Genomic DNA, 57671 nt, shown 5'->3' on the forward strand with positions numbered 1-57671 from the left:
AAGCGCTGTTCCGCCGGCAGGAGCCCGGTCATGAGGTACGGGCTGACCGACCAGACCGGCACCAGCATGGGGACCAGCTCGGCTGCCTGGGCCGTCAGCGCGGCGAGGGTAACCCGGCCGTCCTTGAGCAGGCTCCTGAGGAGTTGGGCCTGGCGCGGGTGTTCCGCAAGCGCAGCACGCCACCGTTCGGACAGTTCCCAGCGCAGGCGCGCCGCGCCGCTGGCAATATGGGCGTTGTCCGCGAGCCGGTATTCGGCCTCAAGCTGCCGGAGTGCGTCCCCGTCAGACATGGCCAGGTAATCATCCCCGCTGATCATCGCTTCCAGCGCGGACTGCCACCAGGCCAGTTCAAGCTCGGCTGCGACGGACTCTGCGGGAACCTCCCGCTCCGCAAGATCGGCGAGGAGCTCCCCCAGGCCGTGCTCGCGCATGTTTTCTACAAGCAGGGTGCGCTCGGGCAGCGTTTTCAGCGTGTGGGTGTCGGCCACGAGCCGCTCCAGCCGCTCCATGAGTTCCTCATAGCGGGCCGTGGCCAGCGAACCGCCGGCCTGCGTGTACCGGAGGGCTTCCCCCAACTGGGTCAGCTCCCGGTCCAGGGACCGGTACATCACGTTCATCTCGGCAAGGCCCGAGGGGACAGCCGGATGGCGCTGCGAGGTGGCGTAGCCTGACCAGAGGGCACGCTGGTCCTGCACCAGCACCAGCGAGCTGTGGAGATCGGTGATGTGGACGCCCGGACGGACGTACTCCTTCGCGACGCGGCGCAGGCGGGAACGTTGCATCGAGGCCATGTCGACATTCCGCTCCCGGCGCCAGGCGGAGGACGCCGTGGCGGAGATGAGATCGTTGACCGGCCTGTCGAAGATGTCCGGTGTGAACTTGTCGAGGCTTTCGCGGACAGCCATGAGGAGCTCGAGCTGCTCCCCCCACTCCGAGAAGGACGTGCCAAGCCGGATTTCGGCGTGTTCGGCCACGCTGTTCATCCGGTCGCGCAGGACAGGCAGGTTCTTGGCCACTGACCGGGCGAGTTCCTGGGCCTCCTCGGTCTCCTTGCGGGTGAGCAGCCGGGCGCCGTGCCACGGGCTGGTAGTGGAGGCGCGGCTGAAGCTGCCAAGCTCGGCAGCGCGGCGAAGCCTGCCGGCGAGCTCGTTGCGGTCGCGGATGCTGTCCAGCACACTGCGCTTGAGCCGCACGGTGGTGGCGGGCGCGGGGTGGATGGAGGTCAGCTCGGCCAATGACTGCATGGCCTGATACGGCGAGCAGCCCCAGCGCTGGCGCACGTTATGCAGGGACGCCACGTGGTCCATCAGGGCGTGCCGGTGCTCGGTGAGGGTCCGGTGGAGGTTCCCCAGCTGCGGTTCAAGTGACTTTTCGTTCCGTACGATAGCCCGCACCAGCTGGGCCTTGAGCTGCTGTGGTGTGGCTGTGCCGGAGAGCTGGAACAGGATGGATTCAAGTCCCAGCGATTCCAGTTGTGCCGATACTTCATTCAGGCTGGCCCGGCGGTCACCCACCACCAGGACCGACCGCCCGGCGTCCACCAGTGCACCGATGGTGTTGATGGCCGTCTGGGTCTGTCCCGTGCCCGGCGGGCTGCTGACCACCAGCGAGTCTCCTGCGCGGGCGGCATCAATGACGTACTGCTGGTCCGGATCGGCGTCGAGGAGGAGGAGTTCGTCGTCCGGGTGGCGCGCGTCCACGCTCGGGAAGCGGGACGGGTCCGGCGCGGGTACATCAATGACTTCACCGCTGGCCGCCTTGGCCAGGGCGGCGACCAGCGGGTTGCCCTCGTTGATCCAGGGATCGTCCAGGTTGCCGGAGAGGTCCGCAAACGTGGACACCAGCAGATTGTGCTGGGCTTCGGCGCCATGGATGGGCCGGATGAGGGTTGCGAGCCTATCCAGGACAGGCTGGGGATCGAAGCGTGCGGTGCTGTACGCGAGGCGTGTCACGGCGTTGACGTCAAAAACAATGCCATGGATGGTCTTCAGGTGCCGGACCAGGGCCGGGTTGATGTTGGCCTGCTCGGTGAGCTGCAGTTCGTAGTCGTCCTCACCCGGGCGGACCGTGAGCGAGATTGCGGTGAGCATCACCGGCGCGGAAACCCGCTGGGGTTTGCCGCCAACAGCGGAGGTCCACACAACGGTGCCTGCGGAAAGGTATCCGGCATCTATGCCACGGTCATTACCGAGTTCGAAGATCTTCGAGCGGATGTTCCGCGATGCCCGGGCCGCGACGACGTACTGCTGGTGGTCGCGGATGAGTGTGGACAACCGTGTGCGGCGGCCGGCCATGAGCTGGGCCAGACCTGACGGGTGCGCATGGGTCAGGTCAATGGAACCTTCGGGGGTCTTGGTGAAACGCAGCATGGTGTCTGCCCCGGTGACGGGTTTAAGCCCGGACAGCCATTTTCCGAGCTCCTCAGAACCCTCCGCGTGGCCTTGACCAACTGACACTACTGCCTTCTTTTCTGCGTTTGCACGTGACGCCCTGGACCATACCGGCATACTTTCGAGCGTAGCCGCAAAGGAGCCGGGATGAGAGACCGCAACACTGGATCAGGCCAAATTGCGGCGGATTTCAACGGATGACAGCAATGGCCGGCCTCCGCTGACGGAGACCGGCCACTCACACTGTTATTCCCACTCGATGGTTCCCGGCGGCTTGCTGGTCACGTCCAGCACCACCCGGTTTACGCCTTCCACCTCATTGGTGATCCTGTTCGAAATCCGGGCAAGGAGATCGTACGGCAGGCGGGACCAGTCCGCCGTCATGGCGTCCTCGGACGAAACGGGGCGGAGCACAATCGGGTGGCCGTATGTGCGGCCGTCACCCATGACGCCCACACTGCGGACGTCGGCCAGCAGGACCACAGGCATCTGCCACACCTCGTTGTCCAGCCCGGCCGCGGTCAGCTCGGCACGCGCGATGGCGTCCGCCTTGCGGAGCAGGTCCAGGCGTTCCTGCGTGATGTCGCCGACGATGCGGATTCCCAGGCCGGGGCCGGGGAACGGCTGGCGGCCCACGATTTCCTGCGGCAGGCCCAGCTGGGCACCGACGGCGCGGACCTCGTCCTTGAACAGTGCCCGGAGCGGTTCCACCAGTTCGAACTGCAGGTCCTCGGGAAGGCCACCGACATTGTGGTGGCTCTTGATGTTCGCAGCACCTTCGCCGCCGCCGGATTCGACGACGTCCGGGTACAGCGTGCCCTGGACCAGGAACTTGATCTTCTCGCCATGGGCCGCGGCCTCGGCGATGATGGCCAGCTCGGCCTCTTCGAACGCGCGGATGAACTCGCGGCCGATGATCTTGCGCTTGGTTTCCGGATCGCTGACGCCGGCCAGGGCGGACAGGAAGCGCTCCTGCTCGTTGGCTACATACAGCTTGACGCCCGTGGCAGCAACGAAGTCGCGTTCCACCTGCTCGGCTTCGCCTTCGCGCAGCAGGCCGTGGTCTACGAACACACAGGTCAGCTGGTCGCCGACGGCCCGCTGGACGAGCGCCGCTGCAACGGCGGAGTCAACGCCGCCGGAGAGCCCGCAGATAACCCGGGCGTCGCCGATCTGCTGACGGATCCGGTTCACCTGCTCCTCGAGGATGTTCCCCGTGGTCCAGTTGGGCTCCAGCTTTGCGCCCTTGAACAGGAAGTTTTCCAGCACCTGCTGGCCATAGGCCGAGTGCTTGACCTCGGGGTGCCACTGCACGCCGTAGAGGGCCTTCTCTTCGTTGGCGAAGGCAGCCACTTCCGCGCCAGCCGTCGTCGCCAGCACTTCGAAGCCTTCGGGCGCCTCGTGTACGGAGTCGCCGTGGCTCATCCAGGTGTTCTGGTGCTGCGGCATCCCCTCAAGGACAGAGCGGCCCTCGCCGAGGATGGTGGTCTGGGTGGAGCCGTACTCGCGCAGGCCGGTCTTGTCGACCTTTCCGCCCAGCGCGTTGGCCATGGCCTGGAAGCCGTAGCAGATGCCGAAGACCGGGATTCCGGCCTCAAAGAGGTCGGCGCCGACGGAGGGTGCCCCGTCCGCGTAAACACTGGAGGGGCCACCGGAAAGGATGATGGCGGCGGGGTCCTTGGCCAGGAGCTGCTCGGTGGTGAAGGTATGCGGAACCACTTCCGAATACACATTCGCTTCCCGGACGCGGCGGGCAATCAGCTGCGCGTACTGGGCACCGTAGTCAACAACCAGCACCGGCTTCTGGGAAGTCTGGGATGCAGTGGGAGTAGTCACCGTACTAGCCTACTTTGCGCGGTTGCCCCGCCGCACATTCAGGACCGTGGGTGTGACGCAGTGAACGTCCGAGGGCGGGACTCCCCCACCGCTGCAGCGTTCAGTACCGCTGCGCGGCCTGCGGGTTCGTGGCCAGTTCGGCTTCCACCTCGGCGTGCAACTTCTTCTCCACCACGAAGGACAGGAACGGCACCACGCCGCCCAGGGCCAGGAGGATGAGCTTCATGAACGGCCACCGCATCAGCGTCCAGAGGCGGAAGTTGGAGATCAGGTACACCACGTACATCCAGCCGTGGACGATCAGCACGGCGACGGAGATGTTCGCGCCGCCCACCACCCCCTTGGGTTCGGCGTCGGCGAATCCCAGGCCGAACGGCTGGCCCGTGACGGCGTTGCTGCCGCCGGCAAACAGGTACTGGCCAAAGGCGTAACGTGCGATGAGTTCGGCGCAGAGCAGCAGCAGCATGGCACCTGTGAGGTACGCCAGCACCTTGTAGAACTTCAGGGCGGAACGGATCTGCCGTTCGGTACCGCCGAAGCGGCGCTTCTTGCCCTTGCCCTGCGCAGAATCCTGCTGGACGGCCGGTTTCGGTTCGATCATGGCTTTACCTTTTGTTGGAGCTGTTCAGAAGTTGCCGGGGTGGGCGGTGCGGGCGGAGCATCCTGGTCGTCGTCGTGTTCCTCTTCGAGGTCCCGCCGGTAGTCGTCCTTGACCAGGCGCCACCAGATAAACAGGGCGAAGCCGGCGAACACCACCCATTCGAGCGAGTAGAAGAGATTGAGCCAGTTGACCTGCTGCGCGGGCGGCTGGGGGCCGATTTCCAGGGGTTTCAGGGCGCCGTCAACTGCCGCGGCGGACAGGTCGGACCCGGCCGCCAGTTCGGAGGCTGCGGCCACGAATCCCGGGTACATGCTGACGTCCCAGTAGTTGATGAGTTCGGCAACCGACACGGCGGAAGCGCGTCCGCGTTCCGGTGCGGTGGACGGCAGCGGCGATTCTGACGGCAGCAGCCGTCCGGTCAGGTTCACAACGCCCGACGGCGGTGCGCCGGCGTCGTCGGGATCCGCCACCCAGCCGCGGGCTACTGGAATCCAGGTCTGGGGTGAAGCAGCGACGCCGGTGAGCGCGGGCGCTCCGGTCACGGCGAAGGCGGAAACCACCCAGTAGCCGTTCGCACCATTCTTCAGGCGGCCTGGCACCAGGACCTGTTTTGCGGGGTCGTAGGTTCCCTCGGCGGAGACCATCTGGTCTGACACTGAACCGGGGAAGAAGGCTCCGGGCTCAAGCGTCTCCGTCAGCATCCTGACGTCCTCGGTGGCGGGACTGACCACAACTTCGGGCTGCGTGGACCGACCGAACTGCCACTGGCTGAGCAGGACAAACACCCCGGAGACGGCGATCGCGAAGACCAGGCCTGCGATCCATCGGGGCTTAAGGGCTGTTTTCCACACGTGTTAACCGTACTTCGTTCCTCTGTAGAACAACTAAACGACCAGGTACGCGGAGGCTCCTAGTGGTCGAAGAACACCAGGCTGGAGTTGATGAGCTCGGCGATGACTTCGGCATCGTAGGCCCGCCGCAGCGACTCCCGGAAGGACTCCTTGGACAGGGACCGGGCAAGGGTAGCCAGGACTTCCAGGTGATCGGAAAACGAGCTTGCAGGAGTGGCGATCAGCAGAATAACCGTGGCCGGACCGTCGGCGGCACCGAAGTCCAGGGAGTGGCCGTACTTGGTGATGCCCACGGCGATGGAGGTCCGCGAGACGAATTCGCTGCGGGCGTGCGGGAGGCCGATCCCGCCCGGCAGGCCGGTGGCGAGCTGGTGTTCGCGGGCGTTGACGTGTTCCAGGAACCGCGGGAGGTCTGTGACCCGCCCGGCGGCGAAGAGGCGTTCTGCCAGTTGCGCCGCGGCGTCCGACTTGTCCGTTGCCTCCAACTCCAGAATCACCAAGTCGGAGGTGGTGAGATCGGCATCGTACCGGTCAAGTGGTTCCGCCAAGGCGTGTCCCTTCAGTCAGGAGAATTGCTGGTGTGCGGTGCCGCCTCAGCGCAAAGGGACGATGTCCTCCACGCCCAGCCGTGCGGCGTCGGCGGATTCGTCGTCCGGCTGCTGCTGGCTCAGCCGTTCAGCTTCAACGCGTGCTATGTAGTGCTTTATTTCGCTTTCACGCTGTACATCGCTCCAGCCAAGGACTTCGCCCATCAGTTTAGCGACAACCGGCACCGCCGACACGCCACGGTCCCAGGCCTCGATGGAGATGCGGGTCCGCCGGGTCAGGACGTCATGGACATGCCGGGCGCCCTCGTGGGTTGCGGCGTAGACGGCTTCGGCCTGCAGGTAGTCGTCAGCACCGGGCAACGGCTCCGCCAATTCAGGATTCCGGGCGATGATGTCCAGCACCTCCGGAGTCATGGACCCGTAACGGTTGAGCAGGTGCTCTACCCGGGCCACGTGCACGCCGGACTCTTCAGCGGTCCGGCTTCGGCGGTTCCAGGCCGCCTTGAAGCCGCTGGCGCCCAGCAGCGGAATGGTTTCGGTGCAGCTCGCCGGGACCCGCTCATCCATGGTGCGGGTGGCCTCGTCCACGGCATCCTTGGCCATAACCCGGTAGGTGGTCCATTTGCCGCCGGCCACCACCACCAGGCCCGGTACGGGGTGGGCCACGATGTGTTCACGGGACAGTTTCGCCGTGGAATCGTTCTCCCCTGCCAGGAGCGGACGCAGTCCGGCGTAGACGCCTTCAACATCCTCCCTGGTCAGCGGGCGTTTCAGGACCCGATTGACGTGCTCGAGGATGTAGTCGATGTCCTTGCTGGAGGCCGCCGGGTGGGCCTTGTCGAGGTTCCAGTCGGTGTCTGTGGTGCCGATGATCCAGTGCCGGCCCCACGGAATGACGAAGAGCACGGACTTTTCCGTACGCAGGATCAGACCCACCGTGGACTGGAACCGGTCGCGGGGCACCACCAAGTGGATCCCCTTGGACGCCCGGACCTTCAGCTGCCCGCGGTCGGTGACCATGGCCTGGGTTTCATCGGTCCACACGCCGGTGGCGTTGATGACCTGCTTGGCTTTGATGTTGAATTTCGAACCGTCTTCGTGGTTGACCACTTTGGCCCCCACCACGCGCTCACCTTCACGCAGGAAGTCCACCACCGCCATCTGGTTCACCGCATGGGCGCCGTAGTGCACCGCCGTCCGGACGAGGTTTGCCACGTACTTGGCGTCATCCACCTGGCCGTCGTAGTAGCGGATGGAGCCCACAAAGGCGTCTTTTTTCAGGCTGGGGGCAGCCCTGAGGGTGCCCCGCCTGGTGAGGTGTTTGTGGAACGGCACACCGCGGCTGTGCCCGCCCGTAATGGACATGGCGTCATACAGGGCGATCCCGGCCCCCACATAGGGCCGTTCGAAGAACGGTTTGGTCAGCGGATACAGGAACGGCACCGGCCGGGCCAGGTGCGGGGCCAGGACCGAAAGAATCAGGCCACGTTCGTGCAGCGCTTCCTTAACCAGCCCAAAATCCAGCATCTCCAGATAGCGCAGGCCGCCGTGGATCAGCTTGGATGACCGTGACGACGTGCCGGCCGCCCAGTCGCTGGCCTCCACGATCCCCACGGTGAGGCCGCGGGTCACGGCATCCAGCGCCGCACCGGCGCCCACGATGCCGCCGCCGACGATCAGGATGTCCAGTTCGTTGCCGGGTTCCGAGGTGGCCCTGAGCCTGGCGATCGATGCTTCCCTGGCCGCAGGCCCCAGGACCCCGCCTTCGTTTGGAACAGTGTTCACGGAACGCCTCCCTTGCCGCTGCTGCCGGTGGTAAAACCACAGTACTTCCTTGCCGCACAGTTGGGCAGGGCGGGTTCAGCGGGAGGGATCCCGTCAGGGGTCGTCGGCCGCCTGTTAGTAAGGGGCTGTCAGTTGCCCGTGTACGGAGAAACTACGACGTCGACGCGCTGGAATTCCTTCAGGTCCGAATAGCCGGTGGTCGCCATCGAACGGCGGAGTGCGCCGATCAGGTTGGATGTGCCGTTGGTGTGGTGGCCGGGCCCGAAGAGCACCTCTTCGAGCGGTCCGACGGTGCCGACGTTGGCGCGGTCTCCGCGGGGCAGTTCGAGGTGGTGGGCCTCCTGGCCCCAGTGCCAGCCCTTGCCGGGTGCCTCTTCGGCCCGGGCGAGGGCGCTGCCCAGCATCACGGCGTCGGCGCCCATGGCAATTGCCTTGACGATGTCACCCGAGGTGCCCATGCCGCCGTCGGCAATTACATGGACGTACCGTCCGCCGGATTCATCCATGTAGTCACGGCGGGCGGCCGCGACGTCGGAGATGGCGGAGGCCATAGGCGAGTGGATCCCCAGGGCGCGCCGCGTGGTGGCGGTGGCTCCGCCGCCGAAGCCGACCAGGACGCCGGCGGCTCCGGTGCGCATCAGGTGCAGGGCGGGCGTGTAGCCGGCCGCGCCGCCCACAATCACGGGGACGTCCAGTTCGTAGATGAACTGCTTGAGGTTCAGGGGTTCGTGGTCTTTCGACACGTGCTCGGCTGACACGGTGGTCCCGCGGATCACAAAGATGTCGACGCCGGCGGCCACCACGGTCTTGTAGTGTTCCTGGGTGCGCTGCGGGGTCAGCGAGCCGGCAACCGTCACGCCGGCGGCGCGGATCTCCGCCAGGCGGGACGTGATCAGTTCCGGCTGGATGGGAGCGCGGTAGAGCTCCTGCATACGGCCGGTTACCGCAGGGCTGTTGACCTCGTCTTCGAGGGCGCCGATCTCGTCAAGGATGGGCTGCGGGTCCTCGTAGCGGGTCCAGAGGCCCTCAAGGTCCAGCACGCCGAGCCCGCCCAGCCGGCCCAAGGCGATGGCCGTCTCAGGGGACATGGCCGAATCCATCGGGGCTGCAATCACGGGCATGTCGAACTTGTAGGCATCGATCTGCCAGGAGACCGACACGTCCTTGGGGTCGCGGGTACGACGGTTAGGGACAATCGCAATGTCATCCAGGGAGTAGGCACGACGCCCACGCTTGCCACGGCCAATCTCGATCTCGTAAGTCACGTGACCACTTTACTTGACCACGCGGGATGCGGTGGGGCGCCTCCTCTTGGGCTCATCCTGAAACTGATAGTCAACACTTTATTGACATGTTTTGTCAACCATTTACAAGTTTTGAAAATACCTTTATGTTTACTCTCGGTTACCACCTGATCCACCACGTGACCACCCATCACTCCCCTTTATACGGGCCACACCTGTGCCCGTTCCGAGAAAGAAGCCCCTATGGGACGTTCATCAATCAAGCGCCACCGCATCCTGGCCCTGTCACTCGCCGCAGCAGTCGGCACCCTGGCCTTCACCGGTTCGCCGGTCTTCGCCACCCCCGAAGACGGTGACGGCACTGCAGCAGCGCCGGCCGCTGTCCAAGGCACTGCGGTGCACGACGTTGCCGCCGGAGAGGCCTACACGAAGTTCATCGTCGAATTCAAGGAGACCACCGCGAACGCCACCCCGAACGGCCGCGCCAATGCCTGGGGCAAAGCAGCCAAGTCACAGGGCGTGAAGGTGCATGAACTCCGCACCCTGGCCACGGGCGGAACGCTGATCGAGGCGGACAGGGCCCTGTCCGGGCAGGCTGCCGAAGACTTCATGGCCGAGATTGCGGCGTCCGGATCGGTCGACTACGTGGAACCTGACGCCCGTATGACGGTGGCTCTCACGCCCAACGACCCACGCTATGGCGAGCAGTGGGATTTCACGGGCACCAACGGCATGCGGGTCCCCGGGGCTTGGGACGTTGCCACCGGCACCGGCGTGACGGTGGCCGTGATCGACACCGGAATCACGGCCCATCCGGACCTCGACGCGAATGTGCTGCCGGGCTACGACTTCGTCTCCGACGCCACGGCAGCGCGTGACGGCAACGGACGGGACGCGAATGCGCAGGACCAGGGCGACTGGTACGCCGCCGGCGAGTGCGGCCAGGCGACAGCCGGCAACAGCTCTTGGCACGGCACGCACGTCGCCGGCACCGTTGCAGCCGTGACCGGCAATGCCACCGGCGTGGCGGGCGTCGCACCCAACGCCAAAGTGGTTCCGGTACGCGTCCTGGCCAAATGCGGCGGGTCACTGTCCGACATTGCAGATGCGATTATCTGGTCGGCCGGCGGCACCGTCCCGGGCATCCCGGCCAACGCCAATCCAGCCACTGTCATCAACATGAGCCTGGGCGGGTCCGGTGCCTGCGGAAGCACGTACCAGGCAGCCATCAACTCCGCAGTTTCGCGGGGGGCCACCGTGGTGGTGGCGGCCGGCAACAGCAACCAGGATGCTTCCGGATTCCGCCCGGCCAACTGCAGCAGCGTTGTGAGCGTGGCCGCCAGCAACCCGAGCGGCAGCCTCTCCTACTACTCCAACTACGGCTCCACGGTTGACCTGACCGCACCCGGCGGCGACGTCCGCGTAGCAGGCGGCGGAATCCTCTCCACTATCAACACCGGTACCTCCACACCGGGCTCCGCCGGCTACGCCAGCTACCAGGGAACGTCCATGGCAGCTCCGCACGTGGCCGGGCTGGCCGCACTCATGAAGTCCAAATCGTCCACGCTTACGCCGGCCCAGGTGGAGTCCACGCTCAAGCAGGGAACCCGGGCAATGCCGGGCGGCTGCACCACGGGCTGCGGCACAGGGCTCTCGGACGCCACCAAGACCATGGGCCTGCTGGGCGGGGCCACTCCCCCGCCGTCCGGCAACCTGCTGCTGAACCCGGGCTTCGAATCGGGCGCAGCCTCCTGGACCTCGGACCACGCCGACACGTTCGAGACCGGAACGAACGCCAGGACCGGTTCCGGCTTCGCCGGCCTCAACGGCTGGGGCCAGGCAACGTCCTACATGCTCGACCAGGCGTTTGCAGTCCCGTCCACGGTGGCCACCGCGTCGCTGTCCTTCTACCTGAAAGTGCAGTCGGACGAGACCACATCCAGCGCGGCCTATGACACCCTGAGGGTTCAGGCGGTCAGCAACGGTGTGACCACCACGCTGGCCACTTACTCCAACCTCAACGAGTCCGCCGGCTATCTGCAGAAGCAGCTGGACCTCTCCGCCTACAAGGGCAAGAGCGTGACCCTGCGCTTCCTGGGTGTTGAGGACTCGTCGCTGGGGACGTACTTCTACCTCGATGACACGGCGGTGACCACCTCTTAGCCTGGGGGCCGCACGAATCCGGGACCGCCGGCCACGCCTTGCAGCGCGGCCGGCGGTTCCTGCGTGGAGTGCGTGTCCCTAGGCCCTGCCGCCGTCAGACGCCCTCGGCTTCCTCCACCGTCAGCTGGGATTCGAACATCCTGAAGTAGCGGCCCCGCAGCGCCACCAGTTCCTTGTGGGTGCCCTGTTCCACAATCCGCCCGTCCTCGAGCATGTAGACAATGTCGGCCTTTTCAATGGTGGCAAGCCGGTGGCTGATGGCAATGATGGTGCTGCTGCGGTCCGCGAAAAGCCGGGTGAAGATCCGGTGCTCGGCCAGTGCGTCGATAGCGGACGTCGGCTCGTCCATGACCATGAAGGTGGCGTTGCGGTAGAAATTCCGGGCCATCGCGAGCCGCTGCCACTGGCCGCCGGAGAGCCCGCTCCCCTTCCGGCCGCGCGGATCCTCCATCCAGTTGCTGACGTAGTTGTCCAAGCCGTTGGGCAGCTTGTTGATGAACTCCAGCGCTTCGGCGTCGCTGGCTGCCTGGCGGATCCGTTCGTCGTCACGGGGCGGGTCCACATCGCCAAAGCGGATGTTGTCGGCAGCTGTGGCGAATTCGTACTTGAGGAATTCCTGGCTCAGGACGGCCAGGTGGCGGTGCCAGGACTTAACGTCGACGGCGGCGAGGTCGACGCCGTCGAGCATTACCTGCCCCGAATCCGGACGGTAGAGGCCGGCGAGGATCCGGATCAGCGTGGATTTCCCCGCCCCGTTCTCACCTACGACGGCGATGTGCTGGCCTTCGCGGATGGTCATGCTGATGCCGCGGATCACCTCGGTGTCGCCGCCCGTGTAGGTGAAGCGGATGTCCCGCAGTTCCACGGTCTTGGGCGCCTGGAGCAGCGGCGGTGAATGGTCCGAATGCACCGGCATTGCCATGAACAGCTCGTAGTCCTTGAGGTTGGCGAGATCCTCGTCGATCGAGCTGAGGGAGGACACCAGGCTGTTGGCTGTGGAAAGTGCGCGGCTGACGATCTGCTGGACATAGAGAAACTGGCCAACGGGCTGGGCGCGGTCGATGATCTGGCCCACCACCCAGATCAGGGAGATCACCTCGGCGCCGTACTGCAGGGCGTCGGCGGCGAGCTGCTTGGGGATGTAGCGCTTCTGGAAGTCCAGGCGGCGCCGCTCATCAGCATCCCGCAGCCGGGAGCGGAGGTCCATCAGGTAGCCCACGATCCCGTAGAGCCGCATTTCGGCGATGTGCTGGGGGCGGAGCAGGTTGGTTTCGATCATCCGCCGTTGCCGGCGGGAGTCCACCTGGGTGTTCCAGTGGGCGATCTGTTCGCGCGAGAGCTTGAACTGGAGGTAGACGCTGGGCACAATCGCCACCAGGACGATCACGGCGATCCACCAGCTGACCAGCAGCAGGGCCCCCACGGCCAGGATCACGGAGACCAACTGGGTGAAGATGGCCGCGATCCTGTCCAGCACGCGGGCATAGGAATCGGAAAACCGTTTGGCCCGGTCGTAGAGGTCCACGGTTTGCTTATCGTCATAGCGCCAGAACTCCAGCGCCAGGAAGCGCTCGTACATCTGGTCGCCCACGATGGCGCCCACCTTGAAGCTCATGAGCTGCTGGATGTAGCGGTCCACGCTGCTGAAGCCGCCCCAGAGTAGCCCGAGGGCAGCCGTGATGATGACGTACACAATGGCCTGTTGGCCTGCTGCGGAATCACCGGCGTAGGCGGCCGCCAGCGCCGTGGTGGTCAGCGCTGCGAAGTACGTGGTCACCAAAGGCAGCGTCGCCGAAATGAGCGAACCGATTACTTTCATGACGACGGCGGCCGGCGAGGCCCGGAAGCTGACCCGCAGCACCTGCGCCACGGCCCGGGCGTAGGGCCGCAGCGCCAACCGCCGCTGAGGGTCCTTTTTTGGGTTCAGTTCGGCGGGATGGCGTGGTTGGGACATGGCTCCAACGCCGGGGACTAGCGCGAACCGTAGTTCGGGGCCTCCACGGTCATCTGGATGTCGTGCGGGTGTGATTCCTTGAGGCCGGCCGGGGTGATGCGGACGAACTTGCCGCGGACCTTGAGCTCCGGAATGGTGGGCGCACCGGTGTAGAACATGGTCTGGCGGAGGCCGCCCACCAGCTGGTACGCCACCGAGGCGAGCGGGCCGCGGTAGGCGACGCGGCCTTCGATGCCCTCGGGGATGAGCTTGTCATCACCGGAGACATCCGCCTGGAAGTAACGGTCTTTAGAGTAGGACGTGTTCTTGCCGCGGGACTGCATGGCGCCCAGCGAGCCCATGCCGCGGTAGCTCTTGAACTGCTTGCCGTTGACGAAGATGAGCTCGCCCGGGGACTCATCGCAACCGGCCAGGAGGGAACCCAGCATGACGGTGTCGGCGCCCGCGACCAGCGCCTTGCCGATGTCGCCCGAGTACTGCAGGCCGCCGTCGGCGATCAACGGCACGCCGGCCGGGATGGCTGCCTTGGCGGACTCGTAAATGGCGGTGATCTGCGGGACGCCCACGCCGGCCACCACGCGGGTGGTGCAGATGGAGCCGGGGCCGACGCCCACCTTGATGCCGTCGGCACCGGCGTCGATCAGTGCCTGGGCGCCTTCGCGGGTGGCGGCCTGGCCGCCGATGATGTCCACGTGCGCTGCTACGGGATCGGACTTCAGGCGGCGGATCATGTCCAGCACACCCTGGGAGTGGCCGTTGGCCGTGTCAACGAACAGTGCGTCGACGCCGGCGTCCACCAGTGCCATGGCGCGCTCCCAGCCGTCACCGAAGAAGCCGATGGCTGCACCGACGCGGAGCCTGCCCTCGTCATCCTTGGTGGCCAGTGGGTACTGCTCGGCCTTGGTGAAGTCCTTGGTGGTGATAAGGCCCTTGAGCCGGCCCTGCTCGTCAACGAGCGGAAGCTTTTCGATCTTGTTCGTGGCCAGCTTGTGGGAGGCTTCCTCACGGCTGATGCCAACATGCCCGGTGATCAGCGGCATCTTGGTCATTACGTCGCTGACCAGCCGCAGCGGGAAGTCGGCTTCGGGCACAAAGCGGGTGTCGCGGTTGGTGACAATACCGAGGAGCCGCATGCCCTCGTCCACAACGGGGAGGCCGGAGACCCGGTACTGCGAACAGATCTCATCGAGCTCCGCGAGCGTGGCCTCAGGGCCGATGGTCAGCGGGTTGGTGATCATCCCGGATTCGCTGCGCTTTACGCGGTCCACCTGATCCGCCTGGTCCTGGATGGACAGGTTTCGGTGGATGACACCCAGGCCGCCCTGGCGTGCCATGGCAATCGCCATCCGGGATTCGGTGACCGTGTCCATGGCGGCGGACAGCAGCGGTGTGTGAACGGTGATCCGCTTGGAAATCCGCGAAGACGTGTCAGCCTCAGACGGGATGACGTCCGTGTGGCCCGGAAGGAGCAGGACGTCGTCGTAGGTCAGGCCGATGAAGCCGAAAGGATTGTGCTCGGGCTGGGTCATGAGTGCGCCTCTTACCTTGGTTACGGGTTCACGGGTAGGGGTTGCAGCTAATGACCAGCCCGTCATTACGGGACTGGTCCGTGCAGGGCCTTAGTACATTCGCGTGCCTCATGCGCGGTCACCGCGCAGAAAGCTTTGAGTAAATATTAGAACCTCCACGCCGATCCCCCTATTCCGCGAGCACATTGTGAGCAACGGCACCCAATAACCGAAAGCCGCGTGTCAGTTCCAGCCCGTCGCCGAAAGCAGCCGCTCCTCAAACATGGGAATCATGCTTTCCACATACGTCCGGCTCAGGTGGTTGTCGTCCTTGTACACGTAGACGTTGCCTACCACGGCCGGGCAGATGCCGCCGGCGCAGATGAAGTCGCTCAGGTCCATCAGGTGCAGCCCGTCCACCTTCCCGCGGTAACTCTCCAGAGGTGACGGCTCCACCAGGGATTCGTTCAGCGGCGGGTTGCAGGCCGGGGCGTCCGCCCTGTGGCGCTGGACGCACTCGGGCATGTTGATGGTGAAGCGCGGGTTGTCCCGGATGCCGACGATCTCGATGCCGGCATCCGCGATGGGCTGGATGCCTTCGAGGTAGGCCGGCACCTCGGTCTCGAACGGGGCTTCCTCATGGGTCAGGGTGGCCACGGTGAAGACGGCATCCGGCCGGTGCTCCAGCACGTACGCTGCGCTGGCCCGGTTGTAGGCGTTGCATTCGGCAGTCCGGGTCTCGGATTCGGCGCCGAACCGGCAGGCCGGCATCAGCAGGGTGACCAGCTCCCAGCCGCGGGTTTCCGCGATGGGTGCCAAGGCGGCCAGATACTGCTGGGCATGGGAATCGCCCAGCACAACGATCCGTTTGGTGGGTTCGCCTTCGGGGAGCGCCTGCCGGCAGCCTTCAAGGACAGGGTCCCCGGTGGCATTCGCTCCCGTACAGGCCTGGTGGATTCCGGCCCAGTCGTTGTCCAGGGCGGTGGGACCAGGAATGATCCTGCCCTGCGGTGCCGGTGTTCCGGCGTTACCCGGGGTCAGCAGGGCCGCTCCCGGCGCCAGCTCGCGGGGCTGGGCGGCGGTGGCGGCTTCCTCCGCGGTGAGGCTCGTCTGCAAGACCGCCACGGGTCCGGCCAGCAGGGCGCAGCAGGCAACCACGACGACGGCGGTGCGCCAGGTGCGCACCTGCGGCCAGCGCCATTCCCGGAGGGGCTTTTCCACAAAGCGGGTGGTAAGGACGGCCAGGACCACCGAGGCGGCGATGATCGCGGCGCCCTGGATGAGAGTGGGGGCCTCAACGCCGGTAGCGGCCAGCGCCAGCACCAGGACGGGCCAGTGCCACAAATAGAGGGCGTAGGAGTTGTCACCCAGGGAAACCAGCGGCTTCCAGCCCAGGAGGCGGTCCACACCAAACCGGCTCCCGCTCTGCCCGGCCACAATGATCGCGGCGGCAGCCAGTGTGGGCCACAGTGCCACGAACCCAGGGAACGCCCGGTCCACGGTCAGCAGCAGACCACAGGAGACCATGGCCACCAGGCCGGCCCAGCCGAGCACCACACGCAGGAGTTTTCCGGGCTTCAGGTACGGCAGGGCAAGGGCCAACAGCGAGCCCAGCGCAAATTCCCAGAGCCGCGTCCGGGTGTCGAAGTAGGCGTAGGCCTGGTTTGTGGCCGTCTGGTCAATCGAGAACGCGAGCGAGGCAACGAGGACGCCGGCGAACGCGGCTGCCACCACGGCGCGGTAGCTGGCGTTGTAACGGTGCCGGAGGAGCCGCCACACAACAGCGGAAGCGGCGAAGACGAGAGGCCACAGGATAAAGACCTGTCCTTGGATGGACAAGGACCAGAAGTGCTGCAGGGGGCTCGCCGCGGCATGCTGCTGGGCGTAGTAATCCACGGCGGTATCCGCCAGCAGCCAGTTCTGCCGGTACAGCAATGCCGCCCAGGCCTGGTCCAGGATGACGGGCCAGCGGCCTTGCGGGAGGACCAGCCAGGTGCCTGCCAGGACCCCGAGGATGACAACGACGGCGGCCGGCAACAGCCGCTTGAAGAGGTGCAGCCAGTGGCGGAGGAGATTCAGGGACGCGCCGGCCTCCACCTTCCGGACGAAGGACAGCGTCAGCAGGAAGGCCGAGATCAGGAGAAAGATATCCACCCCGCCGGACACCCGGCCAAGCCACACATGGTAGGTCACAACCATCAGGACGGCGAGCGCGCGGAGGCCTTGGACTTCGGGACGGAAGGTCGGTTTCCTGGCAGGCTTCCGCTCGCCGGTCTTTGCGTCCAGCGCAGTGCGCGGAGCAGCCTCGGCTGGTGCACTGGACACAGAGGACCTCTCCAAGCGGTAAGCAAAGCATCAACCCTACGGAGCCGCACGGCCGATGGCCAATCAGGATCCTGTCCCGGGCGGCACCTCAGGTGGCCGCGCGGACAGATTCGCTGAGGGCCGAAGCCACCGGGATCCTGCCGGCCAGGTAGCGGGCATCGCGGCTTGCTCCGGGGAGAGTTGCGGACACCGCCGCGTACATGAATTCCTGGCCCAGGAAGAACAGCCCAGGGGTATCAAGTGCCACACCGCGCCGCTGCCTGGGCAGCGCGCCGCCGTCGAGCATTACCGGATCCATCCAGCCGAAGTCATCCCGGAACCCGGTGCACCAGATCACGTTTGAAACTTCCAGCCGGGTCCCGTCCGCGAGGACCGGCAGCCCGTTCTCCACCCCGGCAATCCGCGGCACAAGCCGGACGCCTGCGGCGGCCAGGTCCTTCGACTTCGTCCTGATCAGGGGCGCGGCGTGTACTTTGAAGGACGGTGCCGCTTTGCGGCCGATCGGGTTGCTGAGGGTAAGGACGTGGAGTCCGACGAACCGCACCACGGGCAGGAAGTACCGGGCCGCCGCGCGTCCGTGCTTGACGGGAATCTCACCGCCGGGCTTGCCGGCCACGATGGTGGGATGCGTCCGGGACACTTCAAGGCCAATTTCCGCTCCCGAGTTCCCCAGCCCTACTACCAGGACGGGGCCTTCCTGCAATTGCCCCAGGTTGCGGTATTCACTGGAATGGAACTGGACGACGGCGGGGTCCAGTTCCGCAGCGAAGTCCGGTATCTTCGGCGCTTGGCTGCAGCCGGTGGCCACCACCACGTTGTGCGCCTCCCAGCGCCGGCCGTTGGAAGCGGCGACAAACCGGTTCCCGTCCCGCCACAGGTGTTCGATCCGCACACTGTTGAGGACGGGCAGGTCGAACTTTGCGGCGTAGCCCTCAAGGTATCCGGCAACGTCATCCTTGCTCGGGAAGGACAGCGGGTCCGCCGGGAACGGCATTCCCGGCAGTCCGTCGTATTTTGCGGGCGTAAATACCCGCAGCGAATCCCAACGCTGGCGCCAGGCGTCGCCGGTTCTTGGATGTGCGTCCAGGATGAGGAACGTCCGGTTCTGCTCTTTCAGGTAGTGGCCCAGGGCTAGACCTGCTTGCCCGCCACCGATGATCAGCGTGTCCAGCGTTCCGGTCACACCGTTGTTGTTCATGGCTGTTCTCCTTTGATATCCGAGGGGATGGTGATGGCTGAGCCTTCCGGGGGCTGGTCCGCCCGGCTGTCCTGTCCGTCGTCCCGGTACCGGAGCCACCATGCCAGCATCAGCGCGGATGCCAGAAGGTAGGCCAGGTGCAGGGCCCAGATGGGTCCGGCGGGGAGGTTGAAAACGTACACGGAGTGGACCGCGTTGGCCACGTTGGTCAGCATCAGGTTGCTGAGGCTGTAGGAAGCCAGGTCCTTGGTCCGTGCCGCTTTGACCAGCATCGGCAGCATTCCCACGGCGAACAGCACGGTGGAAAGTGTGCCGGCAAGTACTGGAAGGTTCATGCTTTGAGGCTATGGCCGTGCCCTTGCCGGCCGCGTCGGCCAATATATGCAACTTCAGTCACCGCGCGGCTGGGTAATTCTATGTAGTCAGGACGGTCCTATGTGGGCCGTCAGCCTGCGAGCCCGTGTTCGTAGGCGTAGCTCGTGGCGGCTGCCCGGGACGTCAGGCCCAGTTTCAGGAAGATGTTGCTGATATGCCGTGCAACGGTCTTTTCGCTCAGGTACAGCTCATCCGCGATGGCCCGGTTACTTTTGCCTGTTGCCACGAACTGGAGGATTTCTGCCTCGCGCCGGGTGAGGGGCTCCGCCGCGACCCGCGTGGCCTCGCGCTCCACCATGCCTTCGTGAAGCAGCGACGCCGCCCACGCTGCTGCCGGGGCGGCGCCAAGTTCCAGGAACGCATGGTGGGCTGCCTCCAGGTACATCTGCGCGGAGGCCTCATCGCCCAGCGCACGGCAGGCACGGCCGGCCAGCGCCTGGCAGCGTGCCGCTTCGTACGGAACGCCAAGCTCCTGCCAGAGCCTCCAGGCCCGGCGCAGGGACTCCGACGCGCCCGTTGCGTCACCTGCGGCCAGGCGGACTGCGCCGTCCGCCTGGCAGGCAACGGCCTGGACCATGGGCCGTGGTGACTGCCGGGCAAAATCCGCGAGCCCGTCAGCGCCACGACGTGCAGCGTCCAGGTCTGGCACGGCAAGCTCGATTTCCACCACGGCGGGCAACAGGTTCCAGCGGGTGGCCGCGTCAGCACCGCCTGCCGCCCGGCGGATCATCTGCTGCGCCTGGCGCACGTCTCCGCGGGCCAGGGCCAGGAGGGCAAGGCCCGGTTGCGGCTCGTAGCCGCTCCGGGCGGCCTGCCGGTAGGAAGCCTCGGCGCCGTCCAGCTTGCCGGTGAGCCGCTGGATGTCACCCTGTTCGTAATAGCCTCCGTAGAGCGCCTGCGGGTCCCCCCTGGTAGACAGCCCCTGTGCGGCTGCTGCCGCCTCAAGCGCTTCAGTCCACGCTCCGTGAAGGCGGAAAAGTTGGGCCCGGTGGGACTGGCACTGGCCGCTGAAGGCCACCAGGCTGGGTTGGTCGCGGCAGCGACGGTCAAGAGCCGCGGTCCATTCCAGCGCCCTCCGAAGGTCAAAGACCAGATGGCAGTTGCCGATCACAGCACAATAGATAATTCCGGACGGGACGGGGGACAGCTCGCCCGCCGTCACGGCCACCATGACCTCGTCGAACATCCTGAGGCCCTCTTCTGCACGCCCCAGCATCAGCGTCGCCTGGCCCGAGCCCAGGAGGCCCAGCGCGGCAACGTCCCTGTCCTGGAACCGTTGGCCAAAGTCCGCAACCTGGGAGAAGACCTGCAGGGCACCTGCGGGGTCACCGCCGTAGAGCTTCCCCAGGCCCAGCGGGACGAGCAGGAGGCCTTGCACTGCGTTTGGCTCACTGAGTTCTTCGACCAGCCTCTGGCCGCGGGCGAACCAGCCGCCGGCCTGGGACTCCTCGCCCACGTTCATCAGCTGCATGCCCAGCCAAGCGGCACACCGGGCAGCGCCCGCGACATCGCCCACCCCCAGGAATTCCTCGTGGGCGCGGGTCAGGGAATCGAGGCCGGCGGTGGTGTTGCCCGCGAGGATTTCTGCGGTCGCCAGCAGCTCCAAGTCCGTTGCCGCCAGTCCGCCGCGCTGGTCGGCATTACGGAAGTTCTCGTAGGCATCGGTCCAGCGCTGCTCGCGGAACGCTGACCGGCCCAGCTCAAGGACCGTCCCAGCCGACATCTGGCCTCCTTCCGGATCCAGTCCGCCCGCGGCCGGCCTGCCTGGCCCCTGACAACCACCGGACGGGTTCGTATTAAGCGCCACGGTACGCCCGCGGCATTCCCGGCACAACAGGGAGGGCGGCAGGTGCCTCGCGGCCCTGATCCCGGTGTAACCTCCGGCGCGTCGAATGCGGCCGGCCGGAAGGATTCCTCGTCCTCCGGCTACGGACGCAGCAGCGCGCGCAGCGTCTGAATGGTGTCTGCCTCCGCCGCCGTCTTGTCGTCGCGGTAGCGCTTGACGCGTGCGAACCGAAGGGCGATTCCGCCGGGATAGCGCGAGGACTGCTGCACGCCGTCGATCGCGATCTCCACAACGGTGACGGGCTCGACCCAGACGGTGCCCGCCGTTCTCCGCACCTCCAGCTCCTGAAACCTCTCGGTCTGCCAGCGCAGCAGCACATCGGTAATGCCTTTGAAAGTCTTGCCCACCATCACGTAGCCGCCGGGTTCGCCGAACTCGCCGGCCGGGTCGAGGGCTCCCAGGTGCAGGTTCGACAGGAACCCGGTCCGCCGTCCTGACCCCCACTCGCACGCGAGCACCACCAGGTCGTAGGTGAGCACCGGCTTTACCTTGATCCAGTTGGAACCACGCCGGCCGGCCACGTAGGCCGATCCGACCGCCTTCACCACCACACCCTCATGGCCCGCGGCCAGCGCATCGCGCGAGACCCGCTCAGCAACGGCCGCATCCGCCGTGATCTCTCCCGGTATCCGGTACTCGGGGGCGATCCGCTCGAGCACGCCGATGCGCGTCGCCAGCGGTTCGTCGAGCAGGTCGCGCCCGTCGATGTGCAGCACGTCGAAGAACCACGGATGCAGCACGGTAGCGCGCGCCGCATCCGCCCCAAACCGCGACATGGTCTCCTGGAACGGTCTCGGCCCGCCGTCCTCGTCGAGGGCGAGGGTCTCGCCGTCGAGGATTACATCGCGCACCGGCAGCCCTCGCACAACTTGCACCACCTCGGGCAGCCGGTGGGTCACCTCGGCCAGGGTGCGGGTGTAGATGCGCACATCGTTGCCGACGCGGTGCACCTGGATGCGCGCGCCGTCGAGCTTGTATTCCACGGATGCCTCCCCCGTGGCCTCCAGCGCCGCGCTGGCACTGGCCGCGGTCGCGGCGAGCATGGGCTGCACGGGACGGCCGATGACGAGGCCGACAGCGTCAAGCTCGGCCGCCGTTCCCGTGATCGCAAGCAGGGCGGTCCCGCCGAGATCGCCGGAGAGCATCGCCGCGCGGCGTACGGCGTCGACGGGCCGATCGGCGGCGCGGGCAACGGCATCCGTCAGCACCCCCTCAAGCGCACCGGTACGCAGTTCACCGAGCAGCACGCCGGCGATGAAAGCCTGCTCGCGCTCGGTGGCTGCCGCCGTGAGCAACCGGAGGGTCGCGGCGCGCTCCGCGGCTGATCCTGCGCCTGCGGTGACGAGCAGCCGATCCAACGCAGCGTCGAGGTCGGCGACAGTCAGGTTCGGTTCGGCGGCCGGCTTCCCCATGGCTGCTGTCATGCCGCGCCAGCCGATCCCAACACGGCCCTGTCGCGGCCTGGCGATGAGCAGGCCGACGGCCGCCGCGATGTCCACGGGCTCGAGCCGGCGCAGCAGATCGGCCAGTGCGTCGATCTTCGCGAGTCGGGAGCGGGTCGACGCGACGGCATCCGTGGTTTTCACGAGCTCGTCTAGCAGCATGGCATCAGTCTGCCACGCCCGCCGACGCCGGACAGTGAAGAACGCTGGACAGCACCGGGACGCCGTTCCAGAATGGACGCGTGGGCATCATCGTCGCGAACCTGTTCATCACTCTCGACGGCGTCTACCAGGCGCCCGGCGGTAGCAAGGAGGACACCGAGGGCAGTTTCGCCTTCGGTGGCTGGCAGATGCCGGTGTCCGACGACGAAGCCGACGCGGCCATTGGCGCCGAGGTCGGCCGCATCGACGCCCTGCTCCTCGGCCGGAAGACCTATGACATCTTCGCGGCCTACTGGCCCCACCAGTCCGACGACATCGGCGGCACGCTCAACCGGGCGCCCAAGTTCGTTGTCTCCAGCACACTGACCGCTCCGAGCTGGGCGGGCACCACGGTGCTGCCGGATGCCGCGGCCGCGGGGCGGCTCCGCCAGGAGTACGACCAGGTACACATGTTCGGCAGCGGCGTCCTCATCCGTTCATTACTCGCGGCAGACGTGATCGACCGCCTCCACCTCTGGCTCTATCCGATCACCCTCGGGCAAGGCAAGCGCCTCTTCGACGCCGGGACTATCCCCGCCTCCTTCCGCCTCACCGAGCCGGCGCGCACCTTCCCGAAGGGGGCGGTGTCGCTGGTCTACGAGCGTGCGGGCGGTGTTGAAACGCAGGACATGCCTGGCGCGTAGGGCGGGAACGGCACGAGCTGGCCGAAAAGCACAAAAACCGGCCCAGCCGAAGCTGGACCGGTTCTTTGTGCAGAGACTGCAGCCTAGTGGCTGTGGCCGGCGTGCTCGTCTTCGTTTGCGGGCTTCTCCACTACGAGGGTCTCGGTGGTGAGAACCAGCGCAGCGATGGATGCCGCGTTGCGCAGGGCTGCACGGGTGACCTTGACCGGGTCGATGACACCGGCGGCGATCAGGTCCTCGTACTCGCCCGTCTTGGCGTTGAAGCCGTTGTTGGTTTCGAGCTCGGCAACCTTGGCGGTGACAACGTAGCCGTCGAATCCGGCGTTCTGGGCGATCCAGCGAAGCGGCTGGACCAGCGCGCGGCGGACGATGCCCACGGCAGCGGCGGCGTCGCCTTCGAGTGCCTTGACTGCAGGGTCCTCGTCGAGGGCCTTCAGTGCGTGGATCAGCGCGGAACCGCCACCGGCCACGATGCCCTCTTCGAGGGCGGCGCGGGTGGAGGACACTGCATCTTCGATGCGGTGCTTCTTTTCCTTCAGCTCAACTTCGGTGGCTGCGCCGACCTTGATGACACCGATGCCGCCGGCCAGCTTGGCCAGGCGCTCCTGGAGCTTTTCGCGGTCCCAGTCGGAGTCGGTGCGGGTCAGCTCGGCGCGCAGCTGGGAAACCCGGGCTGCGACGTCTTCTGCGGAACCGGCGCCGTCAACGATGGTGGTGTTGTCCTTGGTGACCGTGATGCGGCGGGCGGTACCCAGCACCTCAAGGCCAACCGAATCCAGGCTGAGGCCCAGTTCCGCGGAGATGACCTGCGCACCGGTGAGGGTGGCGATGTCCTGCAGCATGGCCTTGCGGCGGTCGCCGAAGCCCGGAGCCTTGACGGCAACAACGTTCAGCGTGCCGCGGATGCGGTTGACGATCAGTGTGGACAGGGCCTCGCCCTCAACGTCTTCGGCAATGATGAAGAGCGGCTTGGAGCTCTGCAGCGCCTTCTCCAGCAGCGGCAGGAAGTCCTGCACGGAGGAGATCTTGCCCTGGTTGATCAGGATAAGGGCGTCTTCGAGGACGGCTTCCTGGCGTTCGGAGTCGGTCACGAAGTACGGGGACAGGTAGCCCTTGTCGAACTGCATGCCTTCGGTGAGGACCAGCTCGGTCTGCGTGGTGGAGGACTCCTCGATGGTGATCACACCATCCTTGCCGACCTTGCCGAATGCCTCGGCGAGGAGCTCGCCGATTTCGTCACTCTGGGCCGAGATTGCTGCCACGCTGGCAACCTGCGTGCCTTCAACCGGGCGTGCGTTCTCGAGCAGGCGGGCTGCAATGGCTTCTACCGAAACCTCGATGCCACGCTTGATCTGGCCCGGAGCGGCGCCAGCCGCAACGTTGCGCAGGCCTTCCTTGACCAGGGCCTGGGCGAGCACGGTGGCCGTGGTGGTGCCGTCGCCGGCAACATCGTTGGTCTTCGTGGCTACTTCCTTGGCCAGCTGCGCGCCAAGGTTCTCGTAGGGGTCATCAAGCTCAATTTCGCGGGCGATGGTGACGCCGTCATTGGTGATGGTGGGTGCCCCCCACTTTTTGTCGAGGACAACGTTGCGGCCGCGGGGGCCGAGCGTCACCTTGACAGTGTTGGCGAGCTTATCGATGCCGGCTTCAAGCGACCGGCGTGCAGCGTCGTTAAACGCAAGCTGCTTTGCCATGGTTTTGTCCTTTCAAAGACAGAACCCCGCACTGTTGTTCAGTCAGGGACGGAACAGCAGCACGGGGATCCAAAGAGTTACTTTACGACGATCGCCAGAACGTCGCGGGCGGAGAGCACGAGGTACTCGGTGCCACCGGTCTTGACTTCAGTTCCGCCGTACTTGGAGTAGATAACAACGTCGCCAACGGCAACATCGATCGGAACGCGGTTGCCGTTATCGTCAAAGCGGCCGGGGCCTACTGCAACAACTTCGCCTTCCTGCGGCTTCTCCTGTGCGGAGTCCGGGATAACCAGGCCGGAAGCCGTGGTCTGCTCGGCTTCGAGCGGGCGGACAACAATACGATCCTCAAGAGGCTTAATAGAGACCGACACTCGGACCTCTCCTTCTACGTCAGCAAATTCATGGACAGTTGAGCTGCTTCGCCGTGGCTGGCAAACCGTCGTCGCGGTGCCGGCAGCAGCCTGGCTGGCAGCTCTTCATGTGTTAGCACCCTCCTAGGGAGAGTGCTAATGATGACTCTATGTATTGGTTAGCACTCGGTCAAGGCGAGTGCCAGAATTATGTCGCCGGCGAACAGCTGTTACCGGCCGGTGAGGTCCTCGAGATCGACGTCCTCGTCGCCGTCGTCCCCTTCCTCAACGGTGCCCCGCCGCAGGTACAGCACCACGGCGCCGCCCACGGCAGCCAACAGCGAGACCACCAGCAGGATGATGCCGCCTATGCGCGCCCCGGCGTAGAGGCTGCGGATCTCCTGTGCCTCGTCCGTGGCGTCCTGGATGTTTTTGCCGCCCACGGAGTAGACCGTGGCGTTGAACGTGTCCAGGAAGAGGATGATTACCAGCAGCGCGACGCAGACCACGGCCACCGCGGATCCTGCAATCAGCGCGGGGCGGGCAAACTTCACCAGGTCCGGCTTGCTTGCTTGGGGTAGTCCGGACGGCTGGGTGCCTGCGCTGTCTTCCATGCCTTCAACCCTAGCGGGAACTGGCCGCCGGGCTACCTCCACTAGGCTTGAACCCATGGCTCAAGCACCGCAGGACCAGATCGCCCCACTGCTCACGAGCGAAGGCTGGGAGCTCCTGGCGTCCCTGGGCCCGTACCGCGAGGACAAGTCCTTCGAGCTCAACGCGGCTCTCCGCAAGGCCGGGCACTCCCCCGCACTGGTCTCCGCCGTCCTCACCCAGTCCCGGCTGCGCACTAAAGCCGAGCTGAAGTTCGGCGAGTTCGCCCGGAGCATGCTCTTCACGCAGGCCGGGCTGGAACAGGCCACGCGTCTCACGGTTGCCGCCCGGCATGCCGAGCGCTTTGCGCAGGCCGGTGTCCGCCACGTGGCCGACCTCGGCTGCGGCCTTGCCGCGGACTCCCTGGCCCTGGCATCGATGGACATCACGGTCACGGCCGTGGAAATGGACGAAACCACCGCCGCCTGCGCCACGGTCAACCTGATCCCCTTCCCCAACGCCACCGTGGTGCACTCTGACGCCACCACCGTCCCGTTGGACGGGGTCGACGGCGTCTGGCTGGATCCCGCACGCCGGGTCACCTCCACCTCGGGTACCAAGAGGATCTGGGATCCTGAGGCCTTTTCGCCGCCGCTGTCCTTTGTGGAATCGCTCGCCGCCACCGGGCGCGCCGTTGGCGTCAAAATGGGCCCCGGCATGCCGCACGAGTCAGTTCCCGCCGGCTGCGAGGCGCAGTGGGTATCGGTGGGCGGCGACGTCACCGAGGTGGCCCTGTGGTTCAACTCCGTGCGCCGGCCCGGAATCCGCCGCGCGGCGCTGCTGCTCGGCCCGCAGGGAGCCGCCGAGCTGACCAGCGCCGAAGATTTCGACGGCGGTCCCGCCGCGCCGGTGGGTCCGGCAGCGGGCTACCTGTATGAGCCCGATGGAGCGGTGATCCGCGCCGGCCTGGTGGCGGACGTCGCGCTTCAACTGGGCGGGCACCTGCTGGACGAGCACATCGCCTACATCTGCGCCCCGGAGCTGGTGGACACGCCGTTCGCACGCTCCTACAAGGTCCTGGAAGTGATGCCGTACAACGTCAAGGCGCTCAAGGCCTGGGTGAAGGAGAACGCCATCACGGTACTGGACATCAAAAAGCGCGGCACGTCGGTAACCCCGGAGGAACTGCGCAAGCAGCTGTTCGCCGGAAGCAAGGTGGCCGGGAAGAAGACAGGACAAAAAACAGCCACCCTGGTCCTGACCCGCATTGGGGAAGACCGGGTGGCCATCTCGGTGGAACCTGCCTGAGGCAGCGAACCGTCCTGAGACCCGGCCTTACTGGGCGCGCATGAAGTCCTCGGCGGCCCGGACCTGCTCGTCGGTGGGCCGGACACCGGTGTAGAGCACAAACTGCTCGAGCGCCTGGATGGTGGCCACCTCGGCGCCCGTGATCACCTGTTTCCCGGCGGCGCGGGCCGCCTTGATCAGCGGCGTCTCCGCAGGGAGCGCCACGACGTCGAACACCACTTTGGCTGCCGCGATGGCATCTTCCGGGAAGGACAGCGAGTCCACTTCCGGGCCGCCAGCCATACCGATGGGGGTGACGTTGATGATCAGGTCCGCGGTCCCGCCGTCGAGCGTTGCCCGCCACTGGAACCCGTACTGCTCTGCGAGCGCCCGGCCGGTTTCTTCGTTCCGGGCGATGACGGTGACGTCCGTGAAGCCGGCGTCCCGCAGGGCCGCGACGGTGGCCTTGGCCATGCCGCCGGCGCCCTGGACCAGCACCGAGTAGTCCGTGGGCACGGCGTTGCTTTTGAGCAGCTGTTCGATCGCGGTGTAGTCCGTGTTGTAGGCCTTGAGATGCCCGTCGGTGTTCACGATCGTGTTGACCGAATCGATGGCCTTGGCGGAAGGATCCAGCTCATCCACGAGGGCCATCACGTCCTCCTTGTACGGCATGGACACAGCGCAGCCGCGGATTCCAAGGCCCCTAACGCCGGCGATCGCCTGGGCCAGGTCGGTGGGGGCGAAGGCCTTGTAGATCCAGTTCAAGTCCAACTGGTCGTAGAGGTGGTTGTGGAACCGCGTCCCGTTGTTGCTGGGCCGGGCCGACAGCGAAATACACAGGGTCATGTCTTTATTCAGAATGGGCACCTGTCTATTAAAGCGCCGTTGACCGATTCGGCGATGTGTTGCGGGCCAAGTTACGGGCAGCCGGTGCCTGCCGGATAGCTTCCGACGGCGGCGGGCAGCTTCCCCGGGGCAGTCGCCTTGCCTGCCAGCACGGCAACGAGGGCGTCAAAAGCGCCAGGCGTGCGGCCGTAGAGCGCAATCTTCACCGGGGCAGTGGAATCCTGCAGCGGCCACGGCGCATCCAGTGCCACGGCGATGTCGCCCCCAACCGGCCGACCGGCGTAACCGATGAGGCTGACCAGGGGGCCCGCCCCGGTGCCGAGCCCTGCCTTCGCTGCGGCAGCCTCAAACCGCGCCCGGTCCTGCGCTGATCCGCCCGCAATCCGGATGCTTCCCTCAACGATTGGCGCGCCGCAGTGTCCGGACAGCACCGTAACGGCGGCCGCGGAGACCCGCGCCGAGATGTCGGCGCCGCTGCCGGGGGCTGCGCTGGCGGGGGCCGACCCGGCAGGCGGCGACGTGACGCGGCCGCGCCAGGTCATCATGGTGGCCACGCGGACAGCTGCTTCGTCCAGGCGGGCCGCCGGCAGTGTTCCGGCCGCGACAGCGCTAACGATGGCTGCGTGGGCCTGCCCCACGTCCGTGGGCATCAGGAGCAGGTCCGCGCCCGCGGCGAGCGCCGCCGTTGCTGCGGAGCCGCCCGGGTATTGCTGCTGGACTGCGCCCATGTTGAGGGCATCGGTCACCGCCACACCCTTGAAGCCCATGCCGCGCAGCGCAGCATAGGTGGGGCCGGACAACGACGCCGGGACGCCGGGTTCCAGGGCCGGTACGGCGATGTGCCCGGTCATGACCATGGGCATACCCGTGGCGATGGCCGCCCGGAACGGCTTCCAGTCCCGGGCTTCGAGTTCCGCGATGCCCGCGGGCTGCACCGGGAGGTCCTGGTGCGAGTCAACGGTGACGGAGCCGTGGCCGGGGAAATGCTTGACGGCGGGAAGGACGCCGGCCTCCTGCATGCCCTGGGAAAACGCCACCGCCAGTGCTCCTGCTGCGTCCGGGTTGCCGGACATTGACCGGGCACCGATGGTGGGATCTGCCGGGCCGATGGTCACGTCCGCATCGGGGGCGAAGTCCACGGTGAAGCCCAGCGACGCGATCTCCGCGGCCAGGGCGCGGCCGGCGTCCTTGGCGAGTGGCGCATTGCCGGCGGCCCCGTAGCTCAGGGCCGTTGGCCATTCGGTCAGGGGCGCACCCAGTCGTGCCACGATCCCGCCCTCCTGGTCCACGCCGATGAGCCCGGGCCAGGGCCTGCCGTCGGCCTTGGCGGCCTTGGCCAGCCGGGCGTTGACAGCAGTCATGGCAGCCGGATCCGCCTGACCGCGCGCGTCGAGCGGGATGTTGTCGCCCATGATGATGGACCCGGCCAGGTGGAGGCGCTCAATGGTGGAGGCCTGGGCTTCGGCGTCCGTGCCGGCGTACACGGGCATCAGCACCTGGCCGGCCTTCTCCTCGACCGACATCGCGGCCACGGCGGCCGCGGCGACATCCTGGTCCCGCTGCTCGGGGCCCCAGCCCAGCGGCAGCAGCCCGGGGTCAGGTGAGGGAGAAGCGGACAGAGGTGCCGTCGTCGGCCGCTCTGATTCCGGGGTTGAGGCGGGCGCAGGGCCGGAGGTCTCGGGGGCGGTGGCGGGAACTGCCGTGCAGGCAGTCAGTGCGGCCACGGCAGCGGCCGCAATGAGGAGGGTGGTTTTGTGAATACTGTCACGGGTCCAAAGGAACAAGGCCATCAAGACGATGCTACCCCTGCATTAGACTTGAATGCGGCGCGTGCCCAGGGATATCTGAACAGTTAGGGGAACGCATGAAGATTGATTTCGCTTCATCGAAGCAATCAACTCTTGGTGTGGAATGGGAGCTGGCCCTGGTGGACGGCCAGACCGGCGAACTGGCATCAGTGGCCAACGAAGTACTCAGCGGCGTGGTTGCCAAGCACCCCGAACTCAACGAAGACGACGAACACCCGCACATCAAGCAGGAACTCCTGCTCAACACCGTGGAGCTGGTCACCGGCATCTGCGAGACTGCCGCCGAAGCCAAGGAAGACCTCAGCCGGTCCCTGGCCGCGGTGCGCGAAATCACCGATCCCATGGGCGTGGAGGTTTTCTGCGCCGGCAGCCACCCGTTCAGCCCGCCGCAGCTGCAGCCCGTGACGGACAAGGCCCGGTATGCCAAGCTGATCGACCGCACCCAGTGGTGGGGCCGGCAGATGGTCATCTACGGCGTGCACGTCCACGTGGGCCTGGACCGGCGCGAAAAGGCACTCCCCGTGCTGGACGGCCTGGTCAACTATTTCCCGCATTTCCAGGCGCTCTCCGCGTCGAGCCCGTTCTGGGGCGGCGAGGACACCGGCTACGCATCGCACCGGGCCCTGATGTTCCAGCAGCTGCCGACGGCAGGCCTGCCCTTCCAGTTCCGGTCCTGGGACGAATACGAGTCCTACGTCCAGGACATGTTCACCACCGGTGTGATCGACACCCTCTCCGAGATCCGCTGGGACATCCGGCCCGTTCCCAACCTCGGCACCATCGAAATGCGCATCTGCGACGGCCTGGCCACCCTGGAGGAGGTGGGCGCGATTGCCGCGCTCACCCAGTGCCTGGTGGATGAATTCTCCACCACCCTGGACAACGGCGGCACCATCCCCACCATGCCGCCGTGGCACATCCAGGAGAACAAGTGGCGTGCCGCCCGCTACGGCATGGAGGCCATCATCATCCTCGACGCCGCCGGCAACGAACAGCTGGTCACCGACCACCTCCTGGAGACCCTGAACCGGCTTGAGCCGGTGGCCGCGAAGCTCGGCTGCCCCGACGAACTGGCCGACGTCGAGAAGATCATCCGCCGCGGCGCCGGGTACCAGCGGCAGCGCCGCGTCGCTGCCGAACACGGCGGCGACCTGCAGGCCGTGGTGCTGGACCTGGTCAAGCAGATGCGGAACGGGCCGACGGGCTAAATCCCACCCGTTGCTCTATCAGTTGTGGTCCCTAAACCGGCGGTTTGGGGACCACAACTGGTAGAGCAAGTTGGTTTTCGGCAGTCGCGTTAGGCGGGGAGTGAAACCTCGGTGACCGGCATCGAGGAATCCGGGGCGAAGCGGATGCCGCTGGGCCCGATCCCGGCCATCACCAGCTGCGCACCGAGGGCCGCCACCATGGCGCCGTTGTCCGTGCACAGGTCAAGCGGCGGCACGTGGAGTCTGATTCCGGCGGACGCACAACGCTGGCCGGTGAGTTCGCGCAGCCGGGAGTTGGCCGCCACGCCCCCACCCAAAAGAACGTCTTTGATGCCATGCTCCCGGCAGGCCAGGACGGCCTTGGACGTGATCACATCCACCACTGCTTCCTGGAAAGCTGCGGCGATGTCGGCCACCGGCACGTCTTCGCCGCGGGCCTCGAACTGCTCGACGCACCGCGCCACTGCCGTCTTCAGGCCGCTGAAGGACCAGTCGTAGCGGTGCTTTCCAGGCTCCTCGGCGGTACCCATGTACTTGGGCTGGCTGAGGCCGCGCGGGAAGCGGATGGCTTTGGCGTTGCCGGTGCGGGCCAGCCTGTCGATGGCCGGGCCGCCCGGGTAGCCAAGGCCCAGGATGCGGGCCACCTTGTCGTAGGCCTCGCCCGCAGCGTCGTCGATGGTGGAGCCGAGGAGCTGGACGTCGCTGGTGATGCTGTTGATCTTCAGGATTTCGGTATGCCCACCGGAGACCAGCAGGGCGCCCAGGTTCTCGGGGAGACGGCCTTCGTGGCCGAGCCCAACCGCAAGGCTGGCGGGACGGCCGGCGGTGCCGCTGGCACCAGGGCCGGCGGCACCAGAGCCGGCGGCAGCTCCGCCGTCGGACTTCCCATCCAGCAGCCCGACGCCGACGTGCGCCACCAGGTGGTTGATGGCATACAGCGGTTTACCGGTGGCCACGGCGAGGGCCTTCGCGGCGCAGACCCCCACCATCAGTGCTCCTGCGAGCCCCGGCCCGGACGTGACGGCGATGGCGTCCACGTCCTCCAGCGTCACATCGGCGTCGGCCAGGGCCTGGCGCAGGGTGGGCACAAACGCATCAAGGTGTGCGCGGGAGGCGATCTCGGGGATCACGCCGCCGAAGCGGACGTGCTCGTCCATCGAGGAGGACACGGTGTTGGTGAGCAGCGTAGTGCCGCGGACGATGCCGACGCCGGTTTCGTCGCAGGAGGATTCGATGCCCAGCACCAGGGGCTGCGAGCGGTTCATGCCTTGCCTGCTTCTGTTGTGGGATCGGGGGCTGGTGTGTGGGCTGGTGCGGCATCGGCAGTGGCTTCGGGGACCAGCTGCAGCCGCATGATGAGGGCGTCAACGCCGTCGCGGTAGTACCCGCGGCGGACGTGGATCTGTTCGAAGCCGAACCGCACGTACAGCTGCTGCGCCCGGGGGTTGTCCGCGCGGACCTCCAGGAGCACGTCCGCCGCCCCGCGGAGCCCGGCTTCCGTGATCAGCCTGGTCAGCAGCGTAGAGCCGATGCCCCGGCCTTCGAATTCAGGCACGACGGCGATGGTCTGGACATCCGCGATGGGCTCGATGCACATCAGGCCGGCGTAGCCCACTATCTCCCCGCCGCTTTCCGCCACCAGGTAACGGCGCGTTTCCGGCTGGGACAGTTCGGACAGGAACATGTGCAGCGGCCACGCGTCCGCAGGGAACAGCCGCTGTTCGAGGGCGTCCACGGCGGGCACGTCCTCCAGGGTCATGTCCCGGAAAACCACTCCGTCAGCGCTGGTCGGCATGCTCACAGGGCCCGCTTCCGTGGGCCGGGGACCTGGGCATCCGATTCCCGGAGGTACAGGGGTGTGGAGTCGAGCAGCTGCCCGCCCGCTGCCAGCCGGGCCAAGGCGAACTGTCCGAGGTAGAGGGCGTCCGGCTGTTCGTTGCTGAAGTCCGGGTCTGCGCGCAGCACGTCACTGTAGAGTCCGGCGCCGGCGCCGTAGGCCGGGAGGTCCGGCAGGTCGGCCGCGAAGCTGACGTGCGGGCCGTCCTCGAGCTGCGGCAACTGGCCGTCGGCGAGGCTGTACCGCGCCCAGTAGACCTCTTTGCGCCGGGCATCCGTGACCACCAGGAATTCGGCCGCGGCGTCGGTGGACTCAGCCACTTCCAATGCCACGGCGTCCAGGCTCATCAGCCCGTACAGCGGTTTGTCCCAGACGAAGGCCAGTGTCCGGGCGGTTGCGATCCCCGAGCGCAGGCCGGTGAACGGGCCGGGGCCCACGCCTGTCACGATCGCGTCAATGTCCGGGCCGGCGACGCCCGCAGAGGCCAGCAGGTCCTCGATGCCGGGTGCAAGCACTTCGGCGTGGCTGCGCGTGTCCTCGGTGGAGAAGCTGGCCACCACGCCTTCGAGGGCGTCGTCCGAGACGAGTGCCGCACTGGCCACGGCGGAGGTGTCGATGGCGAGAATAAGCATCAGGGTGTCCCTTCGAAGGCGCCGCCGAGGACAGGCTTGGTGCTCCAGCGGGGACCAAACCCGCGCAGCACGATGGTGCGGGGTTCGTCAAAGTCCTCGGTGTCGAAGTCGAGGATTTCGGTGTGGCCGGGCATTGGTTCCGCGGCGCCTATGGCGTCCAGCCCGATTGCCCGGTGCAGGTCCACTTCCAGCCGGCTCTCGCTCAGGTGCTCCACCCGGCCGCGCCCCCATTCCACCACGGTCACGGACGAGTCCAGCGTGTTTTCCAGGTCAATGTCGTCAATTTCCGACGCCGATCCCAGCCGGTACGCGTCCACGTGCACCAGGTCCGGGCCACCGGGCCGCGGGCCGTCGGGCAGGTTGGGATGGATGCGGACCAGGACAAACGTGGGCGAGATGATTCCCGCGCGCACGCCCAGCCCTTCGCCGAGCCCCTGCGTGAAGGTGGTTTTCCCGGCACCCAGCTCGCCGGTCAGCACCAACAGATCCCCGGCCTGCAGCTCCGCCCCTAAAGCGGCACCGAGCGAGTGCGTCTCATCCGCCGTCGAGACTCTCAGCGTCTGTTCCCAGGCGGGCATCTCTGCCGGGAGCACGCTCACGGCGCTGCCTGCCCCGCGTCGGGAGTGCCGGCGTCGGGATTGCCAACGGCAGAACGGCCGACGGCGGGACTTTCGTTAATGAACCGGCGCGGCACCCGCGGACTGATCCGGGTCACGATCTCGTAGTTGTTGGTGCCGGCGGCGACCGCCCAGTCGTCCGCCGTGGGACCGCCGTCGTCCCCGTTGCCGAACAGCACCGCCTCGGCGCCGACGAGGTCTGCGCCGGCGGGGCCGATGTTGCCGAGGTCGATGACCATCTGGTCCATGGCGATCCGGCCCACCACGGGGTAGGTCCGGCCGGCCACCCGGACGGGACCGCCGGTGGCAATGCGCGGCACACCGTCCGCGTAGCCCAGCGGGATCAGCGCCAGGGTGCTGGGGCCGCTGGTGCGGTAGCGCAGGCCGTAGGAGACGCCCTGCCCGTCGGGGACCTGCTTGCATTGGGACACCAGGGTGCGCAGCGTCATCGCGGGCCGGAGGCCCAGTTCGGCGGACGTCTGGCCTTCGAAGGGCGAGAGACCGTAGATGCCCAGGCCCACGCGGACCAGGTCAAAGTGTGTATCGGGGCGGGACAGCGTGGCGGGGGTGTTGGCCAGGTGACGGACTTCAGCGTCCACACCGGCGTCCTCGGCCACAGCCAGCACCTCGCGGAAGGCCGCCAATTGTTCATCGGTTTCCGGCCGTTCGGGTTCATCTGCCACGGACAGGTGGGAGAAGATGCCCACCACGCGCAGGAGGCCCTGGTCCTGGTACTCCATGGCTTCGCCCAGCAGCTGGTCCCAGGCATCGAGCGCTACGCCGTTCCGGCCCAGGCCCGTGTCCACTTTCAGGTGGATCCGTGCGGGACGCTCCTGGTCACGCGCGGCGGCCACAATCCGGTCCAGTTCCCATCCGGAGCAGCCGATGTCGACGCCGGCAGCCACGGCTGCGGCGAAGTTGCTTTCCGCCGTGTGCAGCCAGGCCAGCAGGGGGGCGTCGATGCCCGCGGCCCGCAGAGCCAGCGCCTCGGAGATATGTGCGACGCCCAGCCAGGATGCGCCGGCTTCGAGGGCGGCCCGGGCCACCGGCACCGCGCCGTGTCCGTAGGCGTCGGCCTTCACCACGGCCATGACCTTCGCGGGTGAGGCCGCGCCTGCCAGCCGCCGCACGTTGTGGCGGATGGCGTCCAGGTCGATAACGGCGGACCGCTCGTACAGAGGATCAGGTCCTGAGGCCGCGCTGAAGTCACCGGTTGTTACGGGATAAGTCACGTTAGTGATTCTAGTGCGGGCGCTCGGGGCGGGATAATCGCGCCGCGTTCCGGCACCCGGCGCCGTGGCGCCCGGGCGCTACGGCGTCAGGCGTCGGACAGGTGCGCGATGGTGGCGGTGGCCCGGCGCTGCGCTGCCAGCGGGACGTCGCTGATGATGTCTTCCAGGAAACCGAAGCGGCGAAGCCACTGGCTGCTCTGGCGTTCCGGCCGGGAGTTGGCCCGCTTCCACCAGTCGGCGATGTCTCCCCAGCCAGGCGCCGCCAGCGATCCGCCCACCTCCTGCACGGCCAGGGAGGCGCAGAGGTTGGCAAAGCGGAGCCGGTTGCCCAGCGGCCAGCCGGCCAGGCTGCCCACGATGAAGGCCGCGTCAAAGCAATCGCCGGCCCCGGTGGGATCGTAGGCGGCCACCGGCAACGACGGCACCCACTCTTCCTCCCCGGTTTCCGAGTCCACGGCCATGGCACCCTGCGCACCGAGCGTCACCACGGCCACGGGCACGCGGTCCGCCAGCGCATACAGCGCGGACCACGGATTGTCCTTCCCCGTGAACGCCATGGCCTCACGCTGGTTGGGCAGGAAAGCATGGAAGTACTGCAGGTTCTCCAGCCGCACCGGAGCCCATTCCCCGCTGGGATCCCAGCCCACATCCCCGAACAGCTTGACCCCCGCCTGGTGCGCGGCCACCGCCCACGGCTCGATCTCAGCGTCCAACGCGGCAATGCCGGCGAGCGCCTGCGGCGGCGAACCGATCAGTTCCGACGACGTCACGGGGGCCGGATGGCCATGCGTCACCAGGGAACGGTCGTTGTGGACGCTGAGCGAGACGGTGACCGGGGAATGCCACCCAGGAATGCGGCGCGACAGGCTCAGGTCCACGTGTTCCTGCCCGGCCAGGATTTTCCAGTTGTAGTCGCCGTAGCCATCGTCGCCGAAGGCGGCTGCGAGTCCCGTGCGCAGTCCCAGCCTCGCCGCGGCGATGGCCTGGTTCGCGACGCCGCCGGGGCAGCTGCCCATGCCTTCGCTCCAGATTTCCGTGCCCGGCTCGGGCGCGTGCGGCAGTCCGGTGAAGATGATGTCCTGGAAAACCGTGCCGGCCAGCAGCAGGTCGAACCCGCCGTCGGACGGTGCGCGAACGGTTGAGAGCGGATCGAAGCGGCGGTCCGGGATGGCGTCCATGTCCGGCAGACTACGCCCTGCCGCGGCCCCACGGTAGGGGCGCGCCCGGCGGCGCCCTAGACTGCTGACTATGCGGCTTATGATTGCCGGCGGCGGCGGATTCCGCGTGCCGCTTGTGTACCGGGCTCTGGCGTCCGGCGCGTTTGCGGGGCTGGTCAGCGAACTGGTCCTGTTCGACGTCGATCCCGCCCGCCTCAGCGCCATCAGGGCGGTGCTGCGCGCCATGCCCGAGTCCGACGGCGGCGCTGCCGGCGGCCCCACCTCCGGCCCGAACGCAGGTGCCAAGGCCCCCGCCGTCCACACCACGACGTCCCTGCCGGCGGCCCTGGCCGGGACGGACCTGGTGTTCGCGGCCATCCGCCCCGGCGGCACGGCCGGCCGGATCAACGACGAACGCGTGGCCCAGGACCTTGGCCTGCTCGGCCAGGAAACCACCGGCCCGGGCGGCATCTCCTACGCGCTGCGCACCATCCCCGAGATGCTGCATCTGGCGCGGCAGATGAAGGAGTTCTGCCCGGACGCCTGGCTGATCAACTTCACCAACCCGGCCGGCATGGTCACCGAAGCCCTGCTGCCGGTCCTTGGCCGGCGGGTCATCGGGATCTGCGATTCCGCGGGCGGGCTGGTGCACCGGGCGGCCCGCGCGGCCGGGCTGCCGCTGCCGGATGGAAGGCTCGACGGCGTGGGCTACTACGGGCTGAACCACCTGGGCTGGCTCTACCGGCTGGAGTCCGGCGGCCGGGATCTGCTGCCCGGCCTGCTGTCGGACCCGGCGGCCCTCGGCACCTTCGAGGAAGGCCGGCTCTTCCCGCAGCCGTTCCTCAAGGACCTCGGCGCCCTGCCCAACGAGTACCTCTATTACTACTACCAGCGGGACGGCGCCGTCGCGGCCATGCGCTCCATGGCCGTCACCCGCGGCGAGTCCATCCACCACCAGCAGGCGGAGCTGTACCCGCGGCTCGCCTCTGCCGGGGCTGACGCCTTCACACTGTGGGACGCGGCCCGCCGCTCACGGGAGGAGGGCTACCTCGCCGAGGCGCGGACCCACGGCGAGCAGCGCGACGAGGACGACCTCGCCGGCGGCGGCTACGAACGCGTCGCCCTGGCGGTGATGCGCGCGTTGGCGGGGGCCGGGGACGCCCAGCTCATCCTCAACACGCCCAACACGCTTCCGTCCGGTCCTGTCGGGGCGACCGCCCCCGGAAACACCACCCCGGAACCGGCCATTCCGGGACTGCCGGCGGACGCCGTCGTCGAGGTCCCCTGCACGGTAACGCCCGACGGCGCGGTACCGCTTCCGCAGTCAGCCCCGGGACCGGAGCAACTCACCCTCCTCCAGCGCGTCAAGGAGGTGGAGCGGCTCACCGTCCAGGCAGCGACGCAGGGTGACCGGGCGGCCGCCGTCGACGCTTTCGGCCGGCATCCCCTGGTGGATTCCCCTGCCCTTGGGGCCAAGCTGCTGGCCGGCTACGAGCGCGAGTTCCCTTCGCTGCTGGAGCTTTGGCGCGGCTAGAGCTTCCGGTACATCACGTGCAGGCCCACGTATCCGAGCGTCGGGTGGTTGAACGCCTCGGGAATGGTGGCGAGGATTTCGAAGCCCATCCCCTGCCAGGCGGCCACCGCGCGGACGTTGCTTTCCACCACGGCGTTGAACTGCATGGCCCGGAAACCCGCGTCCCGGGCCGCCTCCAGGGAGTAGGCGCAGAGGGCCCGTGCCACGCCTTTGCCGGCGTGGCCGCTGTGGACCATGTAGCCGGCGTTGGCCACGTGGCTGCCGCCGCCGCCCTGGTTGGGGTGCAGCTCGCCGGTGCCGATCACGCTGCCGTCGGCCGTCACGGCCACAAAAGCCTGCCCGGGGGCGTCCTTGAACCAGCGGGCCCGGGCGTCGGCCTCCGTGGTGTCCCGGTCCCAGGTGAACGTCTCGCCGGATCGGATCACTGGCTCCAGGACAGCCCACATGCCGGGCCAGTCGGCGTCCGTGGCGGGGCGGATCGAGTATTCCGCGGACCTGTGCGGTGTTGTGGCTGCGTTCACACGCGCCACGTTAGCAGCCGGTCACGCGCCGGGAGGCCGCCCGGGAGCGGCTGGAGTAGTGTTTTACCGAGTGGGCAACAGCGGGGCCCACGCCGCGCCAGCGGTGGGAAGGAGAAGTCATGACATTGATCCGCAGGGTCGCGTTACTCTCCCTCCACACCTCCCCGATGGAGCAGCCAGGCTCCGGCGACGCCGGCGGCATGAACGTCTACATCCGGGAACTGGCGTCCGCGCTCGCCGAGACCGGCGTAGAGGTGGAGATCTTCACGCGCTCCACGTCAGCCAACCAGGCCGCCGTCGAACATCCGGACCCCGGCGTGTGCGTCCACAACGTGCTGGCGGGGCCGCCGCGGAAGATCCCCAAGGAAGAACTGCCGGGTCTGCTGCACCACATGGTGGCCGAGATCGAGCAGATCCGCCAGCGCCAGCCGCACGGCCGCTACGACGTCATCCATTCGCACTATTGGGTGTCCGGGATCGCCGGCCTGGAGCTCTCGGAGCTCTGGGGTGTGCCGCTGGTCCACACCATGCACACCATGGCCAAGGTCAAAAACCTCCTGCTGGAGTCCGGCGAACAGCCCGAGCCGCGGCGGCGCGAAGAAGGCGAGCACCGGATCGTCGACGGCGCCGCCCGCCTGATCGCCAACACCACCGCCGAAGCCGGAGAGCTGGTGTCCCACTACGGTGCCGATTACGACCGGATCGACGTCGCACCGCCGGGCGTGGACCTCAGCACCTTCACTCCCGCCTTCCGGGCGCGGTCCCGGGCCGAACGGGGTGTTTCGCCGGAGACATTCCACCTGGTCTTCGCCGGCCGCATCCAGCGGCTGAAGGGCCCTCAGGTACTGCTCAAGGCCGCGGCCCTGCTGCGGGCCCGGCGGCCCGAGATCGATCTCCGGCTCACCATCCTGGGTGCCCTCAGCGGCAACAAGGACTTCAACCTCCGGCACCTGATCGCTGAGTCTGGAATGGACGACGTCGTCACACACCTTCCCCCGGTCAGCGCGGCTGACCTGGCGTCCTGGTTCCGTGCGGCGGATGTTGTGGTGATGCCTTCCTACAGTGAATCGTTCGGGCTGGTGGCCATCGAGGCCCAAGCCTGCGGAACCCCCGTGGTGGGCACCCGGGTGGGCGGGCTGTCCCGCGCCATCTGCCATGGCCGGACCGGGCTGCTGGTGGACGGGCACCACGCCTCGGACTGGGCGGACGCGCTCGAAGCCATGTACGACGATCCGGACACCCGCGCCGATATGGGGCGGGCCGCGGCCATTCGGGCGGAGAACCTGGGGTGGAACCGCACGGCCGCCATCACGCTCGAAACGTACCACGCCGCCGTCGAACAGCAGCTGGCCAGCCGGCTGACCCCTGCGGTCCCGGCACCGTAAGCGGCGGGCAACCGCCGTCGCCTTCAGTACCCGGCCCCAACCAAAGGACAAAGATGTCTGAACGGAATACCCTCAGCGACCTCGAGATCGCCCGGCAGGCAACGATGAGGCCCATCGAGGAGATTGCAGCTGCCGCGGGCATCAACGCCGCCGCGCTGGAACTCTACGGGCGGTACAAGGCGAAGGTTGATCCAGCACTGCTGACTGCTCGGGAGGCGGCAGGGAAAGTGGTCCTCGTCTCGGCCATGTCCCCCACCCCGGCCGGCGAGGGAAAGTCCACCACCACGGTGGGACTGGCCGATTCGCTGGCACGGGCGGGCCACAAGGTCATGATCGCGCTGCGCGAACCGTCTTTGGGCCCCATCCTGGGCATGAAGGGCGGGGCGGCGGGCGGCGGCTATTCCCAGGTCCTGCCCATGGACGAGATCAACCTGCATTTCACCGGTGACTTCCACGCGATCACTTCGGCCAACAACGCGCTCATGGCCCTTGTGGACAACCACATTTTTCAGGGGAATGAGCTGAACATCGATCCGCGGCGCATGACGTTCAAGCGCGTCCTGGACATGAACGACCGCTCGCTGCGCGAGGTGATCATCGGTCTCGGCGGACCGGCGCAGGGCGTGCCCCGCCAGGACAGTTTCGACATCACAGCGGCCTCCGAGATCATGGCCGTCTTCTGCCTGGCCACGGACCTGGACGATCTGCGCGACCGCGTGGGCCGCATCACTGTGGGCTACAGCTACGACCGCCGGCCGGTCACGGTGGCGGATCTGGGTGTCCAGGGCGCGCTGACCATGCTGCTCAAGGATGCCCTCAAGCCCAACCTTGTCCAGTCCATCGCCGGCACGCCCGCCGTGGTCCACGGCGGCCCGTTCGCGAACATCGCGCACGGCTGCAACTCCCTCATCGCCACCCGGACAGCGCAGCAGCTGGCCGACATCGTGGTCACGGAAGCCGGCTTCGGCGCGGACCTCGGCGCCGAGAAGTACATGGACATCAAGGCGCGCATCGCAGACGTGGCACCGTCCGCCGTCGTGGTGGTGGCGACGGTCCGGGCGCTCAAGATGCACGGCGGCGTCCCGAAGGACCAGCTCAAGGAGCCGAACGTGGAGGCGCTGGCCGCCGGCGTCGGGAACCTGAAACGGCACGTGCACAACATCGAGAAGTTCGGCATCGCGCCGGTGGTGGCCATCAACAAGTTCGCCACAGATACGCCCGAAGAGCTGGAGTGGCTGCTCGCCTGGTGCGTCCGGGAAGGCGTACAGGCCGCGGTCGCCGACGTCTGGGGCCGGGGCGGAGGGGGCGACGGCGGCGATGAACTCGCGGCGAAGGTGGCCGCCGCGGTGGCGGCGCCGTCGGACTTCCGGCACCTGTATCCGCTGACCCTGTCTGTGGAGGACAAGATCCGGACGATCGTGCAGGAGATCTACGGGGCCGACGGCGTGGAGTTCTCGGTGCCGGCACTCAAGAGGCTGGCCGACATTGAGAAGAACGGCTGGGGCGGAATGCCCGTGTGCATGGCGAAGACGCAGTATTCGTTCACCGACGACGCCTCGCAGCTGGGCGCACCCAAGGGCTTCACCATCCACGTACGCGACCTCATTCCGAAGACCGGCGCCGGCTTCATCGTGGCCCTGACCGGTGCCGTCATGACCATGCCCGGCTTACCCAAGGAGCCCGCTGCGATGCGCATGGACGTCGACGCGCACGGCAACCCGGTCGGCCTCTTCTGACCCATCCCGCTCCCCCACCCCGGACGCTCTCTCACATTTGGTGGCCTTCCAACGAACCCTCTCGCACCTTTGGGGCCTTTCCAGGCAACGCTCTCTCACCTGTGGATAACTTCTGCGGACACCGGCGACTCTGAGGAACAATGCCGGTATGCACACGCAGACTGCGCTTCCGGCCACGTTGGCATCCGGCCCGTTCACGCTCACGGACGCCACCGCCGAAGGCGTCCCTCGGAATCGTCTCCTTCAGCCCGATGTCGCGCATGTCAGCCGCGGACTGTACCGTCCCACAGATTGGGATTTCGAACTTGAGGCTGCCGCCCGCGCGCTCTCGGCAGCCACTCCGGGGGCCTGGATCTCGCACGTAACGGCGGCACGCCTTCGCAGTTCGTGCCTTCCACCGTGGCTCTCCGACTCCACGGAACTGCATCTGAGCAAGCCGCGGTCCCTGCCGAGCGTTCGCCGCAAAGGCGTGATCGGACATACGGTGACCGCAGCTGTTGACGAGGTCGAATCGGTTGACGGAATCCGCATCAGCACGCGGCCGCGCATGTGGCTGGACATGGCCCGCGTGCTGCCGTTGAAGGATCTCATATGCCTGGGTGACGAGTTGATCCGGTTGCCCCGGCAGGCGTTTGAAAACCGCGACGTACCGTTCACCACCGTTGAGGAATTGCGCGCCCTGGCGGGTCGGCACAAGAACCTCCAGGGAATTGTCCGCGCCCGCGAAGCCCTGGAACTCATGCGCGTGGGAGCGGATTCCGGCCCGGAGACCCTGCTCCGGCTGGCAATGCTCGACGCCGGGGTCCCCGAGCCGCAGCTTCAGCTCACGCTGCGGGAGGCAGACCCGCTGTCGCCGTCGGCGGATCTGGGATACCGCCATCGGCGCGTGGCCATCCAGTACGACGGCGGCCATCACCTGATGCCCAAACAGCAGGTCAGCGATCGGCGACGGGACAAGGCCTTCGAAGCCGCCGGCTGGACGGTCCTCATTTTTGGTAAGGAGGATCTGGCCGATGGATTCGGACGCGCCGTCAGTATGATCAAGAGGGAACTGCGGTCCGCCTGGGTGGATCCCGCCGTCGTGTCCGGCTTTCACGCTCGATGAGAGAGCGTTCGCCAGAAACGCCCCAAAGGTGAGAGAGCGTCACAAGGGGCTTTATGCGCCGGACGCTCCCCCACCAAGAAGTGAGAGAGCGTCCGGCAAAAACCCACCAAAGGTGAGAGAGCGTTTAGCGCTCGAGGTCGCCGCGGATGAAGGCCTCGACCTTTTCACGGGCGAGGTCGTCGTTGAACTGCTCCGGCGGGGACTTCATGAAGTAGCTGGAGGCGGAGAGCAGCGGGCCGCCGATGCCGCGGTCCAGGCCGATCTTGGCGGCGCGGATGGCGTCGATGATCACGCCGGCGGAGTTGGGTGAGTCCCAGACTTCGAGCTTGTATTCCAGCGACACGGGGGCGTCACCGAAGTTGCGGCCCTCAAGGCGGACGAAGGCCCATTTGCGGTCGTCGAGCCACTGGACGTAGTCGGACGGGCCGATGTGGACGTTGCGCGGTGCAATGTCGGCTTCAACGTTGGAGGTCACGGCCTGGGTCTTGGAGATCTTCTTGGACTCGAGGCGGTCGCGCTCCAGCATGTTCTTGAAGTCCATGTTGCCGCCGACGTTCAGCTGGTACGTGCGGTCCAGGGTGACGCCGCGGTCTTCGAAGAGCTTGGCCATAACGCGGTGCGTGATGGTGGCACCGATCTGGCTCTTGATGTCGTCGCCCACGATCGGCACGCCGGCGGCGGTGAACTTGTCGGCCCATTCCTTGGTGCCGGCGATGAACACGGGGAGGGCGTTGACGAACGCCACGCCAGCGTCGATGGCAGCCTGCGCGTAGAAGTGTGCTGCATCCTCGGAACCAACCGGGAGGTAGCAGACCATAACGTCTGCCTTGGATTCACGGAGCGCGGCGACAATGTCAACGGGCTCTTCGGCGGACTGTTCGATGGTCTCGAGGTAGTACTTGCCGAGCCCGTCGAGGGTGTGGCCGCGCTGGACGGTCACACCGGTTGGGGGCACGTCAGCGATCTTGATGGTGTTGTTCTCGCTGGCCAGGATGGCGTCCGCGAGGTCCACGCCCACCTTCTTGCCGTCAACATCAAAAGCGGCAACAAACTGGACATCGTTGACGTGGTACTTGCCGAACTCCACGTGCATCAGACCCGGGATCGTGGCCTGGGGATCGGCGTCACGGTAATACTGCACGCCCTGGACGAGCGAGGCGGCGCAGTTACCCACACCAACGATGGCAACACGAATCGGATTTGCAGACACGGAGCTCCTTTGAAGACAACTTCAGCCGCCAGGACAGTCAGTACCGGAAAGTACGACGGCGGCACGCTGGCAGTGCGCCATTCGGCGCCTTTTCATCTTACCCAACCAAGCGGGGGCCGGGATTGTTCCCGGCCCCCGTCAGTTGAAGCGTTACGTTGTTACTTCTGCTTCCATAGGTTGATGTCCGACTCGACGGCGAACTCGTCGATGGCATTGACCTCGTCTGCGGTGAAGTCCAGGTTGTTGATGGCGGACAGGGTGTCTTCAAGTTGCCGGACGCTCGAAGCGCCGACGAGTGCGGATGTCACGGAGGAGCCCTTGCCCTGCTCGCGGAGGATCCAGGCGATGGCCATTTGCGCGAGGGTCTGGCCCCGGCCCTCGGCGATCCGGTGGAGCCCGCGGACGCGGTCCAGGTTCTCGGGAGTGATCATGGCTTCGTCGAGTGACTTGTGCTGCGCTGCCCGGGAATCGGCGGGCACGCCGTTGAGGTAGCGGCCTGTGAGCATTCCCTGGGCCAGCGGCGAGAAGGCGATGCAGCCGGCGCCCACCTGCTCCAGGGCCTCGTACAGGTTGGGGCTGCCGTTCTCGGTCCAACGGTTCAGCATGGAGTAGCTCGGCTGGTGGATCAGCAGCGGCGTGCCCAGTTCCTTCAGGATCCGCGCGGCCTCGAGGGTCTGCTCCGGAGTGTAGGACGAGATGCCCGCATACAGGGCCTTGCCCGAGCGGACTGCGTGGTCCAGGGCGCCCATGGTCTCTTCCATCGGCGTTTCCGGGTCCGGGCGGTGGCTGTAGAAGATGTCCACGTAATCCAGGCCCATGCGCTCCAGGGACTGGTCCAGGCTGGCCAGCAGGTACTTGCGGGAGCCGAAGTTGCCGTACGGGCCCGGCCACATATCGTAGCCGGCCTTGCTGGAGATGATGAGTTCGTCGCGGTACGGCTTGAAGTCGTCCTTGAAGTGGCGGCCGAAGTTGGTCTCGGCGGCGCCGTAAGGGGGACCGTAGTTGTTCGCGAGGTCGAAGTGGGTGACGCCCAGATCGAAGGCGCGGCGCAGGATGGCCCGCTGCACCTCGAAGGGCTTGTCGTCGCCGAAATTGTGCCACAGGCCCAGGGAAATGGCCGGGAGTTTCAGTCCGCTGCGTCCGACGCGGCGGTAGGGCATGGTGTCGTAGCGGTTCTCCGCAGCGATGTAAGTCATATTGACTATCCTGCCAGCCCTGTCTCACATAACAGCACAAAATCGAACTATTAAGCCCGGGGCTGAGGTCCGGCCTAAGGCAATCCACTCACGACGGCGGCAATCGCCTCGTCGTATTGGGGCGCCTGCAGGTAGTCGCTGTGGCTGACCACGAGGAACTGGTAGGTGAAGGGATCCATCTCCTGCGCGTAGATTTCCGATGTGTCCTGCTCCCGCCACATGATGGGAAACCCCAGATAGTCCGTCCGCCGGTAGAGATTCACCCACCGCTTGTCCCCCGCTCCGAGCACATCGGAGAGATTAAGATAATCCGGTCCCGACGGTCCATCCACAGGTTGCCTTTCGCTGGCGGGGCCGCCTGCCGCGCCTAGTCCCGTACGCGAGACTCCCGTCGTTGCGAGGACTGCCGGCCCGAGCAGTTCCGGGAAGAAGCGCCCAAAGTACGCTCGAAGCTGGGTTCCGTATGTCATCAGCCCGACCTGCCGAAACGGAAAGTCCGGCCGCATGGCCCGCAAATGGAAAAGCGCACTCACGGCTATGACTGCCCCGAGGCTGTGTGCGGAGATCACCACTCGTCCAGGTGCCCGCTTGGCTGCATCGTCGCCATCGACCCAGGCCGCGATCCGTGCGGCAAATTCAGGGACCGCCCGTTCGGCATAGCAGGGTGGTCCGAACGGATGTGCAGCCTTGGGCATGAAGCACATGATGTCCCACAGCAGGGCCAATGGTCTGGCATCCTTCTTCGCGGAGGCCACAGCCAAGATCCCAAGCGCCGCTCCCGCCGCCGTCAGCCCCAGTCCTCCGACACCTTCGATGACTCCATAAAGCCAGGTGGCTTTCGGCTCCCACCACTCTTTGAACGTCCCGAGTAGGAGGGCTGCGAATATCCCCGCAAACAGGAGCGTGGCCAGCAGCGAAACAGCGGCTTCTGCCCTGTGCATGAGTGAGGCAAAGCGACGTGCCGCCACGAGCTTCAACCCGGCCAATTCCGCGTCGGGAAGGGGCGGCACAGTATTGGAGTCGACAAGGAGGTCGTCAGTAGCCTGACTGGGAGTATTCCACGCGGTCATCAGCTTTTTTGCCCGTAAGACTGCGAGCAGCACAACGCCGGCGGTGACGATGATGACCACAAACAGCAGTCCGCTGAACTGTTCAAAAACCGAAGGCAACATCAGTGCATCGTGGGCAAAGGGGCCAAACCTCCACATGCCGTCATCGGTGGCGGCCCGCCGCACTAGTGTTCCCTGTAGTAAGGCAGACGTACCACCGACGATTGCGCAGCTGAGGATGGTGGCACTGCCCAGCGCCAACGTTGAGAAGACGGCCACACCTCGGCCTCCCCAGCCGAGAGCTGTCGTGGTATAGCCCTGGCGTTTTGGCCAGAATGACGCGACGATGAGGAGCAGCATGGCAAACATAAGTCCCGCGGGTGCTGTGCCCAGGCCCAAGAACCGCCCTTCCACGCCGAGGTTGCAACTGTACCCCTCCGGACATGGCAGGGCGGATGCCACCAGCGCACCGGCCAGAGCTGCCAAAGCCAGGACACACACGGGAACAATCCAGTTTGCGTGCGGTGTGGACAATATCTCCGGGTTGTCGGAACTGGACCTGACTGTCTCAACGACGGCTGCCAGGATTGCGAGTAATGCGGCTACCCAAACTGCCATCAACGCAAACGCCGCTGGATCCAGGCGCGTGCCGGGAAGCTGCGGCAGGCACCCGGCGAAAAATGAGCCCAAGTTCCCGCACGCCTTCGCGTTGACCCGGGTCCAGACACCATCCCACGAGATAACCGCTGCGATGGTGGCGATGGCGGCCCACACGTGAATCCAGCCGTTGTGGCGAATATCGTCGCGGGCTTTCCAAAGGGTCCGGATCATGAGGACGGGAAGTTTGGGGACGGCAGTTGCCCGCTCCTGTTGCAAAACACCCGCCCCGGCCGTGCCAAGCTGTGGCCGGGAGTGGAAACCCGTTCGGCCCAGATGGGCCACCACAGCCAGGAATCCCAAGCCGAGCAGCGGGCCGAGCGCAAACACTGCGATCCGCTGGCCTCTGGTCCAATCCGCCAAGCCGTCGAGAGCGCCCGGCAACGTAGAACACACCCGGTCCGGATAGGCCCGCTTGTCAGGCGGGAAGCACTGCACCGCGATGAGATCCAGGGTCACCACTGCCAGTGTGACGACAAAAAACAGAGTCAGGAGGAGCGCAAACAGGCGGATTCGGCCCGCCCCGTTCCATCGTTGAATGTTCGACGGGACTGCATCGGCATACTCAAGAATGACGTGCGGGATCTCGGCTGGTGGGGTGGGCGCATCCGCCGTCTGGGACTCAGGCTGAGGCTGCCTCAGTCTGAGAACTGGCATTGGGCGGCTCCAGTAGGCGGAGTTGGTCAGTCCGAACGGCATCAGCAGGAACCACGCTGTCCGGACCGCAGCGTCGGCCACCTTGCCGGCCATTCCTACCCCGGTGAAGCGCGCCAGCCGGCCCCAGGAATACGCCTCAACCACCCGGGGGCTGCCGCCGTTGGCCGCGGGCACCGCAGCCCTCGTCCGCAGCACGGGCCTCGCCCGGTAGAACCCGGCGAGTTCATCGCCCACGGTCTGTTCAACGTCGTCGGGCTTGAGTGACCGCTTCCCCGATCGGAGGAGCTCATGGGGCGGTGTGTTGCGGATGCCATGGATCCGCAATTCAAGCATGGGCGGAACCTTCGACGCGCTATTCGCTGGGTCACCCATGACGGCCTCCATCGCCCGCACACCACCGAGCCGCCCATCACGGCTGGTCAGTACGCGAATAGTACGCCCGGGTAACTCCAGTGTCTACGTTAACTCGAGGTTACTTCTGCCCCAGTAGTCAGAACCGCCCCACTGTGTGCCGGAAGCAGGAACGCATCCCCGTCCAGTAAAGTGTCCTGGTCCGTCGAAAGCAGCACCGTGCCCCGCACACCGTCCACGCGCACCGGCGAGGCCGAGAAATTCAGCACCACCTCCACGGACCCGCGCCGGAAGCGCAGCCAGCCGGCGTCGTCGTCGAACGTCACGTCCGTTTCCGCGAACCCCAGGCCGGCCAGCTCGGGGTAAGCGCGCCGCAGCGCGGTCAACGAGCGGTAGAGCGAGAGGAGGCGCGCATGGTCACCGTCAGCAGCCTCCGCCCAGTTGAGCTTGGAGCGCCGGAACGTTTCGGGATCCTGCGGATCGGGGACGACGGCGGGATCCCACCCCATGCGCTCGAACTCGCGGATCCTGCCCTCCGCCGTCGCCTTGCCCAGCTCCGGCTCGGGGTGCGACGTGAAAAACTGCCACGGGGTGGAGGCGCCGAATTCCTCGCCCATAAACAGCATGGGCGTAAACGGCGAGGTCAGCGTCAGCACCGCGGCCACGGCCAGCGGACCGTACGGCAGGGTCTGGGACAGCCTGTCCCCGATGGCCCGGTTGCCGATCTGGTCATGGTTCTGGCTGCACACCACCAGGGCCGCGGGGTGGACCAGCGAGGTGTTGATGGGCCGGCCGTGATGGCGGCCGCGGAAGCTGGAGTAGCTGCCGTCGTGCAGGAAGCCGTCCTTGAGGACCTTGGCCAGGACGCCGAGGGACGCGAAGTCGCCGTAGTACCCCGCGGTCTCGCCGCTGACGTTGACGTGCACCGCGTGGTGGAAGTCGTCGCTCCACTGCCCGGCGAGGCCGTAGCCGTTGGCGCCGCGGGGGTAGATCAGCCGCGGATTGTTCAGGTCCGATTCCGCGATGAGGGTCTTCGGCAACCTGGTCTCCGCGGAGATGACATCGCCCAGCGCGCCGAGCTCCTCCAGGAGGTGCACGGCCCGCTCGTCGCGCAGCGCGTGGACGGCATCCAGGCGCAGGCCGTCCACGTGATAGTCGCGCAGCCAGAGAGCCGCATTGTCCAGGATGTATTCACGCACGACGTCGGACCCCGGACCGTCGAGGTTGACCGCATCGCCCCACGTGTTGGCGTCGCCCTGCTTGAGGTACGGGCCGAATCTGGACAGATAGTTGCCGCTGGGGCCCAGGTGGTTGTAAACCACATCCTGGATGACTCCCAGCCCGGCGGCGTGGGCGGCGTCCACAAAACGCTGGTAGGCCGCAGGACCGCCGTAGCCTTCGTGGACCGCGAACCACTGGACGCCGTCGTAGCCCCAGTTGTGGGTGCCGTTGAACCCGTTGACCGGCAGCAGCTCCACAAAATCGATGCCGAGGTCCGCGAGGTAGCCGAGTTTGTCCGCGGCTGCATCGAGTGTTCCCGCGGGCGTGAAGGTTCCCACGTGGAGTTCGTAGATGACCGAGCCGCGCAGTTCCTTCCCCTGCCAGCCGGCGTCCTGCCAGGCGTAGGAGGCTGGATCGTACGTGCGGGACAGCGCGTGGACGCCGTCCGGGAGGCGGCGGGACCGCGGGTCCGGCAGCGGGTTCGTATCGCCGTCGAGCAGGTAGCCGTAATCCACGTCGACGTCCGCCGGCGCGTCCGGCGCGGACCACCAGCCATCTGCGCCGGGGGCTCCCGCCAACTGCTTCATGGGGTATTGGTGCCCGTTGGCGAGCAGCGAGACGGCCGATGCGTCCGGGGCCCAGACATCGAACCGGCCGGAACCGTGGTGCGTCAGGCTCATGTGTTGTCTCCGTTCACGGGCGCGAGAAGCGCCACAGGGTATTGCTGGAGGATGCCGGCCACCGGCACCGGGCCGGGGCCGTGCGTTCGTCCCGTGAGTTCGTCCCGCATGGCGGTGGATAGTTCGACGGCGGTATCCCGCCACCCGCCGGCGCGTTCCAGTCCGACCGGAAGCCGCGTCGCCAGGGTCAAGGCACCAGTTCTGCTGCTGTCCGCCCCGCGGTCGAAGGCCACCAGGTGGTCCGCCGCAGCGTGGGAAGCCAGAACGGGCCGGTAGCCCTGGAAGAGTTCGGGCCGATCCCGGCGGAGGCGCAGCGCCCGGGAGGTCAGAAGCAGTTTCGCGGCCTCGTCGCGGAAGTCCGCCGGACTTGTGCCGGCATCCAGTGCGGCAAGGGCGCTTTCGCGGCGCTTGAAGTCAACTGCCCGCCTATTGTCCGGGTCGGCCAGCGAGCGGTCCCGGAATTCGGTGCCCTGATACACATCGGGGACCCCTGGCATAGTCAGCTGGAGCAGCTTCAGGGACAGCGAGTTGGAAGCGGCAAAGGCATCCGTCCTGGCGACGAAGTCCTCGATCGCCGTGGTGACCCGGGCGTCGTCGAACACTGCATCCACCGCTGCCTTAACCCGTGCTTCGAACTTTTCGTCCGGATCCGTCCAGGTGGTGGAGTTGGCTGCTTCCCGGGCCGCCTTCTCCGCATACGCCTGCAGCCGCTCCCGCGACGCCGGCCACGCACCGATGACGGCCTGCCACAGCAGGTTCTCGAACGGGCCGTCGGGCACCGGGGCGAGCCCGCGAAGCGTGTCCAGAGTTGCGGCCCACTCGTCCGGCAGCTCGGCGATCACGGAGATCCGTGCCCGGGTGTCCTCGCTGCGCTTGGTGTCGTGCGTGGTCAATGTGGTCATGGACAACGGCAGGGACTCCTGGCGCTCGGCCATCCGCCGGTGGAATTCTTCCGGGGCAAGGGAGAAGTGGGACGGGTCCGCTCCCACTTCGGTCAGTGTCCCCAGCCGCGTGTAGCGGTAGAAGGCCGTGTCCTCCACGCCCTTGGCCATCACCATGCCGGACGTCTGCTGGAAACGTCGGCCCAGTTCAGTCCCGGGCTTCAGCAGCAGGGGCAGCAGCACGTCCAGCACATTGGACAGGTCAGGGCGCTGGCGGGCCGCCGCCGCGCAGGCCTCGCGCAGCACGTCCTCACCCGTGGGCAGGTAGGTGCGGTACACGGGGAAGGCCGCGATGACCTGCGCCAGGGCATCGGCCGCGACGTCCTCGGACAGACTCGCGGAAGCGGGAACAAGGCGTGCCAGCCGCAGGATCTCGGACCGCAGCATGCCATCCGCCACGGCACGCTTGGTCCCCAGGATCATGGCCGCATAGTCCGCAGGCTCGCCGGAGCGCAGCTGTGCATCAAGTGCGTCCAACGCAGCCTCGCCGGCCGGGTCCACCAGCAGGCGGTCCAGGTCTGCCAGGGCGTCGTAGCCGGTGGTTCCTTCGCAGGCGAATTCCGCCGGCAGCTCCTCCCCCGGCTCCAAGATTTTTTCGACCAGGACGTAGGCTCCGCCGCTGAGGTCCTTGAGCCAGCGAAGATACCTGGCAGGATCCGCCAGGCCGTCCGGGTGGTCCACACGCAGCCCGTCAACCAGGCCGTCGTCGAACCAGCGCTTCACCTCGGCATGGGCCTGGCCGAAGACCCAGGGGCCCTCCACCCGGATGCCCGCCAGGGTGTTGACCGCGAAGAACCGCCGGTAGTTCAGCTCGCTGTCCGCCCGGCGCCAGGAGACGAGCTCGTAGTGCTGCCGGTCATGCACAGCCCGCGGAGAGTCGCCGTCGGAGTATGAACCTGCGGCCAATGGAAAGCGGTGGCCGTAATAGTGGAGCTCGCCATCTGCAACCTCCAAAAGTCCGAGGTCGTCATCGCTGCCCAGGACGGGGATCCGGATCCGGCCTGCACCAAAGTCCCAGTCGACGTCGAACGCTTCCGCGTAAGGCGAGCCACGCCCTTCCTGCAGCAGCGACCACCACCACGGGTTCTGTGCCGGCGAGGCCACGCCCACATGGTTGGGGACGATGTCCACCAGCACGCCCATGCCGTGCTCCCGCGCGGCCCTCGAAAGGGAAAGCAGCCCTTCCGGTCCACCCCGCTCCGGGTCCACCGCCGACGGATCCGTCACGTCATAGCCGTGATCGGACCCATGTTCCGCCGTCAGGATCGGCGACAGGTAGACCCAATCAACACCCAATGCCTTCAGGTACGGAACGGTCGCAGCCGCATCAAAGAGTGTGAAGCTGCTGCGGATCTGGAGCCGGTAGGTGGACGCCGGAGCCTTCACTTGGCGCCGCCCTTCCGGTGCCCCACTTTCGTGGTCTTCCCGGGCTCGGCCACCATGGGTGTGCTGAGGGACTCGGTCTCGCTCGTGGCGGTCTGCGACAGCGCGGCAAGCGACGCGGCTACGGAATGGTCCGGTTCAACATCGGGAACGGTGTGGGCCCGCAGGACCACCAGCGACTTTGCGTCCACCGGCAGAGCGTCACCGGCCTGGACCGGTTCGGTGTCCGCATTGTGGCCGGCGGTGTCGATGATGATGTCCCAGGCCGGCGCGTACTCGTCGGCCGGCAGGGTGAACTTGACCATGTCATCGTGGGCGTTGAAGTACAGCAGGAAGTTCACGTCCGTGATCCGGCGGCCTCGGGCGTCCTTGCCTCGGATGCCGTCGCCGTTGAGGAATACGCCCACGGAGCGGCCGAAGCCGCTGTCCCAGTCCTCCGGCTTCATGGTGTCGCCGTCAACGTCAAGCCATACGATGTCCGGCAGCCGTTCGCCTTCGCCTCTGCGGACGGGGCGGCCGTCGAAGAACCTGCTCCGGCGGAACGTGGGGTGCTTGGCGCGGAGCGCGTTGACGGCGGCGGTGAATTCAACGAGGGGCTGGTCGATGTTCTCCCAGTTGACCCAGGTCAGTTCCGAATCCTGGCAGTAGCCGTTGTTGTTGCCCTGCTGGGTGCGTCCCATTTCGTCACCGTGCAGCAGCATGGGCACACCCTGGGACAGGAGCAGCGAGGCGATGAAGTTCCGCTGTTGGCGGGCGCGCAGCCCGAGGACGGCGGGATCGTCGGTGGGGCCTTCAGCCCCGCAGTTCCAGGACCGGTTGTGGGATTCGCCGTCGTTGTTGTCCTCACCGTTGGCGTCGTTGTGCTTCTCGTTGTAGGACACCAGGTCGGCAAGCGTGAAGCCGTCATGGGCGGTGACAAAGTTGATGGAGGCCACGGGCCGACGGCCCGAGTGCTCGTACAAGTCGGCGGAGCCGGTGAGGCGGGACGCGAATTCGCCCAGTGTGGCCGGTTCGCCGCGCCAGAAGTCCCGGACCGTGTCGCGGTACTGGCCGTTCCACTCCGTCCATTGCGGCGGGAAGTTGCCCACCTGGTAGCCGCCAGGACCCACGTCCCAGGGCTCGGCGATGAGCTTGACCTGGGACACCACCGGATCCTGCTGGATGAGCTCGAAAAAGGTGGAGAGCTTGTCAACGTCGTAGAACTCGCGCGCCAGGGTGGAAGCGAGGTCGAAGCGGAAGCCGTCCACGTGCATTTCGGTGACCCAGTACCGCAAGGAATCCATGAGCAGCTGCAGCGAGTGCGGCTGGCGGACGTTGAGCGAGTTGCCCGTGCCTGTGTAGTCCATGTAGTGCTTCTCGTCGCCCTCCATCAACCGGTAGTAGGAGGCGTTGTCGATGCCCTTGAAGGACAGGGTGGGGCCCAGATGGTTGCCTTCGGCGGTGTGGTTGTACACCACGTCCAGGATCACTTCGATGCCTGCGCGGTGCAAGGTGCGGACCATCGCCTTGAAGTCCTGGACCTGATGGCCGGAGTCGCCGGTGGAGCTGTAGGTGTTCTGCGGCGCGAAGAAGCCGATGGTGTTGTAGCCCCAGTAGTTGCTCAGGCCCTTGTCCTGCAGGTTTCCCTCGTTAACGAACTGGTGCACCGGCATCAGCTCGATCGCGGTGATGCCCAGCTTCTGCAGGTGCGCGATGACGGACGGGTGTGCCACGCCGGCGTAAGTGCCGCGCTGCTCCTCGGGGATCTCCGGGTGGAGCTGGGTCAGGCCCTTGACGTGGGCCTCATAAATGACCGACTTGTGGTACGGAATGCGCAGGTTGTGGTCGCCGTCCCAATCGAAGAACGGGTTGATCACCACGCCCATCATCATGTGCGGCGCGGAGTCCTCATTATTGATGGAGTCCGGCTCGCCCAGGTTGTAGGAGAAGAGCGCCGGGTCCCAGTCCATCTGCCCGTGCACGGCCTTGGCATACGGGTCCAGGAGCAGTTTGTTGGGGTTGAAGCGGTTGCCGGAGTCCGGGTCGTAGGGCCCGTGGACGCGGTAGCCGTATTTCTGGCCGGGCTGGACCTGCGGGATGTAGCCGTGCCAGACGTAGCCGTCCACCTCGTCGAGCCTGAACCGGGTTTCCACGCCGTCGTCATCGAAGAGGCACAGCTCGATCTTTTCGGCGCGTTCGCTGAACAAAGCGAAGTTCGTGCCGGTCCCGTCAAAAGTGGCGCCAAGCGGATATGCCGTTCCGGGCCAGATTTCCATTCGTGCTCCTCATCGTTGTTCGACAGCGGGTGCGTGGACACAAAGCCGCCCCTGTCGGTACAAAATCTATGCCTACGGTAGCGGGTGGGTGTGACTATTACGTTTCCGGTCCGCAGGTTTACTAAGCAGGCTGACTTTATGCCAAACGTCTGGTACGGCGTCCGCAATCCGGCCCGCAGTCAGCGGTCCGCCGCCGGAGGCGGCCGCTCCCGCGAGGCCGTGGAGGCTGGCCCCGAGGGCGGCAATAGCCGCCCAGCGCTCGTCCGGATCGATGCCCGCATCACGGAAGCGCCCGACGTCGGGCCCCAGTTGGGCGAGCAGCGCACCGATGATCCCGGCCAGGACGTCGCCGCTTCCGGCGGTGGCGAGCCACGCCGTGCCGTCCGCCTGGCTGTAGAAATCCTGGAAGGGCGACGCGACCAGGGTGGTGGCACCCTTCAGCAGCACGGTGGCCTCGGTGAGCACGGCGGCATGCCGGGCCGCGCCGAGGGTGGAGGACTCGACGGCGGTACGGTCCGGGGCGGGATCAAAGTCCGGGCTGTCCGGGGACGAGGCGAGCCGCTGGAGGAGGGCCGCCAGCTCGCCGGCGTGCGGCGTGAGAATCACCTGCGGCGCCAGGACCGCAGGCAGGGCGGGCAGCGCCCCGGCGTCGGCGATCACGGGCAGGCCGGATTCCACGGCGTCACGGGCGTGCCGGAGCTGTTCAGTATCGCCCGGACCCATGCCCGAACCCACCAGCCACGCCTGGACGTGCGTCTCACCGACAGAGCCCGTGGTGCACACAACCTCCGGGCACGACTGCCGCACCAGGTCGGCCACCTCGGGCGGGCCCAGGTAGCGGACCATCCCCGCGCCGGCAGCCAGCGCACCCCGGCAGGCCAGCACGGCGGCGCCGGGATAGTCGGCGGATCCGGCCACGACGCCCAGGACGCCGCGGGAATACTTGTGCGAGCGCCTCCCGGGCTGGGGCAGGAGCCGGGCGAGCTCCACCGGCTCAAACCTGCGCAGCGCCGGCCAGGGCAGCTCGTCTTCGATGCCGATAGGCACCACGTGGACGCGGCCGGCGTGATCGGCGCCAGGGTCCGCCAGGAGCCCCACCTTGGCCGCGGCGAAAGTGACGGTCACATCCGCGGACAGGACCGGAGCATGGGCTTCCCCGGTGTCGGCATCAACGCCGCTGGGGATATCGCAGGCAACCACAATCCCCGGGTCCCCGGCCAGCAGCCGCAGATCCGAAAGGCCGCTCACCAGGCCGGCTGCAGCTCCGCGAAGGCCGCCGCGGGCGCCCGTCCCCAGGATTGCGTCAATTACGACGTCGGCACCCGCCACGTGTGCGGCCAGCTGGCTGGCGTTGGATTCGGTGAGGAGGTGTACGCGCCCCCCGGCGCGCTCAAAGGCAGCCTGCGCCTCGGCATGGGCCGTTCCGGCGGTGAGCACCGCCGTCGTACGCATCCCCCTGGCGGCCAGGAACGAGGCGGCGAAGAGGCCGTCTCCCCCGTTGTTGCCCTTGCCTGCGAGGACGGCCACGCTGGCGCCGTAAAGCCGCCGCCTGCGTGCCTGAAGCTCGTGGACCACGGCGTTGGCGAGCCCGTGGGAGGCCCGCTGCATCAGGACATCGCCCATCCCGGCAGCCAGGAACGGCTGTTCTGCCGCCCTGATCTGGGTTCCGGTATAGGCGCTGATCATGGTGTCAGGTCCGTCGTTGGGCGGAGCAGTAGGTGGCTCAGCCTTCGGCCAGGACCGTGGCGGTGGCAATGCCGCCGTCGTGGCTCATGGAGACGTGCCAGCGTTTGACGCCCTTGGACTCGGCCACCGCCAGGACCGTGCCTTTGACCTGGATAGTGGGGCCGTGCTGGTCCAGGCCGATCCAGCAGTCCTGCCAGTTCATGCCGGCCGGCGCGCCGAGGACCTTGGCCACGGCCTCCTTGGCAGCGAACCGCGCGGCCAGGGAGCGGGTGTTCAGCTCACGTTCCGCGGGCACGAACAGCCGGTCCCGGAGCCCCGGGGTGCGCTCAAGCTGGCGGCCGAACCGCTCGATGTCTACAACGTCTACGCCAATGCCAACGATCATGGCGCTATTCTACGGGGACGCTCACCGCCTGCCGTGCACAACCTGCGGCATAGGCCCCCTTGCCCGGACGCTAGTGCCGTAGACTCGCGTGTGCTCAAGGACTGTCGAGCTCGTGTGAGGACGGACGGGAATGGTGCACCACCGACTGAAGAAGCATGACTGTACTCTTCACACCGCTGATGTTGTCGAGCGCCTGGGACTCCTCGTGCCATGCATCGCGGAGGAGGAGGTCGGACCGGTTCGGCCGGCCGAGTTGGCGGACTGGATCTCCGTCGAGGCCGAGGACGAACCCGAGATCGCCAAACACGGCTGGCTGGTGGAACTGGACGACGGGGTCGGTCTGCTCGTTCGCCCCGATCACGACGATCTGGCGGACCTGTTGGGAGAGCAGGTCGGTGTCCGCTCGGTTGTCCAGCTCGATCGCGAAGTGTTCGCCGTCGAAGCGCCCCGGTTGTGTGCCGATGGACTGCGCGCAGCCGTTATGCAGGCCGTCGCTGCTGCCAACAGCAGGGCCCATAACCCGCATCCGGCGGGTCAGCCGGGCGCCCCGGCCGGAGACGGCGTCGCCCCGCCCGACCCAGGCGCCACGGTTCAGACAACACAGCAGGCACAGATCGTGGAACCTCCCGAGGACGACGACCTGTGCCGGCTGGTCTCCGGAGACGCCGCCAGTGACGGCCAGAGAGTTCAAATATGGGTCAACCGGAACGGCATCCTCATCCTGCCCGCCGGCACCATCCCGCACGGCCCCCTGGACCACGGCGAGAACCCACACTTTCAGCGCGCCACCGTTACGTCAGCTCGTGCGTCCGAACTTGCAAAGCGCCATGCAGGGAGATGGATCCCCTATTCCTCCCTCAGCGACGTCGGGCTGCTCCGCCCCGGGCTGGTGCGGCGTCGCTGGAGAGCTACCGTCGTCGAGCGAAGTGGCGCTTCTGCCTCGTTGAGCTGGCGAGGTACCCGTCCACACGCCCTGCTATTCGGGGTCTACGTCGTCGCCGGGCGCAGCCGCGGACCGGTGGACGGACTGCCCTAAGAGGGAGGGGCGAGCCGGGTAATAAACGGACGCCCCGAGCCTAAGGCTCGGGGCTTCCGTTTCGCTTGGTACCGACCGGCTCTTGGCCAGCTGGTCCGCGGTTACTCTACGGTGACGCTCTTGGCGAGGTTGCGGGGCTGGTCCACGTCGTAGCCCTTGGCCGAGGCGAGTGCCAGGGCGAAGATCTGCAGCGGGACGGTGCTGAGCAGCGGGGCCAGCAGCACGGGGGTTTCCGGGATGTAGAAGACGTGCTCGGCGTAGGCCTTGACTGCTTCGTCGCCCTCTTCGGCGATCACGATGGTCTTGGCGCCGCGCGCCCGGACTTCCTGGATGTTCGAGACCACCTTGGCGTGCAGGGAGTCGCGGCCGCGCGGGGACGGGACCACCACGAAGACGGGCTGGCCTTCCTCGATCAGCGCGATCGGGCCGTGCTTGAGTTCACCGGCGGCGAAGCCCTCGGCGTGGATGTACGCGAGCTCCTTGAGCTTCAGCGCACCTTCCATGGCCACC

The 57671-nt window shown here is 66.8% G+C and carries 44 protein-coding genes (2 of these 44 only partly in view); 9 read left to right on the forward strand and 35 right to left on the reverse strand.

Annotated features, from left to right (window positions below):
* From NIBR502772_RS17660 to NIBR502772_RS17690, 7 genes are all read right to left on the reverse strand, one after another.
* Positions 1–2507 carry the 5' portion of an AAA family ATPase gene (locus NIBR502772_RS17660; RefSeq protein WP_141141155.1) on the reverse strand. It extends 1600 nt beyond the left edge of the window, so 2507 of the gene's 4107 nt are visible here — the first part of the coding sequence; it begins with the start codon at positions 2505–2507; the stop codon falls past the left edge of the window.
* 129 nt (positions 2508–2636) lie between these two features.
* A complete protein-coding gene (gene guaA / locus NIBR502772_RS17665; protein ID WP_141141156.1) occupies positions 2637–4226 on the reverse strand; it encodes a glutamine-hydrolyzing GMP synthase in 1590 nt (529 codons plus the stop codon).
* Positions 4227–4326: 100 nt separating this feature from the next.
* Positions 4327–4827 carry a DUF3817 domain-containing protein gene (locus NIBR502772_RS17670; protein ID WP_141141157.1) on the reverse strand — a complete coding sequence of 167 codons (501 nt, stop codon included), beginning with the start codon at positions 4825–4827 and terminating at the stop codon, positions 4327–4329.
* A complete protein-coding gene (locus tag NIBR502772_RS17675; RefSeq protein WP_141141158.1) occupies positions 4824–5678 on the reverse strand; it encodes an SURF1 family protein in 855 nt (284 codons plus the stop codon). Before NIBR502772_RS17675 ends, NIBR502772_RS17670 begins: the two co-directional genes overlap by 4 nt.
* A gap of 59 nt (positions 5679–5737) precedes the next feature.
* Complete coding sequence (locus NIBR502772_RS17680; RefSeq protein ID WP_141141159.1) at positions 5738–6226, reverse strand: PTS sugar transporter subunit IIA; 489 nt, start codon at positions 6224–6226, stop codon at positions 5738–5740.
* A gap of 45 nt (positions 6227–6271) precedes the next feature.
* Positions 6272–8011 carry a glycerol-3-phosphate dehydrogenase/oxidase gene (locus NIBR502772_RS17685; RefSeq protein WP_104062561.1) on the reverse strand — a complete coding sequence of 580 codons (1740 nt, stop codon included), beginning with the start codon at positions 8009–8011 and terminating at the stop codon, positions 6272–6274.
* Between the two features lie 128 nt (positions 8012–8139).
* Positions 8140–9276 (reverse strand): GuaB3 family IMP dehydrogenase-related protein, encoded by a 1137-nt coding sequence (locus tag NIBR502772_RS17690; RefSeq protein WP_104062562.1) that lies wholly within the window; start codon positions 9274–9276, stop codon positions 8140–8142.
* 222 nt (positions 9277–9498) lie between these two features.
* Between NIBR502772_RS17690 and NIBR502772_RS17695 the strand changes: the two genes are divergently transcribed.
* Positions 9499–11418, forward strand: coding sequence for a S8 family peptidase (locus tag NIBR502772_RS17695; protein WP_141141160.1), 1920 nt, complete (start codon positions 9499–9501; stop codon positions 11416–11418).
* A 94-nt stretch (positions 11419–11512) separates the two neighbouring features.
* Here NIBR502772_RS17695 and NIBR502772_RS17700 read toward each other — a convergent pair whose 3' ends face one another.
* The 7 genes from NIBR502772_RS17700 to NIBR502772_RS17730 form a co-directional block, all read right to left on the reverse strand.
* On the reverse strand, positions 11513–13372 hold the full coding sequence (locus NIBR502772_RS17700) for an ABC transporter ATP-binding protein (protein ID WP_141141161.1): 1860 nt from the start codon (positions 13370–13372) through the stop codon (positions 11513–11515).
* Between the two features lie 17 nt (positions 13373–13389).
* Positions 13390–14901, reverse strand: a complete 1512-nt coding sequence (gene guaB, locus NIBR502772_RS17705; RefSeq protein WP_104062565.1) for an IMP dehydrogenase — start codon at positions 14899–14901, stop codon at positions 13390–13392.
* 222 nt (positions 14902–15123) lie between these two features.
* Positions 15124–17166, reverse strand: a complete 2043-nt coding sequence (locus NIBR502772_RS17710; RefSeq protein ID WP_246848825.1) for an acyltransferase family protein — start codon at positions 17164–17166, stop codon at positions 15124–15126.
* Between the two features lie 127 nt (positions 17167–17293).
* Entirely contained in the window at positions 17294–18403 is a 1110-nt protein-coding gene (locus tag NIBR502772_RS17715) for an NAD(P)/FAD-dependent oxidoreductase (protein ID WP_141141163.1), read from the reverse strand.
* On the reverse strand, positions 18400–18738 hold the full coding sequence (locus NIBR502772_RS17720; protein WP_104062570.1) for a hypothetical protein: 339 nt from the start codon (positions 18736–18738) through the stop codon (positions 18400–18402). Before NIBR502772_RS17720 ends, NIBR502772_RS17715 begins: the two co-directional genes overlap by 4 nt.
* A gap of 110 nt (positions 18739–18848) precedes the next feature.
* Positions 18849–20501, reverse strand: a complete 1653-nt coding sequence (locus NIBR502772_RS17725) for a response regulator transcription factor (RefSeq protein ID WP_141141164.1) — start codon at positions 20499–20501, stop codon at positions 18849–18851.
* 203 nt (positions 20502–20704) lie between these two features.
* Positions 20705–22228, reverse strand: a complete 1524-nt coding sequence (locus tag NIBR502772_RS17730) for an ATP-dependent DNA ligase (RefSeq protein ID WP_141141165.1) — start codon at positions 22226–22228, stop codon at positions 20705–20707.
* Positions 22229–22308: 80 nt separating this feature from the next.
* Here NIBR502772_RS17730 and NIBR502772_RS17735 point away from each other — a divergent pair, with 80 nt between their 5' ends.
* Positions 22309–22911 carry a dihydrofolate reductase family protein gene (locus NIBR502772_RS17735; RefSeq protein WP_141141166.1) on the forward strand — a complete coding sequence of 201 codons (603 nt, stop codon included), beginning with the start codon at positions 22309–22311 and terminating at the stop codon, positions 22909–22911.
* 83 nt (positions 22912–22994) lie between these two features.
* Here NIBR502772_RS17735 and groL read toward each other — a convergent pair whose 3' ends face one another.
* The 3 genes from groL to NIBR502772_RS17750 all read right to left on the reverse strand — a co-directional run bounded on the left by groL (position 22995) and on the right by NIBR502772_RS17750 (position 25572).
* Entirely contained in the window at positions 22995–24605 is a 1611-nt protein-coding gene (groL, locus tag NIBR502772_RS17740) for a chaperonin GroEL (protein WP_058931792.1), read from the reverse strand.
* 77 nt (positions 24606–24682) lie between these two features.
* Positions 24683–24979: a co-chaperone GroES gene (groES, locus tag NIBR502772_RS17745; RefSeq protein ID WP_018773735.1), complete on the reverse strand. Its 297-nt coding sequence runs from the start codon at positions 24977–24979 to the stop codon at positions 24683–24685.
* A gap of 209 nt (positions 24980–25188) precedes the next feature.
* On the reverse strand, positions 25189–25572 hold the full coding sequence (locus NIBR502772_RS17750; RefSeq protein WP_141141167.1) for a hypothetical protein: 384 nt from the start codon (positions 25570–25572) through the stop codon (positions 25189–25191).
* 55 nt (positions 25573–25627) lie between these two features.
* Between NIBR502772_RS17750 and NIBR502772_RS17755 the strand changes: the two genes are divergently transcribed.
* Positions 25628–26857 carry a class I SAM-dependent methyltransferase gene (locus NIBR502772_RS17755; RefSeq protein WP_141141168.1) on the forward strand — a complete coding sequence of 410 codons (1230 nt, stop codon included), beginning with the start codon at positions 25628–25630 and terminating at the stop codon, positions 26855–26857.
* 27 nt (positions 26858–26884) lie between these two features.
* On the opposite strand, the gene NIBR502772_RS17760 is transcribed toward NIBR502772_RS17755, so the two are convergent.
* Complete coding sequence (locus NIBR502772_RS17760) at positions 26885–27682, reverse strand: shikimate 5-dehydrogenase (protein WP_141141169.1); 798 nt, start codon at positions 27680–27682, stop codon at positions 26885–26887.
* A 71-nt stretch (positions 27683–27753) separates the two neighbouring features.
* On the reverse strand, positions 27754–29205 hold the full coding sequence (locus tag NIBR502772_RS17765) for a glycoside hydrolase family 3 N-terminal domain-containing protein (protein ID WP_141141170.1): 1452 nt from the start codon (positions 29203–29205) through the stop codon (positions 27754–27756).
* A gap of 341 nt (positions 29206–29546) precedes the next feature.
* Here NIBR502772_RS17765 and NIBR502772_RS17775 point away from each other — a divergent pair, with 341 nt between their 5' ends.
* Positions 29547–30698 carry a glutamate--cysteine ligase gene (locus NIBR502772_RS17775; protein WP_141141172.1) on the forward strand — a complete coding sequence of 384 codons (1152 nt, stop codon included), beginning with the start codon at positions 29547–29549 and terminating at the stop codon, positions 30696–30698.
* Positions 30699–30787: 89 nt separating this feature from the next.
* On the opposite strand, the gene NIBR502772_RS17780 is transcribed toward NIBR502772_RS17775, so the two are convergent.
* From NIBR502772_RS17780 to NIBR502772_RS17805, 6 genes are all read right to left on the reverse strand, one after another.
* A complete protein-coding gene (locus tag NIBR502772_RS17780) occupies positions 30788–31963 on the reverse strand; it encodes a tRNA (adenosine(37)-N6)-threonylcarbamoyltransferase complex transferase subunit TsaD (RefSeq protein ID WP_141141173.1) in 1176 nt (391 codons plus the stop codon).
* A complete protein-coding gene (gene rimI / locus NIBR502772_RS17785) occupies positions 31960–32493 on the reverse strand; it encodes a ribosomal protein S18-alanine N-acetyltransferase (protein ID WP_141142140.1) in 534 nt (177 codons plus the stop codon). The genes NIBR502772_RS17780 and rimI overlap by 4 nt, the downstream gene beginning before the upstream one ends.
* A gap of 2 nt (positions 32494–32495) precedes the next feature.
* On the reverse strand, positions 32496–33167 hold the full coding sequence (tsaB, locus tag NIBR502772_RS17790) for a tRNA (adenosine(37)-N6)-threonylcarbamoyltransferase complex dimerization subunit type 1 TsaB (RefSeq protein ID WP_141141174.1): 672 nt from the start codon (positions 33165–33167) through the stop codon (positions 32496–32498).
* Positions 33167–33745 carry a tRNA (adenosine(37)-N6)-threonylcarbamoyltransferase complex ATPase subunit type 1 TsaE gene (gene tsaE, locus NIBR502772_RS17795; protein ID WP_141142141.1) on the reverse strand — a complete coding sequence of 193 codons (579 nt, stop codon included), beginning with the start codon at positions 33743–33745 and terminating at the stop codon, positions 33167–33169. Before tsaE ends, tsaB begins: the two co-directional genes overlap by 1 nt.
* A gap of 17 nt (positions 33746–33762) precedes the next feature.
* Positions 33763–35016 (reverse strand): alanine racemase, encoded by a 1254-nt coding sequence (gene alr / locus NIBR502772_RS17800; protein WP_141141175.1) that lies wholly within the window; start codon positions 35014–35016, stop codon positions 33763–33765.
* An 86-nt stretch (positions 35017–35102) separates the two neighbouring features.
* Positions 35103–36194, reverse strand: coding sequence for a carbohydrate kinase family protein (locus NIBR502772_RS17805; RefSeq protein WP_141141176.1), 1092 nt, complete (start codon positions 36192–36194; stop codon positions 35103–35105).
* A gap of 70 nt (positions 36195–36264) precedes the next feature.
* On the opposite strand from NIBR502772_RS17805, the gene NIBR502772_RS17810 reads away from it, so the two are divergent.
* On the forward strand, positions 36265–37707 hold the full coding sequence (locus NIBR502772_RS17810) for a 6-phospho-beta-glucosidase (RefSeq protein ID WP_141141177.1): 1443 nt from the start codon (positions 36265–36267) through the stop codon (positions 37705–37707).
* On the opposite strand, the gene NIBR502772_RS17815 is transcribed toward NIBR502772_RS17810, so the two are convergent.
* Entirely contained in the window at positions 37704–38153 is a 450-nt protein-coding gene (locus tag NIBR502772_RS17815) for a GNAT family N-acetyltransferase (protein WP_141142142.1), read from the reverse strand. The two genes, NIBR502772_RS17810 and NIBR502772_RS17815, sit on opposite strands and share 4 nt — an antisense overlap.
* A gap of 194 nt (positions 38154–38347) precedes the next feature.
* Between NIBR502772_RS17815 and mshA the strand changes: the two genes are divergently transcribed.
* The 3 genes from mshA (at position 38348) to NIBR502772_RS17830 (ending at position 42454) form a co-directional block, all read left to right on the forward strand.
* A complete protein-coding gene (mshA, locus tag NIBR502772_RS17820; protein WP_141141178.1) occupies positions 38348–39613 on the forward strand; it encodes a D-inositol-3-phosphate glycosyltransferase in 1266 nt (421 codons plus the stop codon).
* Between the two features lie 53 nt (positions 39614–39666).
* A complete protein-coding gene (locus NIBR502772_RS17825) occupies positions 39667–41349 on the forward strand; it encodes a formate--tetrahydrofolate ligase (RefSeq protein ID WP_141141179.1) in 1683 nt (560 codons plus the stop codon).
* 148 nt (positions 41350–41497) lie between these two features.
* Complete coding sequence (locus NIBR502772_RS17830; RefSeq protein WP_141141180.1) at positions 41498–42454, forward strand: DUF559 domain-containing protein; 957 nt, start codon at positions 41498–41500, stop codon at positions 42452–42454.
* A gap of 124 nt (positions 42455–42578) precedes the next feature.
* Here NIBR502772_RS17830 and NIBR502772_RS17835 read toward each other — a convergent pair whose 3' ends face one another.
* The 8 genes from NIBR502772_RS17835 to NIBR502772_RS17870 all read right to left on the reverse strand — a co-directional run bounded on the left by NIBR502772_RS17835 (position 42579) and on the right by NIBR502772_RS17870 (position 56125).
* Complete coding sequence (locus tag NIBR502772_RS17835; protein WP_056344223.1) at positions 42579–43664, reverse strand: inositol-3-phosphate synthase; 1086 nt, start codon at positions 43662–43664, stop codon at positions 42579–42581.
* A gap of 158 nt (positions 43665–43822) precedes the next feature.
* Positions 43823–44860: an L-glyceraldehyde 3-phosphate reductase gene (gene mgrA, locus NIBR502772_RS17840; protein ID WP_141141181.1), complete on the reverse strand. Its 1038-nt coding sequence runs from the start codon at positions 44858–44860 to the stop codon at positions 43823–43825.
* A 74-nt stretch (positions 44861–44934) separates the two neighbouring features.
* Positions 44935–47556, reverse strand: a complete 2622-nt coding sequence (locus tag NIBR502772_RS17845; RefSeq protein WP_141141182.1) for a hypothetical protein — start codon at positions 47554–47556, stop codon at positions 44935–44937.
* Between the two features lie 128 nt (positions 47557–47684).
* Positions 47685–49475 carry a malto-oligosyltrehalose trehalohydrolase gene (gene treZ, locus NIBR502772_RS17850; protein ID WP_210412317.1) on the reverse strand — a complete coding sequence of 597 codons (1791 nt, stop codon included), beginning with the start codon at positions 49473–49475 and terminating at the stop codon, positions 47685–47687.
* Entirely contained in the window at positions 49472–51802 is a 2331-nt protein-coding gene (gene treY, locus NIBR502772_RS17855; protein WP_141141183.1) for a malto-oligosyltrehalose synthase, read from the reverse strand. The genes treZ and treY overlap by 4 nt, the downstream gene beginning before the upstream one ends.
* The gene (gene glgX / locus NIBR502772_RS17860) at positions 51799–54054 is read right to left on the reverse strand and encodes a glycogen debranching protein GlgX (protein WP_141141184.1); all 2256 of its coding nucleotides are present in this window, start codon (positions 54052–54054) and stop codon (positions 51799–51801) included. Before glgX ends, treY begins: the two co-directional genes overlap by 4 nt.
* Positions 54055–54126: 72 nt before the next feature.
* The gene (locus NIBR502772_RS17865; protein ID WP_141141185.1) at positions 54127–55740 is read right to left on the reverse strand and encodes an NAD(P)H-hydrate epimerase; all 1614 of its coding nucleotides are present in this window, start codon (positions 55738–55740) and stop codon (positions 54127–54129) included.
* Positions 55741–55777: 37 nt separating this feature from the next.
* Positions 55778–56125, reverse strand: a complete 348-nt coding sequence (locus NIBR502772_RS17870) for a holo-ACP synthase (protein ID WP_056344245.1) — start codon at positions 56123–56125, stop codon at positions 55778–55780.
* A gap of 130 nt (positions 56126–56255) precedes the next feature.
* Between NIBR502772_RS17870 and NIBR502772_RS17875 the strand changes: the two genes are divergently transcribed.
* The gene (locus NIBR502772_RS17875; RefSeq protein ID WP_141141186.1) at positions 56256–57161 is read left to right on the forward strand and encodes a hypothetical protein; all 906 of its coding nucleotides are present in this window, start codon (positions 56256–56258) and stop codon (positions 57159–57161) included.
* Positions 57162–57262: 101 nt separating this feature from the next.
* Here the strand turns inward: NIBR502772_RS17875 and glmS are convergent, their stop codons facing one another.
* Positions 57263–57671, reverse strand: the end of a protein-coding gene (gene glmS / locus NIBR502772_RS17880) for a glutamine--fructose-6-phosphate transaminase (isomerizing) (protein WP_141141187.1). It continues 1484 nt past the right edge of the window; only the last 409 of its 1893 coding nucleotides appear in the window; the start codon falls outside the window, past its right edge; it ends in the stop codon at positions 57263–57265.

It is taken from the genome of Pseudarthrobacter sp. NIBRBAC000502772 (assembly GCF_006517235.1).
Taxonomy (GTDB): Bacteria; Actinomycetota; Actinomycetes; order Actinomycetales; family Micrococcaceae; genus Arthrobacter.

Coding starts and splice junctions, on each gene's coding strand:
- NIBR502772_RS17670 (WP_141141157.1), bottom strand. CDS start 4,827: ATGATCGAACCGAAACCGGCCGTCCAGCAGGATTCTGCGCAGGGCAAG.
- NIBR502772_RS17695 (WP_141141160.1), top strand. CDS start 9,499: ATGGGACGTTCATCAATCAAGCGCCACCGCATCCTGGCCCTGTCACTC.
- NIBR502772_RS17700 (WP_141141161.1), bottom strand. CDS start 13,372: ATGTCCCAACCACGCCATCCCGCCGAACTGAACCCAAAAAAGGACCCT.
- guaB (WP_104062565.1), bottom strand. CDS start 14,901: ATGACCCAGCCCGAGCACAATCCTTTCGGCTTCATCGGCCTGACCTAC.
- NIBR502772_RS17715 (WP_141141163.1), bottom strand. CDS start 18,403: ATGAACAACAACGGTGTGACCGGAACGCTGGACACGCTGATCATCGGT.
- NIBR502772_RS17720 (WP_104062570.1), bottom strand. CDS start 18,738: ATGAACCTTCCAGTACTTGCCGGCACACTTTCCACCGTGCTGTTCGCC.
- NIBR502772_RS17725 (WP_141141164.1), bottom strand. CDS start 20,501: ATGTCGGCTGGGACGGTCCTTGAGCTGGGCCGGTCAGCGTTCCGCGAG.
- NIBR502772_RS17730 (WP_141141165.1), bottom strand. CDS start 22,228: ATGCTGCTAGACGAGCTCGTGAAAACCACGGATGCCGTCGCGTCGACC.
- groL (WP_058931792.1), bottom strand. CDS start 24,605: ATGGCAAAGCAGCTTGCGTTTAACGACGCTGCACGCCGGTCGCTTGAA.
- NIBR502772_RS17750 (WP_141141167.1), bottom strand. CDS start 25,572: ATGGAAGACAGCGCAGGCACCCAGCCGTCCGGACTACCCCAAGCAAGC.
- NIBR502772_RS17755 (WP_141141168.1), top strand. CDS start 25,628: ATGGCTCAAGCACCGCAGGACCAGATCGCCCCACTGCTCACGAGCGAA.
- NIBR502772_RS17760 (WP_141141169.1), bottom strand. CDS start 27,682: ATGACCCTGTGTATTTCGCTGTCGGCCCGGCCCAGCAACAACGGGACG.
- NIBR502772_RS17765 (WP_141141170.1), bottom strand. CDS start 29,205: ATGTCGGTCGAGGAGAAGGCCGGCCAGGTGCTGATGCCCGTGTACGCC.
- NIBR502772_RS17775 (WP_141141172.1), top strand. CDS start 29,547: ATGAAGATTGATTTCGCTTCATCGAAGCAATCAACTCTTGGTGTGGAA.
- NIBR502772_RS17780 (WP_141141173.1), bottom strand. CDS start 31,963: ATGAACCGCTCGCAGCCCCTGGTGCTGGGCATCGAATCCTCCTGCGAC.
- rimI (WP_141142140.1), bottom strand. CDS start 32,493: ATGCCGACCAGCGCTGACGGAGTGGTTTTCCGGGACATGACCCTGGAG.
- tsaB (WP_141141174.1), bottom strand. CDS start 33,167: ATGCTTATTCTCGCCATCGACACCTCCGCCGTGGCCAGTGCGGCACTC.
- tsaE (WP_141142141.1), bottom strand. CDS start 33,745: ATGCCCGCCTGGGAACAGACGCTGAGAGTCTCGACGGCGGATGAGACG.
- NIBR502772_RS17805 (WP_141141176.1), bottom strand. CDS start 36,194: ATGGACGCCATCCCGGACCGCCGCTTCGATCCGCTCTCAACCGTTCGC.
- NIBR502772_RS17810 (WP_141141177.1), top strand. CDS start 36,265: ATGCGGCTTATGATTGCCGGCGGCGGCGGATTCCGCGTGCCGCTTGTG.
- NIBR502772_RS17815 (WP_141142142.1), bottom strand. CDS start 38,153: ATGTGGGCTGTCCTGGAGCCAGTGATCCGATCCGGCGAGACGTTCACC.
- mshA (WP_141141178.1), top strand. CDS start 38,348: ATGACATTGATCCGCAGGGTCGCGTTACTCTCCCTCCACACCTCCCCG.
- NIBR502772_RS17825 (WP_141141179.1), top strand. CDS start 39,667: ATGTCTGAACGGAATACCCTCAGCGACCTCGAGATCGCCCGGCAGGCA.
- NIBR502772_RS17830 (WP_141141180.1), top strand. CDS start 41,498: ATGCACACGCAGACTGCGCTTCCGGCCACGTTGGCATCCGGCCCGTTC.
- mgrA (WP_141141181.1), bottom strand. CDS start 44,860: ATGACTTACATCGCTGCGGAGAACCGCTACGACACCATGCCCTACCGC.
- NIBR502772_RS17845 (WP_141141182.1), bottom strand. CDS start 47,556: ATGCTTGAATTGCGGATCCATGGCATCCGCAACACACCGCCCCATGAG.
- treZ (WP_210412317.1), bottom strand. CDS start 49,475: ATGAGCCTGACGCACCACGGTTCCGGCCGGTTCGATGTCTGGGCCCCG.
- glgX (WP_141141184.1), bottom strand. CDS start 54,054: ATGGAAATCTGGCCCGGAACGGCATATCCGCTTGGCGCCACTTTTGAC.
- NIBR502772_RS17865 (WP_141141185.1), bottom strand. CDS start 55,740: ATGATCAGCGCCTATACCGGAACCCAGATCAGGGCGGCAGAACAGCCG.
- NIBR502772_RS17870 (WP_056344245.1), bottom strand. CDS start 56,125: ATGATCGTTGGCATTGGCGTAGACGTTGTAGACATCGAGCGGTTCGGC.
- NIBR502772_RS17875 (WP_141141186.1), top strand. CDS start 56,256: ATGGTGCACCACCGACTGAAGAAGCATGACTGTACTCTTCACACCGCT.